Origin of the sequence: Arachidicoccus ginsenosidivorans (assembly GCF_007971385.1) — a bacterium.
Classification (GTDB): Bacteria; Bacteroidota; Bacteroidia; order Chitinophagales; family Chitinophagaceae; genus Arachidicoccus; species Arachidicoccus ginsenosidivorans.
Genome location: NZ_CP042434.1, coordinates 4,959,745 through 5,017,415, shown reverse-complemented (window position 1 = coordinate 5,017,415; position 57,671 = coordinate 4,959,745). Strand labels below are relative to the sequence as shown.

Sequence of the window (57,671 nt, the reverse complement as noted above, 5' to 3'; positions counted from 1 at the left end):
TGGGCAAACATTTAGGGCCTATCTTGTTTCAATTACCTCCTAAGTGGCATTTGGATATGGAAAGATTGCAGCATTTTCTCCAACTATTACCTAATGATTTACAGGTGACCATCGAGTTTAGGGACAGCTCCTGGTATAGGCCTGAACTTTATACGCTTTTGAATAAAAATGATATTGCCTTTTGCATTTATGAATTGGGAGGGCACCAAAGCCCGATAATTTCAACAGCTTCGTTTGTCTATGTGCGGTTGCATGGTCCCAGTCAAAAATACCGCGGCTCCTATAGCACTGCCAAACTCCAAAGTTGGGCTGATGATATGGTAAAATGGATGCAACAGGGAAAAGATGCATATCTCTTCTTTGATAATGATGAATCTGGCTATGCGCCCCAAAATGCTTTACAATTACTACGACTAATTGGAGCCTAGCGGATGATTTCCAATAAAATGCCCATGGTGATTATTATTGCAATCAAATTGACCAATTGTCCGTACTAGTGACCCAGTGATAGTGGCTGAATTAATGCATTGCTAGGTCTTAATCCCTGTTACTCAGTAGCCGCCATTTACCAATACGATCTTATGGAATTTCAGGATAACGTGGCCTATGCGGGCAGGGCAACAATAGTAATATAAAAACCAATAAACGCCTTAAAATATTAAATATTGTTGAAATAAGAATTTGATAAAATGAGATGAATATGAGTGTGATAATTCCCCAAAACGTAGTAATATTTTCTCATATATAATTTAACAAATTAATATATGTAATTCCTACTATATTATTATCCTGTGGAATAATTATTGTTTCATTAATCATAACTTTCCAAGTTAGGGAAGCCCTCCTTTAGAGGAAATGCAATTCCCTAATTTTTAAAGATATGATTTGGCCTTTCTTGTTCTTTTTGGAAGGGCTTATTTTATTGCTACCTGGTTATTCATTATTTAATTTAATCATCTTAAACCAAGTAACCTATGTTGCGGAAAATCCTGATTTTAGACAAAGACTTGGCTATGTGCCAGAAGTTCAGCAATTTTTTAAGAAACAGTGGATTTGTAACGGCCAGCACGAGTTGCAATAAGGAAGCATTGCAGTTAATTAAAGCCTCTGATTTTGACTTGATTCTATGCGATAGTGAACTTAAGAATACCTATCCTGTAGCGTTTTTATTAAAAATCAAATCTATAAGACCGGGAATTCCGATCATTAGCATGAGTGATTCAGAGAATATTCAGACGGCAGTTGAGCTCATGAAGAGCGGGGCCTTTTACTTCATGCTAAAACCCATTAATCCCGAAAGACTGCTTGATATTGTAGCGTCTGCACTTAAAGAGGCAACAGGTATCCAAACGGCAACACCAGATCAGAATGAAAAGATCTTAAGCAAGCCAGATAAGGAAAAAAGGGAAAGCAATGAGCAAACAATGTCTGAAGGTGTAATGAAACAGGGTTATCCTTATATAACCGGGGTCAGTGCTATAAGTAAAAAATTATATAAATCCATTGATCTGGTTTCCCCCACGGATTATACGGTTATTATTCATGGCGAAACGGGTACTGGAAAAGAGTCAGTTGCCCGTATGATTCATGAAAAAAGCCATCGCAATAGCGGTCCTTTTTTGGCAGTAGATTGTGGCAGCCTTTCTAAAGAACTGGCAGCCAGCGAATTATTTGGGCATGAAAAAGGTGCCTTCACAGGTGCTTTACAAACAAGAGAAGGCGCCTTTATGCTGGCCCAGGGTGGCACACTTTTTTTGGATGAAATTGGTAATCTTTCTTATGATGTGCAATTATTGTTGCTTAGGGCTATTCAGGAAAGGGTGGTGCGCAAAGTGGGCAGCTCCGCAGAAAAACCAGTAAATGTTCGCCTTATTGTTGCTTCAAATGAGGATCTGTATGAAAGTGTCGCCAAAAGAAAATTTAGAGAAGACCTGTATCACCGCTTAAATGAATTTTCCCTTACTGTTCCACCGTTAAGAGAACGCAAAGAAGATCTCTGCTTATTTATTGAAGCTTTTGTGGCTCATGCATCTAAACGGTTGAATAAGGATTTGAAAATGCCAACACCTGCGGCCCTGGAAATCCTGGAGACTTATCATTGGCCTGGCAATATTAGAGAATTATTAAATACGATTAAAAAGGCCTGCCTGTTTACCCCTAACGGTAAAGCAATTTCCGAGCAATATTTACCTATGGAAGTCAAATTAACCCAGGAGTTTTTAGTTCGTATGGATACAGATGATGATTTATCTATTGGCCAGAATACAAGTTTTTCTCCCTTAGGCATTCCTACAAAGGCATCAGGAGCCGCCCAGTCAGAAAAGAGCTTGAAGGATATTGCTGCCATCGCAGAATTAAATAAAATCATGCTTACGCTTCGAAGCGTAAAATTCAATAAAAGCAAAGCAGCTGAAATCCTAAATATTGACAGGAAAACACTTTACAATAAATTAAAACGAATAAATATTTAATGTTTATGTCGCTGTCTATATACTCACTAACCTACATTGTCGCCTGTTAGCACCAACAGGCGACAATGTATTTAATACCTTATTTTATTTCCCTGCTATTTAAGGCCGATAGATCACCGATTGTTGCTTGCAATAATCCCGGCGGAATATACTTTATCATTTTTTGAATATTTAAGATAAAAAGTCCATCAATAACCAAATGGATTTTGCTTGCACTTTATTATTACAAGCCCTGAATACAATAGCGTATAATTTAATCCATTTTTAAAAGGTTTTATTTAAATCAAGGCAGGATACTTGTTATACTTTTTGTCCATTCAAACATTTAAATTAAAAATCATGACTACTTTACCCAAAGCACAGCGTTCCAAAGAAATAAGTTCCATAAATGACAGTTCCCCATTTATGCATTTTTTAGGAAGGGAGCTCCAGCAAATATATATGTTGGAGCTGAAGACCAATCAGTTAATAAAGAAACTTCTAATTAAGGTAGTTTACCAACCTTTAAAAAATGCGATGGTAAACTACCAAAAGGTCTCAAAAGAGCATATGAATTCCCTTAGAAAACTTGGTGTAAAATCCTCCAATGTATCCAAAGAAAACAAAAGGGCTTCAGAACTATTAATGTTGCCTTTATCCGAACAAATGGGCAAAATTAGCGACAAAGAACAACTAAAGGATATTGCCATGCTTACAGGTATTCAACGTATCATTTTCTACCAGATGGCTGTTTATCGGAGTTTGTATACCGCCGCCAAAAAACTATACAATTACAAATGGGCTGAATCTTTTGATGCAATTATTAATGATAAAAAGATAAATGATTCTATCTTTTCAGAAATCGCCTTATCCGGTGTATATCAAGTGGCCATGGAAGAGTAGGCACTATATCCTATGGAGGTAAAACGAGGCAGTGTTGACCGGGGGAAACTGCATTGATTTGCTACTCATTGTTATTCAATCCAGATTGTTTTGGAATAAGTTTTGTGCTATTTTTTTCTTAAAACAATCCACATGCGAAAAACCAGCAAAACGCCTCGTCTAGCGCCTGATAAAAATGGTGCCCGAATAGAAAAGCAACAAAAAATGGAAGCACGTGTTAAAAAGGGTGCACTGCCTGCTATTAGTCCAGGTATTGGCAATAGATTAATAAAAGGGGATGCGAATTCCATTAAAAAATTTCAGGACGCATCGCCTGGTCACGCTCTATTTGCAGTTGATCCTGAATTAGAACGCCAAATGGCGGCGCAAGCCGTTGAGCAAAACCGCCATCCCCAAAAAACGGGTACAAGAAATAAAGAAGGCAAACACATCCATAAATAATTTTTTCCAAAAAAAGCCTTCAGATAATATCAATAATGTCTTTTTGCACCATAAATAACAATGTTGGGCCGTTACTCATCCGTTCCTCATCATTGATCAGAAGTTGAAAATATTTGTTCTATCCAATGCGTAAAATCAGAAAAAGGCCCATGCATTTTATTGGTCCGATCATCCATGGTTCCATTATCCAATAATTCACCTGTTTGCAATTCTCCGGGAAGAAAAGATAGAATATTGGCTCTTTGGTTGGATAGATAATCCTTGGCTGCTTTTGGATCACCAGCCGTTTGTGCGCCAACAATATCTATTAGTTGCTGCAATACAAAGTTAAAATCCGCTTTGGGATTCCCATTTGAATACCCACTATAAGTCCTGATTTTTTCTTCAAGTTCTCCAAAATGTTGATGAAATATCTGATCTGCAAAATCTGTATCTGCCTGTGATGCAAGCAAGGCCTCAATATGTTTGTCCTTTCTACTGAATTCAAGTAAACCCGCTAGTGCTGCGGCCATCACTGCGCGGTGGTATAAGGCTTTGGGAGCAGTTATGTTTTCATCACCAGCCGCTTGTGTATTGGGATCCATGGTTTTCATGGGACGTTCTCTTAATTGCTGCTCTAATTGTTTTACAATATTTTCTGCCATTTTTTTTGCTGTTTTTAATGATCAATTATTTTTCCATATAACTACAAGATAACAATTAGATTACTTAAAATATTATGCCACAATACAAATAACCTTTAGCAGTTATTGTAGCAACCATGAGGTTTATAGATTTGTCGTAACAGAAGTGTGGTAATGCTTGCACGAATTGTTGGGGAATGGTCGCATAAATTTACAGCACCCTAGCCATAACTGGCAACTTAATATGATTAAGTCATTGATAGTGAAATGATTTTTTGTAAGTAGCATTTTCGGAATGGCTTTAGCATGTACTATAAAGAAGTGAACAATTAGGGCCTACTCTTTTACCTGTACTCGATCTGAGGCAAAATGCAGCAGATTAAATACAGTATTTATGAGTGAATAATAATTTGCTAAATTATCAGAGTAGGCCTTTAATTAAAACTGACATTAACCCTTAAACCTAAAAAAATGAAAAACACAAAAGACAGCGCCGTTTCATCAAAAGAAGCAAAAAAGCCAGAACAAGGCGTTTCTGCGTCCATGGCTAAATCTCCCTTTCACAAATTATTTGTAGATGGACTTAAAGATATTTATTGGGCAGAAAAACACCTGGTTAAAGAACTCCCAAAAATGAGCAAAGGAGCCACCTCTGAAGAACTCAAATCTGTAATAAATGCGCATCTGGAAGAAACCAAAGGACATGTGGATCGCCTGGAATCCGTTTTTGAGCTTTTAGGACTAAAACCTCAGGCAAAAAAATGCGAAGCAATGGCAGGCTTAACAAAGGAGGCAGCAGAAATCATGGAAGAAACTAAAAGCGATACCATGGTTCGCGACTGTGGGATTATTCTGGCATCTCAAAAAGTAGAACACTATGAAATTGCCACTTATGGATGTTTGACTGAGTGGGCTAAACAAATGGGCCATAGGGATGCTGCAAAACTACTCTATGCAACTTTAGAAGAAGAAAAGGCCGCAGATCAGAAATTAACAGATGTTGCAGAAAATGACATCAATCAGGAAGGCATAGAGGAATAAATCAAAAAGGAAGCAATGAAGTAATCTTCTTTGGATAAGTCTTTCAATATAATGAATGGAAGTCCAGCTTATTTGGTTTTAGGGTTCTTATCTGGACTTCCCCTATTTTTAAATATTTAAATTTTAACGTGATGAAACATAATTTGATTAAGGAATGTTGGTCAGTATCACAGCGCTATTTAAACAGTATAGTAGCTGGAGTGATTGCCCTATTTTTTGCAGCAGTGTTATTTGCCGGATGTAAAGGCAATTCTAATGGAGATAGAAATGGTGTAGATAGTGCCATGGACATTAATAACCAGAAAATCGATGACAGCGTAACAGCCGTCGGAAATAATGAAGCCGAATTCATGGTAAAGGCGGCCAATGGCGGAATGACCGAAGTACAGGCAGCAAAAATCGCCCAACAAAAAGCCACGAATGACGACGTTAAAAAATTTGCTGATAAAATGGTCACTGACCACAGTAAATTAAACGATCAATTAAAAGATCTGGCCGGTAAATTAAATATTACCATTCCAGCAGCCATTGATGCAGATAGCCAGTCAATGATTGACAAGCTTAATAACGCCAAATCCAAGGATTTTAACAAGACTTATATGGATATGATGGTGGATGCACATAACAAAGACGTTGATTTGTTCCAAAAGGCTGCTGCAGATGTAGCAAATCCGGAGGTAAACTCATTTATAACAAGTGCTTTACCAACACTGCAATCACATCAACAAATGGCCAAACAAATCCAGGCATCTCTTAAATAATAAATAATCAGGTTGGATTGGCAGCGAGGGTTGGGACCATGCAGCTGTCATCCTAACTTGAATTCAAGCAATTTTAAAAAATCATTTTATGACAACTAGTGATAAAGTAGTGGATCTTTTGAATTCACTTATCCAGATCAATGAAGACAGGAAGGAAGGTTATCAAAAAGCATGGGAACATAGCGACGACCTAAATTTAAAGACGCTTTTTGATCAGTACTCCAAACAGAGTGGGCGTTATATAGTCGAATTAGGTACCGCCGTAGAAAGTTATGGCGGAGTACCCGCCGAAAGAACCAGTATTAGCGGAGACGCTTATAGAGCCTGGATGGATATCAAGGATGCATTAACCACCAACCAACGAAAGACCGTACTGGCCAGTTGCGAAAGAGGGGAGGATGCAGCAGTAAGCACCTACAAGGATGCGCTGGAAGATAGTCAGGAGCTGGATAACAATTTAGTCGGGGTTATTACCATGCAATACCGTGATATTGAAAAAGCACACGATCAAATTAAAACACTTAGAGATAGTGCCTAATCAGAGTATTTGACTTGTAAACTTTAATATGGTCTATTATGAACAGCAGAACAAAATTAGTTTATCAAATAAATAAAATAATACAATTGCAGCTGGACCGGGCGCTTGGCTACCAAAAAGCCCGGTCTCTGACAAAGGATCCTTCCTTAAAATCTTTATTTGAGCATTATACGCAACAAAGTTACTATTTTGCTGATAAATTACAGGCAGCCATGGCTTTGCAAGCAATAGAAACACATGTAAAGCCTTCATGGACAGGTGCTGTTTATAGAGCCTGGATGATCTTTAGAGTTCGCCTTAGCACTAGAAAAGATAGAGCTGCACTTTCTACAGCGCTTTCGGCGGAAAAGATGATGCATCTAAGTTATGAATTGCTCTGCGCTAATAAGTATTTGACTTATTATTACCCTTTATTGAAGTTCACCTTTTTAAAGCAGTTTTTTAGTATCAAAAAGACAAAGGAAGAACTTGAAACCATATTGATTCGTTACGACTCCGGGCGTCAACAATCCGCTGAAATTGAGGTTTCCTTCCCACAATCAGCCCCTATACCATAGAGCATATCTTTTTGGGTATCTAAATATTTTTTCCATCGACATGTTCAGTAGTGCGAGCGGGTTCCTTTTTAGGTAAAGGAGCCCGTTTGTGTTTTAGAATCTAGGGACGACTCATTTATATGGTGGACATGGATAATTTCTCTATCAATAGCATACAAGTTTTTTCCAAACATTGATCCCTGATTTGCTCAGCTGTGCCCTCAAATAAGTTCTTAACCGATAATTTATCTGTATTTTCTATAATACATGTATATATGGTGCCTACCGGTTTTGCCGGGCTTTCACTTCCCCTGGCTTAAGTAGTCCGGTAATACCAATATAATAGTCAGCAGGTATTAACACGCGCAATCCCTGCGTAATCGCTTCGGTAACCGGTGTAGATTCCGCTGAATTCGCATCAATCATTTTTGGATCAACACCTAAAAGGTTCGTTTTTATTGAAGCGTCATAACAAACGATGCCTCCACTTAAGACCTCATAATGTACACAACAAGCAAATGCTGACATCAGATAGCCTGCGGTGGCGCTTTCAGCGAAAGCGATGCGTTTGTTGCGCTGGGCCAAAAGATCCGCTAGGGATTCAACAATATTTTTTATATTACTACTGGAAGTGCTCATTTGTTATGATTATAGTCAAAAGCCAATTAGATTAGCGGACACGCAGTCTATTTTTTCTTTGTTTTACTAGCCTGTTTTGCTTTTTTAGGCGTTTTCTTAGGGACAGTTTTACTGGTGGTTTTGCTTACAGATTTACCAGACGGCTTTTCAGGTAGCAGCGCTTTTTTACGGCTATCATGTAAAGCCAGACTTTGCTGCAATTGCGCTACAAGATCTGTGGAAGGCTTTTCAAGTACTTTTGGTGCAGCGGGTAACTTTTTGCCAGAGGCCTTGGCTTTAATTAATTTTAAAAGCTGCTCGGTGTAGGTATCTTTGAACTGATTAATATTAAAAGTGCCTTCCAGGGTTTTAATAAGCCCGGTGGCCATATCAAGTTCCTTTTTATTGGTCGCTATTTTTTTTGTTTCAAATTCGGATGGATCCCTGATTTCATGGATAAACCGTAGGGTATGCAACATAAGAATATTTTTTGCAGAGCGCAATACGACTGGCTTTTCTTTATTTCTAAGCACAAAGGAACCAACACCTGCCATGCCTGTTTTTTTGAGTGCTTCTTCCAGGAGCTCAAAGGCCCTTTCTCCACCCTTGGCAGGAGCCACATAATAGGCCCGGTCAAACAAAATAACATCAATCTGCTCTGTTTTTGTAAATAATTCCAGATTGATCAGTTTTGTCTTTTCCGGACTTGCCTTTTCAAAATCCTGATCTGTCAGAACAACGTATTTCCCTTCGATTTCAAAACCCTTGACAATATTTTCCCATTGCACTTCCTTACCAGTGTTCTCGTTTATCCGTTTGAACCTGATATGTCCAAGATCTTTTTTATCCAACATATCCAGATCAAGCCCTTTTTCGTCAATGGCGGAGAATAGTTTGACGGGTATATTAACTAAGCCGAAAGCAATGGATCCCGTCCAGATGGAACGCATAACTATAAATTTTATGTGTAAAAAGAATGTAAGATTGCTTTATTCCTTTTTTTATAATACATAAATCGTTCCATGATATCTGACATTTACTAGTCCCTTCTATCCATTAGTAATTAAACTTAATTTACATCCTTAGAAGAGCTAATCCCAGGCTAAGTCTTTGCAAATTGGTACGAATTTAGATAGCTGTCTGTGACACACCTTTTTTATTTTATTAAATTACCGATATGTTCGACGCGAATTTATGGGGCCAGGCTGAGTCAATCTCCGTTAGTCAAATGGCACTTGGGGTGGCGTCATTTTCTGGGCCGGTTATTTATTATTAAGGATAGGCGGCTGGCAGATTTTCGGGAAAAAATCTGCACTTGATTATGTGATTCTCATTGTCGTAGGATCGGTCCTTTCAAAGATCATCATTGGAGATGCCCCATTTTTTCCAGCCACCGCGGCTTGTCTGGTAATGGTACTGCTTAACAGGTTCATTTCCTGGCTTTGTGCTAAATATAAGTGGTTCAGTTATTTATTAGAAGGTAAACCAGTGTTGTTATACGGGCAGGGACAGTTCTATTGGCAAAACCTGAAAAAATCATGCATTAGTTATCAGGAGTTTATGCAAAGCCTGCGTTTGGAAATGAACACAGAGCATCTTCAATTGATCCAGTCCGCTATGCTGGAGAGTAGCGGCAGGATTAGTTTTGTTCATAAACAAAACTCATAATTTTTTTGCGCTAACTCAGTTATCAGTTCGTTGTGTTTTAAATATTAAAAATCCACATATAATCAATTATCATGAAAATTAACAGTAACAACAATGCTAAAAATAATAAACCCGCAAAGCCCAACCTTGCGCCCCCCCTTATGAAGGATAAGAATAAAGACGTCGCAGCAGCATCCTTAGCGGCACCTGACACAAAAAGACCAAAACCAAGCCGACTAGGTCGTGTCTTTGACCACTTTTCAGGAAAAGTAACAGTAGTTACTGGTTCTCCTTGGGCTTTTATAATTGCCTTTCTGGTGATTATCACCTGGGCCATAAGTGGCCCTATCTTTAATTATTCCGACACCTGGCAATTGGTGATTAATACAGGAACGACCATTGTTACATTTCTAATGGTTTTTGTAATACAACAATCACAAAATAAGGATACTATGGCCCTGCAAATGAAACTCAATGAACTCATTGCCTCCAATAAGCGGGCGAGTAACCGGTTAATTGACGTAGAAGATCTGACGGAGGAGGAGCTGGTGCTTATTAAAGATTACTATATCAAGTTATCCTCTATTTCCAAAAAGGAAAAAGAGCTACAGCGCTCGCATTCTATCGAGGAAATGGAAACCTCTCAGATTGAAGAAGAAATAGAAGCCAATGAGCCCAAGGAGGACAAGATCAAAAAAAGTGAGGTAAAAAAATAAGATACCAATGTATTGAAGCGCATGAAGGTTGTAGAATTGATTACCCATTTGAGGTGGCCATTGCAACCCAGCACATTTATCCGGCATGGAGTTAGGTAATCATCATCGGCATGGATTATGTGCTTTATAGGGTGTTAATTTGTAACGCTTTGCTTGTTTTAAAAAACGTAATTTTAAAAAAGTAGATTATGCCGGAAAAGAACCTCAAAAAATATGTAGAAAAACGCCATTTTGACCAAACCCCAGAGCCCAAAGGAGGTAAGGGAACGGCAGCTAAATTGCATTTTGTAATCCAAAAACATGACGCTTCCAGATTGCATTATGATTTTAGATTGGAAATGGAAGGGGTGCTCAAAAGTTGGGCGGTTCCCAAAGGACCTTCACTGGATCCGGCCGTTAAACGCCTGGCTATGCAAGTAGAAGATCACCCATATGACTATAAAGATTTTGAAGGCATTATCCCTAAAGGAAACTATGGTGCTGGAACGGTTATCGTCTGGGACGAAGGAACTTATGAACCCATTGACGGTTCACAAGCAAAGAACAAAAAGGCAATGGAAAAGTCTTTACTGGCGGGACTAAAATCAGGAGACCTCAAATTCAGGTTATTTGGTGAAAAGTTGCAGGGTGAATTTGCCTTGGTAAAGACACATGGAGGCAATATGGCAGAAAATGCCTGGTTACTTATAAAACATAAGGATGAAGCGGTTAGCAAAAAGGACCTGAGTAAACTCGATAAGTCAGTTATCAGCGGAAAGACCATTCAACAAATGGAAAAGGCGCCCTCTGAGACCTATGGTAAAAAGACAAGTAAAAAGGCGACGCCCACAAAACGTGCAACTGAGGAATCTAAAAAAACGCCAAAGAAACAGGCCATAAAAAAAGAGGCGAAAAAATCAACGTCAAAATCAACACCAAAATCATCACCCAAGACCAACCATAACTCAGCCAAGTCCCAAAAAGGAGACAGGGAAACAAAGCGTCATAAGCCTAAAAGGGCAAAACCAGCAGAAAAGACACCTAAAGATGAAGAATCGGTTGCGAAAAATTTAGATTGGCGGCAAATCCTGAAAAAATTGCCCGAGACGGCGATGCCTACAAAAATCCAGCCTATGCTGGCTACTTTAGTAGACGCACCTTTTGACGATCCGGAATGGAATTTTGAAATCAAATGGGATGGATATCGCGCCATAGCTTATGTGGAACTCAAGGGTAAAGCCCAGCCAAAAACGTCTGTACACATAAAAAGTCGTAATCAAAAAGACTTTGAGCAAAAGTACTATCCAATAAGAACTTCACTGGAAAAGCTGACCGAGACAATGGTCCTGGATGGAGAGCTCGTTGTCGTGGATGAGGCAGGTATGCCGCAATTTGGTGCTTTGCAGAATTGGCGTAGTGAGTCGGATGGCACTTTGCTTTATTATGTATTTGATCTGCTATGGTATAAAGGAAAGGATTTACGTGATTTACCCTTGTCCATTCGTAAGGCCGTCTTAGAAATTGTGCTGCAAAACCAGGTGGATACAAATATCCGACTTGGTTACCTTGTTAAGCAAAACGGAATAGGCTTTTTGGGTAGTGTGGCTGAATTAGGTCTTGAAGGCATTGTTGCCAAAAAAGCAGACAGCATTTATGAATCTGGACGCCGCTCCAAATCCTGGCTCAAAATTAAAGTAGAACTAAGACAGGAAGTCATCCTCATTGGGTATACCTTGAATCATGGTTCTTCAAAAAAGTTCAGCTCTTTACTGCTTGGCGTCTATAAAAACGGGAAAGTTCAGTATGCTGGCAAAGTCGGCACTGGCTTTAGTGACAAAGATCAGCTTACCTTACTCAAGCATTTTAAACCCTATATACGCAAAACCAGCCCATTGGAAAAAGCGGTAGATGTAGACAAACCATCCAGATTTCGGCCCAACCCACCTGGCAGTGATGTTACCTGGCTCAATCCCAGGCTAGTGGGAGAGGTTAGCTACCGCGAAAGAACAGCAGATGGGTTATTTCGTCACCCTTCTTTTAAAGGACTGCGGCCGGACAAAGATCCGAAGGAGGTCGTTTTGGAGGAAAAAACCAGTACCCAACAATTACTAAATGAAACAGACAATACTATGGAGATCTCAAAAAAGGTAGCAAAAAAGGCAGCTAAGAAGGCGGTTGTCAAACAACCAAAGGCTGAAGCTGATATCAAGTCAAAGTCCAAGAGGGTGACTTCAAATAAGAAAATATCAAATATAACTAAGACCAAAGACGACCTGAAAACCGCTATGGCGCCTATCGAGGGAAAAACTGGTCATAAAACCCTACTGAATCCAACTGAAAAAACGCAGGTCAAGACAGTGGCGGGCAAAAAGTTACAATTTACCAACCTGGATAAATTATACTGGAAAAAAGAGCAGATAGATAAACGGACGCTTATCAATTACTATTACCAGATGGCTCCCTTTATTTTACCCTATTTAAAAGGACGCCCCCAATCCCTAAACCGTTTCCCGGATGGGGTCACCGGACAAAATTTTTATCAAAAGGATGTTACCGGAAAGGTGCCGGACTGGGCAAGTCTTTATTTATATCATAGTGAAGGTGATAAATCGGATAAACACTTTTTGGTAGCAGATGGAATGGCAGCTTTGTTATACATGGCATCACTGGGCTGTATAGAAATGAATCCCTGGAGCAGCACCATTAAAAAACCAGAAAATCCCACCTGGTGCATTATTGATTTAGATCCTGATAAAAACAAAAAAGGACAAAAGGCCTTTGAAGAAGTCATCACAGCAGCCCAGGTAACCCATGAAGTACTTGAAAGTATGGGGGTCGAAGGCTATCCTAAAACAAGTGGTGCCAGTGGCATACATATTTATATACCACTGGGTGATAAGTATAGTTATGAACAATCCAAACTATTTGCAAAACTTATTGTCACCGCCGTACACGAGCAGTTGCCTAAATTTACCACATTAGAAAGAACGGTGGCAGATAGACAAGGGAAAATGTATTTGGATTTTCTACAAAACCGTCCGCAGGCAACCATCGCGGCCCCATATTCTGTCCGTCCCAAACCTGGCGCAACAGTATCCATGCCCCTGGATTGGTCCGAAGTCAAAACAGGTCTTAAACGAGAAGATTTCAATATTCATAATGCCGTGCAAAGGGTGGAGAAAATTGGGGATTTATTTAAACCTGTATTGGGCAAGGGTATCGATCTTAAAAAAATATTGGCCAAAGTAAAATAATTTTAATCCACACGAACCTCGGCGGCCGGATAGACTGGTTTGAAATGTTGGTAATTGAAAGTAAAGTGGTTGGATAGAATCATCGAATATAGTAGTAGAACAGGTTAGTAGGATAGGGCCGCAGGCAAGTTAAAGTAGCATAGTTAAAGTGGGACAGAGAGGTCGGTCAGAAATGTTGACTGTCGGGAAATCCGTTTATGCCAATCTTTTTTTTCTAACCATCCTTAATCTTTATGATCATACAAAATCTGACAATTTTCACAGTAAAAGGTTCTTCGCTCAAATTTACCCAGATAGGCCCTTTTTAGCGGGATTTGACATCTTGGACAGGTGGATTTGTTATGGACACACCAGTGTTTTTTCAATGTGTATTTTTGTTTCCATTTTAGAAACAAAAAAGCATATTGCCTTACATCCTTGATAATGGCATTTAGCTGTTTGGCAGGTAAATCACCTACACTGTTCAAGGGGTGAAGACGTTTTCTGAACAGCACCTCATTTTTTATAATATTGCCGGATCCGGCAAATAATTCCTGGGTCAAAAGAGCGTCGCAAATCAAAAGTGTTGGTTGCTCAAGCAGTAAAGCCTTGGTTCTGTTGGGGTTCCAGTCGTCGCTCATAATATCAGCCTGCCACAAGTAGAGATCATCTAGATGCTCTTCCAGCAAACGTACGGAACATGCATAAAAGTAAATTGTTCCGGTTTTAAAAGTCAGGCTTAGTCTGGGGATCCTGTTTTCCTTTGGTTCATTAATGGTATAAGATCCAAAAAGCAGAAAGTGAATACGCAGTGTAAAACCACTAAATCGCAAAAGCAATTGTTTGCCCCAGGTTCGGATTTCCAGTAGCATTTTGGACTGCATGCGTTGAATCGGCATTTTACTATTACCTTCAACTTGCAGCACCTTTCTGTTTTTGAAAGGTTGTAGCGCTTCTTTTAAAATAACAAGTGTAGGTCCTTCAGGCATAATCTGTTTTTTATTATGAGGCGGATCATAACCATTTTGTCACCAAAAAAGTTCATCCCTGTTTACTTTATAGCTCCAGTCTTCCGGCAAATCTTCAAAGGTGATTTGTGGACCGAATGACCCGGTTGTTACTGTAAGTTGACAGCTATTATTGCTTATTAGAAGTTGATCTATATGAAGCACTTGAACCTTTTCAGGCAACACAGGATCATGAAAGACAATTTGTTTTTTAGGGGCATCAATTTCTATCCCCAAAAGGGAGGCTAATAGCAAAAATACACTGCCTACCGCCCAGGCCTGTGGCGCACAGGCTACTGGATAGGCTGTCGGGCCTTCTCCGTTTCTCTTTTTAAGACCACAAAACAGTTCTGGTAGCCTATTTAAATCTATAAAAGTTGTCGCTTCAAACAGGCCGTTAAATATCTGTACGACAGCTGATTTGAATCCATACCTGGCAAACCCCATGGCTATAAGTGCATTGTCATGTGGCCAAATGGAGCCGTTGTGATAGGACATGGGATTAAATTTTACGCTGTCACTGGCCAGTGTTCTTATTCCCCAAAGGCTAAACATTTTTGCAGACATTAGGGTCTGCATTGTTTGAGCGGATTTTTCCTTATCCGCGATACCAGTAAATAAAGCATGCCCTGCATTGGAAGCGCATACACGGCAAGGTTCTTTTTCTCCATCCAAGGCCAAAACAAAACACTTAAGGCGGCCGTCCCAAAAAATATCATTGAATTTACGCCGGATTTCAACGGCACTATTGCTTAATTTTTCTGCCAACTGTGGGTGCTCAAGTGCCGCTGCCATATCTGCAGCAAGAAGTTTTGCTTCATATGCATATCCCTGCACTTCACATAGTGCAATTGGGCTTTTAGCCAAGGTGCCATCCTTATGCATAATTGCATCTACAGAATCCTTCCAGCCCTGATTGGTCAGCGCATCGGGGTTCTTGAATTGATATTCAACAAAATGATCCTGATCAATGTCCCCAGATATGTCCATCCAGGCTAAGCCATCCAATACTGCTGGCCAAATGGCTTTAATAGCTGCCAGATCTCCCGTCCTTTTATAATACTTGCCGGCAAGAAGGATAAAAAGTGGTGTTGCATCCACTGTCCCATAATACCGCTTAAAAGGAATTTCGCCCGTATTGGCCATTTCTCCCTCTCTGGCTTCATGGAGAATTTTGCCTGGTTCAGCATCATTTTGACTACTGAACGTGTGGGCTTGCCAGTGCGCCAGAAATAATAACACATTTTTGGCCATTTGTGGCTGAATCCATAATAATTCAATAGCGGTAATTAGACCATCTCGGCCAAAGGGCGTATTATACCAGGGAACACCTGCATATATATATCGGTTTTGGCCCACTTCCGCATATAAAGAGAATAAATCCGTATAGGCTCTGTGGAGCCAGTTATTCAGATTAATATTATCTGAGCTTATCTGGGCCTGCTTGTGATCCCGAATGGAGCGTTCTTCCAGAATTTGCTTTTTGGCCTGGTCAAAACATAGTGAAGCATTAGGAGCACTACCAATCATAAAATGGACGGCTATCTGAAACTGCTGTTGTTCATGGGGCTGCAGATGCAAGGCAAACACCATTTTTTGCACCTGACAATCGGCCAGCAGACTTCCTTCATATTTAATGACGGCGGTTCTTTTTATATGATCCTGCCCCATATATTCTATGCGTATCACGCTACGACTATCCTGACAGATTTTTTCCACCGATCCGGGCTCAAGTTGCCTTTTGGTACCCCGAATCTCAAAAATATCTTTAAAATCCCCATCGAAATATAAGGATAAGGAACAAGAAATGTCACTTTCATTATAGTTGACGCAGGTAATCCTTTCATAATAACCTGCGTCGAGCATGAGTTGATGCCTGAATATATGAAGGGTGTTTTCAGGGATCTTACCTGCGGCGAGTACAGGATTGGTTAAATCCACAGAATGAATATTGTTGTGCTGTTTTATCGTACTGCCTAACAGTAAAGGCTTTTTGCCGTCAATGGTCAAAACCCATTCGTTGATAAAGCGCGTACCTCTGTGATAAATGCCATCTGACCCTGACGCTGCAGGATAAATATCACCCCAGGAGTCCATTAAAGCAAAACTATTGGCATGATTGAGCACCGTACTTTTCTCGCCGCTATGTTTACTATCAGGTTGAATATGGTACCTGTCCCCGGAAAGTTTGTGTTCCTGCTGGGATTTTAGCCGGGTTTCTGTTGTATTACTGGTTAATAAATCCATGACGATTTGTGACTTTAATGCAATTAAATAACTTTTGTGACCAGCTGCTGATGGGTAGGCTCCGTCCATTTATTGCTTCTGGGTGCCAAACGCCTGGTTTTTTCTTGAATTGAGCCGATCACCTTATGATAGGCATTTAGGTAACGCTCAGCCATTTTACGTGCGGTAAATCTGTTTTCGAAGCCCTGTCTGATAACGGACCTGCTTAGCCGATCTACATGTTGAATGGCAGTAATCGCCTCCTGAACAGTATGGACCAGGAAGCCGTCTATACCATCTCGAATGATCTCAGCAACGGATCCTCTAGGATAGGCAATGACTGGTGTGCCGCAACTCATCGCTTCAATCAGCACCATGCCAAATGGCTCTTCCCAGCTTATTGGAAAGAGAAGCGCCTTGGCATTCCCCAGAAAATCGGTTTTCTCCCATTCTGTTATTTCCCCAATAAACTCAATCAATGGATGATTTAATAAGTGTTTGATAAATCCTTCAAAATAATTAACCTCAGAAGGGTCGACCTTGGCCGCAATTTTCAAGGGAAGATTTGCCTCAATGGCAATTTCAATGGCCTGTTCAATTCCTTTTTCCGGAGAAATTCTTCCTAAAAAGGCCAGATACCCACCTTGTCCACTACCTGTATGATGTAAATCCAGGGGGAGTCCATGGTAAACAGTGGATAGCCACCCTGCTGCCGGCAGCGGTTGACGTTGATTATTTGAAATAGATACGATAAGTTCATTGGGAAAATTTCTGTAAATGGCAATATTCTCTGCCATATCTTGTCTGCCATGCAGCGTGGTTAAATGCGGTATATTGCTATTTTCCAGCCAGGGGAAATGCAGAAAATCAGTGTGAAAATGAAGTAAATCAAAGGAATCAGCTCTAGCCATAACCTCTTTTAATTGAATAACTTGATAGGTGATAGGATTGCTGCATTGGGTGTCCATTCTAAGGCATTTACCGACAATAGGAATCAGTGTTGCACTACTACAAGAATCCCCACTGGCAAATAAGGTAACCTCATGGCCCATTGCCACCAGCTCTTCTGTCAGATAATGAACCACTCTTTCAGTGCCCCCGTAAAATTTGGGTGGGACAGATTCAATTAAAGGGGCAATTTGTGCAATTTTCATAAATAAGTATTTATCGTTTATTAATGTATTGGCAAGTAGATCAACAGGTGCTATAAAAGGATAAGCTGCTAATTTTAGTCCATAATTGTAATAAGGGTAGCTTTTTCCCAAAGCAAACAATGCCAGCCTGGCACCCTGTAGCTGATATTGTTTTACTTATGATTTATAAGGATGTTACTTTTATAAATTCGTTATTTTAAAAGTTTGGTAATAAAACATTTACCTCATTTATAAGCAGCCACACATTGTAGCAATCTTAGTACATAATGCGGAGGCTTAACCCCTTAAATGAATAGCAGATAGCAGGTTATTGTTATGTACGTAAGATTATTATATTCAGTCAACAAATGTTTCCACCAGCTAGGCACCGCAGTCCTTTTTTGAACCATTTCAGACCTTCTGGTTAAGATGGATGCCTAAACTTTGCAAATTATGATCTCCTTTACAATTTCATGTTATCTCGTTTGCAAACAAGGGCATTTTTCACGACAGGTAAGCAAAAAGAGGGTATAGTTGGGATGATCTGGGCATTAATTACCTCAAGCAAAAAGCATGGTTACAATTTAAAGCTTAAGAGTGTCAATTATGGTTGCATCTAGTAAATTTATTCTGGCATGTATTGTGAGCCATAGATAATGACCCTAAAACAGCTATATGGCTGTTATAAAAGTTTTTAGTATTGTAAAGCATTAAATATAATAATAACATTAAACGATCAACAATGCATTCACAGACGACCACCAATCACGAAGCAATTAAAGCCTGGGTAGAAGCCCGGGAAGGCAGACCTAGTATCTTTCAGGCTTCAAAAAATGATGATAGCGCTATTTTGCGTATTGATATTCCAGGTTATAGCAATGAAAACGCACTAATGCCGATTTCCTGGGATAAGTTTTTTAAAATATTTGACAGCGAAGCGCTACAATTTTTCTATCAGGACACCACCGAGGAGGGAAAGATGAGTAATTTTAATAAAATCGTTGCAGGAAAGGATAATAATTTATATTGAATTGAATTCAATATTATTTACCAGCACCGTGGGTATCAGTCAACACGCCCTCACCAAGAAGGTGTAGGTATATTGACTGATACCAATTTAAATAGCACTTTTATGATCATGGCAGGCAATTTAAAATTGCCTGCTTATGGCTTTCATGGAGATTATTCCCAAACAAAATCTGCTTGCCCGGCTAGCAGCGATAGGAAGCTTTCTAGTCCAAATGCTTCCTTGGTCTGTAAATCAAAATCATGAAGTACATCTTTAAGTAAGGCAATAGAAGCTGCATTATTCATATTGAGAATCTCCGCTTGGCTCGTCATAATTTTATGCCGTTTTTTAATCACGCGAAGTTCTTTTTTTAGCATTGGAAGTGTTGGACTTTCACAATCATCAAAGCAAAGAATTGCGTCGTATTTAGGATGGGATTCAATTTCCATTTCTTCTATTTTCAACTCTTTAATCTGCTCTTTGAGTATTTCATTATAGATGTCGAGTTTGTCGTCGGTCATCTGTTGGATATTATCTTCCTCCTTATGAATCCACCCTAATTCCAGTCTCAGAAGGGTATGAAGATCCTTTTGCTGATAAGCCTGTGTGAGCTGCTGCATCAGCGCTTCTTTTTCCACTTTCTTATCCTCATCCCTTTCCAGATCAGGGTGGAAAATCTTAGCCAACTGCTTATAAATAGAACTAATATTTTTTTGTTTAATGGCTTCTTTCTCTTTGGCTATACGTTCTTTTTTCTGTTGTGCAGTCGTTTTATTTTTCGGCGGTTCGTTCTCAAAATAGTCGAATTCGTCTCCAAAATCGAATGATTGCTGCCTGGCCTGTTGATGCCTGCCTCCATTTTCATCTTCTTCATTCACAGAAGATTGCTCAAATGGGTTCCACGCAGCGTCATTGGACTGTTGTTCCTCCTGGTCGTTAAATTCCTGGATCAGTTGATGTATCTTTTCATGCAGCTTATCAAATTCAGTAATACTTTCAATCTCTACAGGATCAAAATCAATCCCCATTTCGAATAATTGCTCAATTGCCTCTACTTTGAATTCATTCAAATCCTCTTGCATAGACTCCGCATAGCTTTTTTTATAAAGCTTTTTCCATATAACGTGCAGTTCTGAGTCTTTATTTATGATTTCCACATCAATTTTCTCAAAATTCAATTTAACCAACCTGCCCAGCAATTGGTGCTCGGCTGGACTTAATTCCCTTCTTTTTCGTTTGTAGAAAAGGAATAGTGTTTTTACATAAGAGACGCCAAGTTGGTTTTCCTTCGTCTGAAATGGATAAATCTGCTTCGCATAAAAATCAAGCATCTGATCCATTTCAAGCGCCTTAGCATTAACCCGCTTTTGCTGGTTTTCCAGCTGTTCAATCAGCCGATTAAATTTTTTCTGCCCTGGACTAAGTAGCTTGTTCTTTGCGCCCTTAAATAGCAAAGATCGTTCTGCAACTGATGACTGATTCTGATTAGAATCATTGGCTTGATCCTTTTTTGAATTACCTATGCCTGCTTTTTGAGGGCCGTCTTTTGTGTTGTTACTTTTTGATTCGGAGGATTGGGACGCCGTATTGTGTTTACGAGTGTTCTTTACTGTGGCCATTAACTGATTAATATAAAAATTTTATTAAGTTGAAAGATTCCGCAAGCATATGGGTGTTGGAATATTTTGCCTGTTTATCATTTTTTCTGATCGCCCTGTGGCGCGTCCTTATCGTCTATATCCCATCGTCGTCATTGGCGTCATTATCTAAATCATCATCATCAAAATTATTGTCTAAATCATCGTCAAAATCAGGTCCCTCTGAATCCGATAAAATGGAATCCATAAGGGTCGCGTCCAATTTGTTCCAGAAAGAATCTTCTGAAAATATTGAAAAGTCCTCAATTGTATCATCCAAATCATCCTGGTGTGCTCCCTCGTGGAAACTCACATTGTGTTTGCTGCCACTTTTTTGCTTTATTAGCTGAAACAGCGCATCTGGAGAACTGTCCATTACCTTCAAATCTTCTCTTAACTCTTGATTATCATCATTTAAAATTAGGATCTCATCCTCTAATTCCTCTTCTGAAATTGTTTGATAATCAAAATTTGGGTTAGGGAAAGTCAAATATTTACCTTCCAGTTCAAAACGAATGGTTTGTCTTAATATCATTTTCTTGTGATGCTTCAGTAAACCACAAAAAGCAGTCACGATGGCGCGTGGCATAGTATCCTTGGGATGATCCAATATTTTTTGGAGCCATTCTGATTCAAGCTTTTCGAGCGGTTGGTTGTTGCTGCTATCGTAATGATAAATAGCCTCCTGAACCCGCTCGGTCATTTTTGACCAATATTGGATATCTTCTTTTTTATCTCCTACATTCATTTTCAGTAAAGAGACTGCATTTCCCATTTTTTCCTTGGATCCTGCATCCTTATAGGCCAATTGCAACAATTCAGCCTCCATCGCAAATAAATTACCCAAACGTGCCAGTCCCATACCGTGCGCAATATCTTCCAGCTGTTTATTGATAAAAATACTTAATTTAAAGGCATGTTTAAAATAGCCTTGTCTGATGCGGTAATTGCAACCATTTATACTCCAATTTAATATCATGTCCTCTTGGTCGTCATTAATGGGAATGGCTAAGACTTCCATGTCCATATTCATTAGCTTGTCTGCGACCTGTCGCTTGATGGATTCAAATAAGTCGTTTTCCGTAGCAGGAAGTTGGTCTGCGTCAAGTAATATACCATGCCCTCGGCTAAGATACTCTCGGATTCTTAAAAATATCTGGGTCAGCCTTTCAGTAATCCAAAAATCAAATTCCAGTCCTTCAGATTTTTTAAAAAGCGCCTTAAAAGAAGCACTATTTTCGCAAGAATCCATACTCTCGTAGAGCGAAGAATAAATAAAAGTTTTAATCTGCTTACGCGTATCGGTGAACAATTTTTCCGTAGCCTCACTTTCAAAATCCTGCAAAAAGGTTATAGCTTTTAAATAATAAGTGGAATGCAGCTCTATATTGTCTAGCTTTTCCTTATTTAATCTTTTTTGAAAGGCAGTCGACAATTCTTGTAGCCGCCACAGAGCACCCCGGCACGCTGTAATGGCATCATCTATTTTATTTAGGCTATTTAGTACGCTTTTATAAAAAACACCAAGCTTTTGATAATTTCTACATAGCAATATCAATTGACGCAGAAGATGCCCTCGACATAAGAAGGAATTTGTTGACTGGCATTTTGATTATTTGGCATGTTTTATACTTATGTTTGAGAGAGCTGATTTCTGCCACGAAAATAACCATTTACCTGTAAACCAAGCCATGTGCAGCGGGAAAAGTCCCCCCAAAAGAAAATTGGCAACGGCTCCTGAGCGGCGAAATCATTTAGCATTCAATATTGAAAAGCTGCAGCATAAATACAAAAAACTAATATTCAACACCTTATATAACTCAATTTATAATTTTTATTAGTTAAGTGAAAATAAAAACTATTTCTAAATGCATCTTTATGCATCGGAAATACCATCTTTTTTCCAGCTACTTTTGCCTATCAATATTTTGATTGGCGGGAAATTGATAGTCTGAATTAAAATGCTACTGATTGATATTGTTAGCGCGGTTTTATTTTCACATGGAAGCAAAAGAAGATAGGTGGTTTCCATAGGAAATCAAGGGCTGATTTTACAGCGGGTACAAATTTAAGCCTGCATTTTTGGCATATCAACGAGTAATTATACCTTCAATTTGATATTGCCAGCCATACAACAGCTTTAGTAATTCAGTTATGCCTTCTTTATGAAAGATCACATTCATGTCGAATTTCTGCGTAAAAATGAACATCAGAAGTCTATTTCTACTGAGGATTATAGTAATAAGTTGTTTATCTGTACTTTATAAGAAAGCGCTAATTGCAGAAGGAAATAATAAGTACCGGGCTATGTAAGGGTTTTTAGTTGATCTTTGTTGGTTGCAATTGCTATTACTATTTGCCCGGTACCTACTTCTTAACCTACTTCAATCCAAAAATTGCTATAAATGAGGGTTGTCATTTATTTTCAACTTGCTGAGGCAAAGCTATGCTGCTCAGCACACTCCATTTGTAGTTATGCAAGGAAACTATTGTAGTAATATTATGACAAATGCCGTCCAGATATTCAGGTTTTCCAGGTTTCCAGGCGTACCGTTATTGTAGATTGGTATCTGAGCATCAAAAAAATCACTAATGTGACGCGGATATTCATATATAGTAAGCAAGAAACAAGGTGCGCCACCCAGCAAATACGTAGTCATGCAGAGCTGACTTTACATAATTTTGAATCCCACTACCAAATCCACTTATCCTACAGCCCGGACTACCCGTCCTCACTTTACCTGCTGAATCCTTTGAATTTATTAGTTTTATAAATAATACAATAGCGCCTATTATTCGGACAATATTTTTTTGATACAATCAATTGCCGAGCTGTTATTTTTCTTTAGCGCCGCATAACGCTGCCTGAGTTCAATCGTTTCCTTTTGTAATTCTTGCAAAATCAAATCAAGGTCATACATTCTAAAAAACATAGCGTTTAGAGACAATCTTTTGAAATACTTGGGATGGTCGGGCAATTCATCTATGTGTAGATGAATAGTGCCCAGCAGTTCAAACAAAACCTGGTTCAATTCGTGGACTTTTTCCTTTGAGAGTTCCTTTATACGGGGCTTGTGAAAGCGTAGAAATTGAATAAAGTAGTTGAGCAAATTGGTTGTTTTTTTCCTTTTTATTGCTTTCCGGATTTTTTCTTTCAATTTAATTGACTCAGCACCAATTGATACTGGTAACTTTCTAAATCGAAGTGATGATAAAATAGTAGTGATGGGGGCGGCAATTTCCATTAAATCGCTGATACTACGTTCCATGCCTTGCCAAAGTTTTATTTCATCTTGTATAATATCTGAATCGATCACGATATTAAGCGGCAAGGATGGCATATATTTATATTTAAGGCTTGCATTGCCAAGAATCGGCTCAAAGTGTTGACGGACAGCCTGCAGCGCCTTTTCTTGCAGCTCTTTATAACCTTTGACAGTTGACGAATCTATTAATGAATAATCAATATTCTGCATCCTTAAATAATCCTGGTACCGCCTAATAGATATCTCTAAGCTATTCTCCAGGTCTTGCTGGATGGTTTCATTATAAAGCCTTTGATGAAAGTGATTAAACAATGGACTCTCATAGTGAGCGGTAGTTGTAAGATCCTGTAATTGCACTTTAATATGAATCATAAGCGATTCCTTTTCCTTAGCTGTAATTTTTTTATTGATCCAAGGTTTATAGTAAAAGCTAAAAAGGCTTTTTAAAATAAAGAATCTCAGCTTATTATTTAAAGTAATTTTGGGGACAAGTTTCTTATAATACAATTCATCAAGGGCAGCTTGCTTGGCTGTAGCCTGGGTTAGAAGATTTGCCGCGTCCTCTATCTGATCCAGTAAACCGAAAAAGTTTTCAAAGGCCATTAATATGGCCTCTTCCTCGGACATATCTTCGGGAAAATACTTCGCATCGTCTTCCGCATCATCTTGAATGGATTTTATAAACTCCAATTCTTTATCACGCACTGCCGCCTCACCTTGTTTTTTATCCATACTTGATTGAACCTTATTTTTACCTTTTGCGCTAGCCTTTTTTATTGCATTTTTCATCACTGATGCATAATTATATGAAGATAAACATTTTAGCACGTAGAATATTATTAATATTCAAATACCTCATCTATATGCTTAAGCGCAGCATTGCGGCCCTTTTTCATTTGCTGTGTAAAAGCACCAAATTTTTCCAATAGCGGTTTTGCATCTGCCATGGTTAGTGTTATGACCTCAGTTGATTTAACCTTATAATCCTTATATTGAAACACAAATCGTCGAAACTTGGGTCCATCCTTTGCTCCTGGAATCGCAATTTGAGCAGTTTATAAAAAGTAGAAAGCAACTTCTTTAGCCGCCTGGCATCATTTAGTGGTATTTCAGCTACATCTTCGTCTTCAAAATCCTCATCATTATCAAAATCTTCGTTAATGTCAAATTCATCGTCATCTTCATCAAATTCTTTTTCAATTTCATCTGTAGAATCAGTCCTCTGACACTTATACATTCTTGACTGTACTAGTTCCATATATTTAACTGAAAAATTAAACAGGGCATCAAATGGAACTACACTGGGGAGTGGGTCCTCCAAAAGAGCTACTAATTGATAATAATCTGATTTATTCAATTGCGATGTAAGTCGTGGATAGCTCATAAAAATTTCATGAAGAATGCTATGCAATTTTAAGGTGACCTTCAACCCTTTATAATTAAGCTGTGTAAAAATGGCTCTGATTACCAAATCATTTCTTAAATCCTCCAGATTCAAACCAGCTGCTATGTCTGAGAGCTGTTTGTACTGGAAGATCATTGTAGTGACCGCCTGTTTATATTGCCGTTTATCTAAACGGCCATTTAAACGCTCATGCATCAGATTCTGATAGGCTTCCAATGGACTTGGACGATTGTTCTGCTCAAAGATTTTAAGGTTCACAAATTTACCAAAATGTCCAATCAAAAGGTCGTGGATAAGGTCGCCTAATTCGTCTTCAGTTTCCGGGATATCCTTGGGTGACTCGAAGTCGAGCCCTTGGTCCTGTAAATATTCCCGCATTAGTAATGCGGCTCTAGCCATCCTTTCTTGAAACCAGAACGCGAAATCAGTACCAGTGACCTGTTTGAAAAGCTTTAAATATAAATCATTTTTCAGAAGCAACTCTCTGGGATGTAAAGCAGCCACTCCCATTAAGAATTTGTGTATATTAGCAAACATATCGGCCTTTTGTTCGCCTGTCACCTGTTTTTCTTCCTCCTTAGTAAAGGGCAACAACAATGAAAAATATTCAGCCTGGACAACAATTCCCTTTTGTTCCAACTCAAGCAGTTTTGGAAGATTCTTTGCCATATGTGTAGAAAGTTGCGCTAAATCTTCATGTTGCTGCTCGGTGACATCTTCAATCTTATCTAATAGTTTATCACATTTATCCAAATATTGAAATTGTCGCTTCTTGTCATAAAAGTTATCAAAAAGGAAATCCTTTAAGTGCTCAGGAAAGGTTATCGGCTGAATAAGATCGGGCATGAGTGAATATTTTTAAAGTTTGGACAAAACTACCAAATTGATTTGAAACAAAGCGAATTTGCTGCAAAATGAACATTTTGGATCAATTATAAGAAACGTCACTATCAAAAACTTGAATTGACTTGGTTTGGTCCAAGTAATGGATTTGGGTAGGCAGATATCTTCCCATTTGTCGAACCAGCCTGTTGATTGCTCACTTTTAAATTTTGAATCAAAAAATTAACGCTTTTAAGATCGAATAATCGCATCATAATTTTCAGGGTTATAAAAATAATAAAAAACAATTGCAAAAGCTGAGCTCCTTTGTCTTTTTTTTCAAAATAGTTGCTGAATATAATCGTCTGCCAAGGCTGGCTAATAGAAGCAATGGCTACTATTATCTTTCTCTGACCTTCTATTTGGAAGCCTTTTATGGTCAAAAAAGTAAATATTACAATTTTGAAAATTATTTTTTAAAATTATTTTCCAAAGCCGTATCCATGATATGCTGTGCATTATAGCCCAAAACCTATGTTGAAGATTAAACAAGAAGTAACGCCAACTCTTGCCGAATTGATTAAATTTGAATATATCAAGCCAATTAAGCAGAATATTTTTGATTTAGTGTTTTGTCTAATATATTTAAGGGTGACGGATTAGGCAATCGAAACAAAATTTAATTTTACCAATAGCAATTATGGGAAACCAATTATTTGAAACAGAATTTTTAAAAGGAGGTGATGGCGAGTGGGGACTGGGCAATGCGTTAGGGCCATCCTTATATTTGCCACATACGCAATTATTCAACTTATCCGGGGGATGGGGACATATGGATTTCTTAAATATACCTACCGAGGAGTTTAATTTATTTAGTAATAAATATAAAACCCAACGTGGTATTCAAACCATGACCAGAATCGGCCGGCCGTTATTTGAAATCAGTTATATGATCAAGGGTAGCGGCATTATTGATTTAAACAATCAGGGAGCATTGACCTTACATGCGCGGCAATTCAATATTACCTACACACCATATACAGAGTGCAAGACGACCTTACAACCTAAGCTTGATGCAGAGACGCTCGACATATACTTATCTTATGACCAGTTATATCATTATCACGACATTTTCCCTGAAGTTGTAGAACCATTTCTGGAGGCTGCCCAAACCAAGCGGCATTATAATTTTAAATCCGTGCCTCTGTATCTGACGGGAAAGATTTATGACCAAGCGCTTCGCGTAAGTCAGTTAATTCATCAGCCAACTATCGCTAAACAGATATTACCAGCCGTATTTAATGTAAATGTACAGTCATTAATAACGGACACTTTTCGATACTTGGATCGCTCAAAATCTAAAGGGATATCCAATTTGCAGGAACAGCGGATGAAAATGCTTAGCGGAGATATTTTTAAAATTATAGGGACAGGGGATATAAATATTGAGCAATTGGCATCTTACGTAGATTTATCCATACCTGAATTTAAAGGCTTGCTGGGGGAGTGGTATAATAAAGTACCCAGGAATTTTATTTTTGAATTAAAAATGACTGCTGCCCGTAGGCTCATTCAAGAAAATATTTCCTTTCAGGAAGTGGCAAGCAGGATTGGTTATAGTACGCCGGAGATTTTTTCCCAGCGGTTTAAATATATCTATGGGATTGCTCCCAGAGAATACAAATATAACTGGAAAAAAAGAGCACATTGCGATCAGCGGTTCGGATTAATCGTATAGGGGCATTGGTCCCCCAAAACGCTAAATTAGCGCTATGGGGATTTTAATAAAAACAATTTCAGACAAATTTAAAAATTATGGGCCGGAAATTATTTAAAACAAAATTCTTGCATGGTTCAAATGCTTATTGGATGAAAAGGAGTCATCCAGACCATCCTTGTCATAAACCGCATATTGGGGAAGTTTATTGCTTATACGACAAAGGAGAGGGGTGGGGATATGCTGTTTTTAATGTGCTGCGGATTACCGGTGGTTTTTTTGTCCGTAGCCTCTACCATATCAATAAAACAGTGTGGGCACATACTACTATAAAACGACACTTATTGGAATTTGGGTATGTCTATAGAAATGGCGGTATAATAAATTACGACGACAATGGAGAAGTAATGCTTAGAGATTGCCAGATGAATTTTAGGTTTGATCCTTGTATGGATTGTGAGGTTAAATTATTCAGGCATACAATCGAAACAATTGATTTTCATACTAACAGGGCATTTTTAGAAAGATATAAAAAGGACTTTCCCCAATTGATAGTCCCCTGTATGGAAGCTATGGATCAAGAGATATCCTACGTGCCCTTAGACTATATGCCCTATGCTCCCGAAGCATTAAGGCCGGTACTCAAAGAGATTAGAGCTGTATTTACGAGAAAACCTCATTTTGGCCGGCAAATATCCATAAAAATGAAAAACATGGCTATTTTATTGGTTCGAAAAACCTTAACAGCTATTACGGATCAGGTCTATCCACGTTTGTTTGACGAACAAAAAGCGGAACTGGCAAAATTTGAAAAGGACCCATTGGATTGTTTTGAGTCGCGCCCAAATTTGGAAATAGCGAAAAAGCGATTGGGTTTGACAGGAGCTGATTTAAAAAATATTTTTGGCAGCGACATAATCTGTCGTTTAGCGAATTTGTAAAACAAGTCTGGGTTGAGGAAGTTGCCCGGAGATTAAAAGCTGATTATGGTGAAAGTATAGAATCGATTGCCTTAGATTTGGGCTGGAGTAGCGCAGGTAATCTATCCAATGATTTTAAGCGAATGACAGGTCTTTCACCTTCTGAATATAGGCTAAAGTATAAACAGTTAGAATAAATAAATTTATTCTAACTGTTTAACTTTATTATTGTAATCCAAAAAAATGGACTGTGCGCCTTATTTCTTTACCCTACTTTTGACAAATTTATATTTATTATAATTGGCTTTGCCGGTAGGTTTGAAAACAATCCCATTTTTACGCATTAGTGCATTAGTGATACTAGAAGAGAAAAGCCGGACACCATATTCACGTTCAATATGGTCCTGTACTTCAGCCACTTCTCGAAATTGTCCAAGAAAACCGTCCTCTATACTCATTTTAATCAGATAGGAGGGACCGTGAAAGGTTTTTGTCTTCTTTTTAATGACCGAAAATTCAACCCTTGTAACACCTTCTCTTTTTACTTTATCTGAAATTCGCCTGTATATATGGGCTTTAGAAATTTTGGTCAAATCGAGTTTTAGTAATTCACTGACCTCTACACCGAATAGATTGCAAATGCTTGCCAGTTTTTTCGGCATATAATCACCACCATTTTCAATTCTAGAAATGGTGGCCGGACTAATACCTGTTAGTTTACTTAGATTAACCATCGAGAATCCCAGGCTCAATCTGAAGTCCCTGATTTTTTGTCCTTTAGCGATTAAATCTTGTTTTTTGGTAGCCATAAGACAAATAAAATGAATATATAGATTTCAAATATTTCATAGCCAAATTCTTTTAATTTGAGCCTGGTTTTTATAAGGTTATTTGATTTATTAAAATCGGTCACAAAGAATGTGCATTTTTCAAAAACTAATTATATCTAACTGATATTTAAAATATTATAAATGTTTATATTGCATATTTATTGACCAAATTATGCAGCTTTATTTGACAATTTAATATTTTTTATTATATTATAACAAATTGTTATAAAAATATTTTCTTATAAATTTCCTTAAAGCAATTTGGTTATTTGCAAGTTTTGGGTTTAAAAATTCTGACAGCTTTATATAATTTATAATTTTTTTTAGCAGGCTGGACGCACTTGATATCTTTATTACTTTTTAATGCATTTGAAATAACGGAGGAGGGGATACTTTTCTGGTAGTTGTCAAGGATCAGTTGTTTTATCTCACTTACCCTTTTAAACTTATTTAGGTGACCTTCGTTAACCAACAATTCTATTATACGGGTGTGCTTTAGAAAACTTGCCTGGCTTTCCACAACCATGATCCCGGCATTTTGATCCGCGTTCCCATCTATTATATAAGGATTCAGTCTTTTCTTCCTGGCGATTTCTGAGATCACCTCAGGAGATAAATCCAATAAGTCTTCAGGATAAATTTCAAAAAACATACATACTCTATCGAAACTATAGGCCTGAATATTAGCCCTACCATTCTCAATTCTGCATATGGTTGACCCGCTAATTCCGGTCAGATGTGTGAGCGCTGATCGGGATATGTATGACTTTTCGCGTAAGGTTTTTAATACCTGGCCCATTTTTCTCTTACGTAAAGCATTACTAATCATATAAATAAATTTATAAGATGTAAAATAGGATTCTCAATTAAATTATTCAATCCGGCCTATTTAAGGCCGTGGCTAATAAATCTTTAGGCCCAAAATAAATGGTTATTCATACTTCATCATTCTTGTAATCGTTGCGCCTATTCATTAAAGCTCATATTGCAAGAGAAAAAGGCAAATCTACAATAGCAGTTCACTGAATGAAGCAGGACCTGTTTTTTGGTACCTGAATTAACAGTCAATATAGTGGATCCAAAAAGTCTCCATCAAATTTAAACGCTATAACAGAAAATAAGGCATCATCCTTAAGCCTTTAATCTTTAGGTTTCTTTTTTACGTAAGTTTTGAGATTTTTCCTTATAAATTTAGCTTCAATGTAATTCTTTGCCTTGAAGCTACTGGTAATCTTTGTCGATTTAAATGTGACCCCGTAGCTCTCCAAAAATTTTTCATTTACTTCTTTTATCGTTTTAGGCTCGTCCAAAAAACCTTCATCAAATATTTTATCAATGTAAAATGTAGGCCCTTTAAATTTCACAAAGGCTTCTTTAAGATCCGCTGCCGATAACTCACTTTTTCTGTTGGCCCTTCGAAATTTTTCTACTTGCCTTTGCAATATATCCTCCGTCCATTCATCAATATTCAGATTAGCAAGTTCATCAATGGTTATCCCAAATACATCGCAAATCAGTTTTAACTTCTCAAATTCAAAATTATGATTAACAGTTTCAATTCTAAAAATCGTACTATGACTAACCTTTGCTAATATTGATAAAATGTCCCTTTTTAAGCATGCTTTTTCCCTAAGATTCAATAAATTTTTACCAATTCTTTGTCTATATTCTACATCTTTCACCATTTAACAAATAGAAGAAAAATTAAGATTTATAATTTTTCTTTGGTGAAATAAAATACATCTATTATCTTTGTTATGTCATTTGAGAATTGCATTGTATTGCCGATTAAATCAATCCAGTTTTTAGATATATTTTAATTCATTAAAATAATTATATAACTGATTAATAAAAGTTTAATTAAAACAATATGATATTAACTTATATTATAATATTAAAAAAATAATTAATTAAAATAAATTAATAGTTACACATATTATATATATAGAATATGATTAACTAAAAAATCAACCAAATTACTTAAAATAAGTATTAAACAACCGCCATTTAAGATTGCTGAGATAAATATATAGATAAACACCGCCGTTACGATCATTACAAATGATGGGGGAAAGTAGTTGTAATAAAAAAAATAAAATGCATTTTATGAAAAAAATCATATGCATTATGGGCACCGCTATGCTCATGATGAACGCCTATGGTCAAAAACCGATAGCCCAAAGTTATTTTATAGGCTCAAATATCCCAGATATGCCGCTATCAAGAATCCTTAACTACAAAGATTCAACAGCTAGCTTGTCATCCTTTGGAGAAAAACTTATTATTTTGGATTTTTGGACTAAGGATTGCGGACCATGCATCGCTTCGTTTCCCAAAATGGATTCCATCCAACAGCATTTAAAAGATAAAGTTCAATTTATCCTAATAACACTAGACTCAAAAACTGAAGTAGAAAAGTTTTTACAGAGATACAATAAAAAAAATAAAAAACCCCTTTCCCTACCAATTATATATAATGAAATAGCCATACAGCAATTATTTGCTCATATGGGAGTTCCGCATATGGCTATTATAAATTTTAATGGGGAATTATTAATGCAATCAACTGGGAAATGGTTATTAAATGAGGCATTCTTAAATACAATAGCTACAGAAGAGATTAATAAAAATCTGTATTATAAAAAGCATGGGGTTAAAGTCAAATTAATTAAAGATAAAAAACCAAACGAATTTCTTCTCAAAAGACTACATGAAAATAAATATATAGATCTAACCCCAATTTACCAGCGGTAAATAGAAATACTTTTAAAGCCATAACGACCAAACTATTAAATAAACAATAAAGAAATTTTAATAATATAAAAATGTATAAAAAGATTACTTGCCTATTCTTACTAATTTATGGTTTTTGCAATTCATCATCTGCTCAGACTAATAATATAAAAGGGAGGATCAACGACTCTACCGGCAATTCAATCGTAGGAGCGACTATTTCTACAATAAATAAAAAATCTACTACAAGCAGTACTAAAGATGGATTCATTTTAAGGTTAAAAAATATTCCAGATACCTTAATCATTAGTCATATTGGGTATGAACCGCAAAGTGTAATTGTAAATGACACCTCCTTTCTTATTATAAAGATGCTAAAAAGAAATGTGAACAATTTATTGGACGTTACCATTAATACTGGTTATCAAAAATTACCACGTGAACGTGCTACAGGTTCATTTACAGTCATTAATAATGATGTCTTGAACCATCAGGTGGGCAATAATATTCTTGACCGGCTGAAAGGCGTAACAAATGGTTTATTATTTGACGAGGAGAAGGCGAGATTGAATGGAAAAAAAATCAACTTTAATATTCGCGGATTAAGTTCAATAAATGGAAACAAAGACCCACTGATTGTATTGGATAATTTTCCGTACGAAGGGGATATAAATAATATAAATCCTAACGATGTTGAATCCATAACAATTCTAAAGGATGCTGCTGCGGCATCTATTTGGGGCACAAAAGCTGGTAATGGTGTTGTAGTAATTACGACAAAAAGTGGTTCGTTCAACAACCCGTTAAGTGTAAATGTAAACTCAACAATTTCCTATACACCAAAACCAGACCTTTTCACCATCGACAGGATGACAGTACCAGACTATATTGATTTCGAAAGGACTTTATATGATAAGGGATATTTTAATGCTATCATTAAGAACTATGCATATACCGCATTAACTCCCGTTGTCGATATTCTAAATAAACAGAAAAATGGAGAACTCACTAATGAAGAAGCCGAAATGCAAATACAAGCTTTAAAGGCTTATGACAACCGTAAGGATTTGGAGAAATATCTCTATAATAATGCAGTCAATCAACAATACTCATTAAATTTAAATGGTGGCAATAAAAGGAGGCTTATTTTCTGTCTTTAGGTGTCGATAATAATTTAGGAAATTTGGGCTCCAAATTCAATAGGATTACTGGCAATGTCAAAAATGATTTTAAACCATTCAAATTTTTGTCTTTTTCTACCAATATTACCTATACGCAGGTCAAAACTTCTCCTGGCATTGCAATTGGGCCAATAACAAAAATTGCCTTCAGGGACGCTCCATATGCAAGATTGGCTAATGAAAACGGAGATGCTTTAGCTGTTGACGCTAATTATAGAGGATCTTATACCGACACTGCTGGTAATGGAAAGCTACTTAACTGGAAATATTTCCCCCTAAATGATTATACGCATACACATTATAATAATTTAGAAAAAAGTATAAGGGCTAATTTAGGTGCTGAATTAACCATCATGAAAGGTTTGGTAATGAATTTAAAATATCAGTATGAATGGCAAAACTCAACCGATGCCACCTTTTACGATCCATCCAGTTTTTATGTCCGTGACTTAGTCAATAGATTCTCATCTATTGACCCTGAAACTGGATTGGTAGTTTATAATCTGCCAAATGGCGGAATCCTGCATAATGTTAATAGTTTTGTAGAATCAAAAAATTATAGAGGGCAGTTTAACCTAGACAAAGACATTAAACAGTTTAAAATTGATGCAATTATAGGCGCAGAAATTAGAAAAATAAAAACAAGAAGTGATGAGTTTACAGCCTACGGTTATAACGAGAATAATTTAACTTCATCTGGTGTTAATGAAAATATCGGATATAGATCCTTTCTCGGAAATACAATGGAATATATAGATAATTCCAAATCTTTTACCGGGCTACAAAATAATTATGTTTCTTATTTTGGAAACGCTGCTGTTTCCTATCTTAATAAATATATAGTTTCAGGAAGCGCCAGAAGGGACGCTTCAAATTTATTTGGCGTTAATATCAATGATAAGTGGAATCCATTCTGGTCAGCTGGTTTAGCATGGGATATTAACCGTGAGAAATTTTTTAATTTAGATTTTGTTGACTATTTAAAATTAAGAACCACCTTGGGCGTTAGTGGCAACGTTGACCAATCAAAATCTGCTGTTACAGTCATCAGTTCAATTGGTGTCATTATGCCAAATTATTTACCGTCTTCAATGATTGCCCAATATGCAAATCCAGAACTTGGTTGGGAAAAGGTCCGAACTTTAAATTTGGGGCTAGATTATGCTATACTCAACAACACTTTTGCAGGCAGTTTTGAATATTATGTCAAACATGGATACAACTTATTTGGCCCGTCTATAATTGATCCTACGACAGGCGTAAACGGCTCCATTAGTAGGAATATCGCTGATATGATAGGAAAAGGAGTAGATCTTTCCATAAAGGCAAACCTTTTAAAGCGTAAGCTTAGCTGGACCGCTAATATTAATGTTAATTATTATGCCGATAAGGTATCAAAATACTATTTAATAAGGGCAGGTGCTAGTACCTACATAGGACGCGATAATACTATTGCACCAATGGAGGGTGCTCCATTATATTCAGTGGGTGGATATAAATGGGCAGGATTGGACCATGAAACTGGTAATCCAATTGGTTATTTAAATGGTGTACCTAGTATGGCATATGATTCAATTATATCGCAATCTGATTTAAGTGGTGTAGTTTACAAGGGGGCTGCAACACCAAAATGGTATGGATCTCTTGGAAATATCTTCACCTGGAAGAATTTTAGTTTAAACTTTAACCTGTTATATCAATTTGGCCACTACTTTAGAAAAAATATTACGAATTATAATCAATTGGTGAACGGTAGCTTAATGGGGAGTGAGTATGCTGATAGGTGGCAAGCACCAGGCGATGAAAAACATACAAATATCCCCTCTTTTGTTTATCCAGTAGATAACAGGAGGTCTACATTCTATACGATGTCCGAATTATTTGTTGACCGGGCAGATATTATTAGATTTCAATTTTTAAATCTATCATATATGCTTAAATCTATGAACAAAAACAAAATTTTTAAAGACATTGTATTTAACATTAATATAAACAATATTGGTATTTTATGGACAGCTAATAAATGGGATATAGATCCGCAAAATCAGCGGTCTTATAAAACCCCTAGAACACTCTCCTTTAAAATGAATATACATTTTTAATTCTTAATATATACTTTTATGTTTAATAAGACTCTATTATCAATATTTCTACTACTTCTTTTTTTATTTCATCCTGTAATAAGATTTTAGATGAGAAACCAAACCTATCCCTTGCGGAACCAAATACCTTAAAGGATATACAAGAAATGTTAGATTATGCATTTCTTATGAATAGAAGTAGTTCTAGTGGAGGTGAGGGGGCAACCGATAATTTATATTTCCCTGATGAAATTCTGGAACAAAAAAAAGATGATCAAATTTTGGCCTATACTTGGAGGCCTTTTTATTCCACAAACGGTGATTGGGATTTTATTTATAAAACAATCTATGTAGCCAATCTGGCCCTGGAAGAAGTTTCGAAAATTAAGGTTAAAAGTGATAATCATGATGGATGGAACAATATTTATGGCTCTGCATTATTTTATCGAGCCGTTTCTTATTTAGGCGGTATATTTACTTATTGTAAAGGATTCGACTCTTCAACGGCGAGTTCAGAATTGGGGATGCCTTTAAGATTAGTTTCCGATTTTAATTTTCATGTCGATAGGTCAAGTTTAAAGGAAAGTTATGATCAAGTTATTAAGGATCTATTACAGGCTATCCCTTATTTACCAATTACACCAATATCTAATTTTAGACCCTCGAGGGTCGCGGCATACGGTTTATTGGCGCGCACTTACTTGTCAATGAGAGATTATAATAAATGCCTAATATATTCTGATTCATGTTTAACCTTAAAAAATGACCTTTTAGATTATAACACTCTTGATGTTAGTCAGTTAATGCAATTTACTTATGATAATCCTGAAATTATTTTTAATTTGGGAATCGGTACATTTGGTCCCATTACATCAGCAGTAACGGATACTAGAGTTGACACAACCTTATACAGTTCTTATGAGAAAAATGATTTGAGAAAAGTTGCATTTTTTTATCCTTTTGACCCGGGGTATATTTTTAAAGGATCATATAGTGGCGATTTTCAGATAATTTTACGGGAATTGCAGTTGACGAAATATATCTTATGCGCGCAGAATGCTTATCAAGAGCTGGAAAAGTAAAGGAAGCGATGAATGATTTAAATACTTTATTACTTAAGAGATGGGTGTCCGGGACCTATAAAGTTTATAATGCTTCTACAACAGAAGAAGCACTAAAAATTATATTAGCTGAGCGTAGAAAAGAATTATTGTACCGAGGCTTACGCTGGATGGATCTTAAAAGATTTAATTTAGAAGGTCGTAATATTACACTGACACGAAAAGTTGATGGTAAAATTTATGAATTAAAACCAAATGACCCTTTTTATGCGCTGCCAATCCCATCCTATGTGGTGGAAAACTTTGGTTATAAACAAAATGATTATTAGAAAAAAGGAGGCCTAAGGCCTCCTTCATTTTAGGTGAATATTAATTTTGATCCACTCTGTTTTTCACTTGGTCAATTCCTAAACCAGTGATTGGCTGAAGGATATCGGGATGAGCGGGATCTGGTACAATGGTATACACCTGCGTAGGATGCACATGACCATTCTGATCTGTTGTCACATCACTGGCCATCAGTTTACAACCACTAACTGCTCCTGTACAAGATTGAAGATTATACTGTGTAGCTGTTATCTCTTCCCAGGCTGCAGGTTGGTTTTCCTGGCCATCAGAACCTGTGAACTGAAAATAGTGTTCGGTCAAATTACTATTTCCCAGGTTTAATACAGAATCAACTTCTGCTTTCTTGTTTGCTCCGACCGTAACAATCCCTATAAGGATAGCACTTACGGTCATCATTTTTGCTATAAGCATAATAATTGTTTTTTAGAATTAATAAATATGGCGTCCCACTTTCAATTTAACTTCCTGGGACTGATTATTATGATTGCTTACTCTTTTATACGGGTTTTGGGCTTACTCCCCGGCATGAATGTATACGGGTCATGCTTTACCAATTGGCTATTTAAATGTGTACTTTGATTTTTTATTCTATTTTTTCGCCAGCCTATCCAGGCGATTGCGGTAAAAAACATATTGAATATTAAATGGCCTTTCCATTTTAATTCAGAAATTAAGCCGCCGCAAGAACAAGGAATTTCCCCAAATGCGCCCGTTAATGCAAGGCCAACATAGAGTGTAAATACAATCATCAACAGTAATGAAAGTAAAAATCCTAAGGTTCTTCCTTTATCCAATGCCAGTAGTACAACCGTTACTAATTCTACTGCTGGTATTGCTATAGCGATAAAGGGAATTGACCAATGAGGTAGTGGTTGCCTGTTTAAAGAAAATAGAAAATTATCATAACTTGTAAGCTTGCTTCCTGCCGCATATATCCATAAAATTATGAGTAGGGAGCTGCAAAATAATATGATGTTTTCTCTTTTCATTTTTAGAATTTAATTTTACGACGTCACTTTGCCGGTACCACTTGGGATCATACATCCCGCAGTTTATGCTTTACTTAAATATCAGGAGAACATTGAGGCGGTAACCTAGCTTGAAATCTGACTGAATTTATTTTTACCGAAGTAGGTTATTTCTTTTTTCCTTCTGATTATGCTACCAGCTTTATTTCTTTGACAATTCAAAGGTAGTACCGAGTAGAGCCTATTTTGTTATGAAGAATGGACTTTAGGTAGTATTTTTTTTAATTTGATAATGCATTGATTATATACTTATTATGTGGATAAAGATTTACTTTATTGCATGGGTGGTCGATTTTTGAATATTATAAAAATATAAATATGTTATTAATGGTAAATTTTTACTAGCTAAATCATTTTAGAATTGGCTTGTTAGGTGATATTGCCGATGTTTTAGTCGTCTCCATTCAAATATTATAGGCAATTCTCATTTATAATTTTGTAATCTATCCTATTGCCCTTAATTTTATAGAGGAATTGCAGGTGATTAATCTTTTGACTTTATGGATTTGGTGACATTATTTATTGGTAGCTCTTATTAAGTGGCCAGGTATTTATTTTTTGGGCATATCGGTTCCGTACTTGGATTATAGGTATTAACAATTTTTTCTTTTTCTATTAATCTTTAAATTTAAATCTAAACGAATGAAAAGGAGTTATACGATCGTTACCCTTATTATGCTCACATTCTTTGTGATCTCCTTTCTAACCAACATTATAGGTGCTTTAAATCCTGATTTTATTCAGGATTTTCATTTGAGTCTAACCTTGGCAGCTTTAATTCCCTTTGCTTTTTTTATTGCCTATGGGTTAGTTTCCATTCCAACTGGTATTTTACTGGAAAAGTATAGGGAAAAGAAAATAATGATTTTTGGGTTTGTCACTGCTTTTGTAGGATCCATGATTTTGGCTATTTGGCCTAATTACTTAACGGCAATCATTTCTCTTTTTATAATAGGTAGCGGTATGGCTATGCTACAAGTAGTTATTAATCCACTGCTCAGAACGGCTGGAGGTGAGAAAAACTATGCATTTACTTCCGTTTTAGCGCAGCTTATTTTTGGTGCTGCCTCATTTTTAAGCCCAAGAGCATTTACCTATGTTGTCGGGCAACTTTCCGGTGAAAGTGGTCAAAAATATGCGGGGATTATACCTACCGGGATGTCCTGGATTGCTTTATATTGGATTTTTGCCTTAATTGCGCTAATAATGATTCTCATTATTGCCCTTATGAAGTTCCCCAAGGTAGAATTGAATGCGGATGAAAAGGCCGGATCTCTAAAAGTACACCTGGCACTGCTAAAAAAACCTGTGGTGATTTTGTACTTTCTAGGTATTTTCTTTTATGTAGGTACAGAACAAGGATTGAATAACAATATCTCTTTATTGTTACAGACGCTTCATGGCATAGATCCAGCTACGGCGGCGGATACCCTAGGCAATTTTTGGGGCTATATGACCGTGGGTAATATTCTGGGGTTGTTTTTATTAAAAATAATGGATAGCAGAATTTTACTTAAAGTATTTACCGTTTTGGCGATGATCAGCCTAGGCGTGGGCTTATTTGGTTCAGGATCTACCGTATTATATGCATTTCCAATGGTTGGATTTTTTATATCAGTCATGTACCCAATCATATTTTCTCTGGCTTTAAATTCTATGAGTGAACATCATGGCTCTTTTGCAGGGATCCTGGTCACTGCCATTATTGGTGGTGCGGTGATGCCCCTCATTATGGGTGCTATTAGTGATCAATTTGGTCTCACAGCGGGGATGAGTGTGTTGTTTTTGACCATGGCTTATATATTAAGCATTGGATTTTGGGCAAAACCACTGATTAATAACGCAACAATCAACTCCAATAAAAAGCAAAAGGATGGAAGATAGCGCACAATATGGCAAACAAAAAAGGATAAATAATACCTCCTCTGCTTTAAAAGGCGGTGGTATCATCGGAATAGATTTTGGGGCGACAAACTTAAGGGCTGCTTTGGTTTCAGAACACGGTTTAGTTCATATGGAAAGCAGACCTACTCCAAACCAAGGATCTTCTGATGATGTGTGGCGGGAAATAGCAGAATTAATTAATGCAGTTATTAACAACAATAATGGTCAATTACCTACGGCAATTTGTGCTGGGGTACCAAGTGTAGTGGACACAGCCACAGGGACGGTGTATGATGTACAGCATATACCTGCTTGTAAATCATTAGCATTGGGCAATTTGATTGAAAATAAATTTGGTGTATTGGCGCTTATTAATAATGATGCCAACGCATTTGCGTTGGGTGAGTATTATTTTGGTGACCATACCTACAATGATGACAACAATACTGGGCAAATCCCTAGATCTGAACAATCTCCCAGGCCAACCACTAGGCCTGTAGATCAGGAAATGTCAGATGACAAACCGCGAATGAAAAGCTATATGGATATTTTGGACGGTCAAACCGGAAATAAACATTCTGCTGCGTCATCAATGCGTTCAAAAAACCTACATGGCACACAACATGAAAAGTCCCTGGTTGGTTTGACCATTGGTACCGGGTTAGGGGCTGGATTAATCTTAAACGGCAAATTATACAGTGGTCCAAATTGTGGGGCAGGAGAGGTCGGATGTTTACCCTATTTAGACGCTAATTTGGAACGCTATGTTAGCGGGGCTTTTTTTAATAATGGGGATCTAAATGGAAAAGTTTATTTCGAGTTAGCCCAAAAGGGAGACAGAATGGCCTTAGCGCATTATGAGCAATTTGGCCATCACCTTGGGCAAGCCATTAAAATTATTATGTATACCTATGATCCCGATAGTATTATCCTAGGTGGGTCTGTAAGCCAGGCATTTAATTTCTTTTATAAGGCAATGTTTAAAGCTATGCAAGACTTTGATTATCCCGGCATTCTAAATAAAATCAGGGTTTCACCATCTCGTCTAAAGCACAGTGCTATTTTAGGAGCTGCTTCCTTATATTTTGATTACGTCAAAAGATAGTAAATCCCATAATTACTAACGCTTTTACATCTATTGGGCTAAAGAACCGTTTTAGAATTACATTAAATTCGCAGCCCCTTTGGCTGTATTTAACCCAGAAAAAATTGGTCACTAAAATAGGATGGAATTGGTCACTAAGTGGGACTAAATTGGTCACTAAAAAGGGCAAAACTGGTTACTGGATCAGGAGTTGATTTTTAACCCAGAAAAAATTGGTCACCAAAATAGGATGGAATTGGTCACTAAGTGGGACTAAATTGGTCACTAAAAAGGGCAAAATTGGTTATTGGATCAGGAGTTGATTTTTAACCCAGAAAAAATTGGTCACCAAAATAGGATGGAATTGGTCACTATGTGGGACTAAATTGGTCACTAAAAAGGGCAAAATTGGTTACTGGACCAGGAGTTGATTTTTAACCCAGAAAAAATTGGTCACCAAAATAGGATGGAATTGGTCACTAAGTGGGACTAAATTGGTCACTAAAAAGGGCAAAATTGGTTACTGGATCAGGAGTAGATTTTTAACCCAGAAAAAATTGGTCACCAAAATAGGATGGAATTGGTCACTAAGTGGGACTAAATTGGTCACTAAAAAGGGCAAAATTGGTTACTGGATCAGGAGTTGATTTTTAACCCAGAAAAAATTGGTCACCAAAATAGGATGGAATTGGTCACTAAGTGGGACTAAATTGGTCACTAAAAAGGGCAAAATTGGTTACTGGATCAGGAGTAGATTTTTAACCCAGAAAAAATTGGTCACCAAAATAGGATGGAATTGGTCACTAAGTGGGACTAAATTGGTCACTAAAAAGGGCAAAATTGGTTACTGGATCAGGAGTAGATTTTAACCCAGAAAAAATTGGTCACCAAAGTAGGATGGAATTGGTCACTAAGTGGGACTAAATTGGTCACTAAAAAGGGCAAAATTGGTTACTGGATCAGGAGTAGATTTTTAACCCAGAAAAAATTGGTCACCAAAAAAGGATGGAATTGGTCACTAAAATGGGTAAAACTGGTCCCAGGCAGCAATTAATGATTACCAGATCAGGAATTGGTTAATAACCGGGATAAAATTGGTCACTAAATAAGGGTAGAATTGGTCACCAAAAAGGGGGCAAATTGGTTATTATTTTTCGCGAATTACCCTTATGTGTGGTGCGAAATATAATATTAGCCTGCCTACACGGTCAAAATTTATTATTTTTGATAGAATCCTCATGGGCCTTATAACATTAGGGTCATTAGAATAATGATATTTATATAGAATATCTATACAATTTTTATTTTATATCTCTGTTTTCTTTAAACAACATGTCCATAACTATGATAAAACATTTGAAAGGGTTAACTGTCGTCTGTTTTTGTTTTTTGGGGCTATATGGCGCCTGCCAGCCAGAATCCGTTGAAAAGGAAATTTTGAGCAGCGTTAATCAATTAGTGTTGAAAGATGGTTGGAATATGCAATCTTCCACCAAAGTAACTGCTAATGGCGCAATGCTATCCAAAACTGATTTTCAACCCACAGACTGGTTTACCATTTCAGTGCCTTCTACCATCATAGGCGGGTTAATTGCCAATGATTACTATGATTTCGATCCCTTTATGGGGCAAAATTTTAAAAAACTCGCTGACCCATCCATGGATAAGCCTTGGTGGTTTCGCAAGACATTTGAATTAGGAAATCATTTTGCAGGTAAAAATATTATCCTAAAACTTCAAGGAGTGAACTATAAGGCGAATGTCTGGCTGAATGGTCATTTAATTGCTGATTCAGCAAAGATTAAAGGCCCTATGCGGATAATAGACCTGGATATTACAAATTATAGCCATACTGGCAAAAACGTACTTGCGCTGGAAATTCTACGCCCATTTAACCCCAATAGAAAGGATGGAGATCTGGCCATTGATTACGCTGACTGGATACACTATCCACCTGATTATAATGGAGGAATTGTCAATGAAGTAATGATTCATGGGTATAATAAAGTAGGCGTACAATACCCTCAGGTGGTGACACATTTTGATTTACCCTCTTTGGAAGTAGCCCACCTGACCGTTCATGCGCTGGTCACCAATTATACAGATAAGCCTCAGACAGTAGAGGTAAAAGCCCTGATCAATAATCATATACCCGTTAAACAAATGGTGACTTTAGCCGCCAGGCAACAAAAGGACGTAAGTTTTTCGCCTAAAGCTTTTCATAACCTTAATATAAAACATCCTAAAATATGGTGGCCATGGCAATATGGTGAACCTTTACTAAACCATATTAATATCTCTGTATATCAAAATAACAAAAGGTGTAGTGCTATTACGGATGAATTTGGGATCAGAGAGATTACATCTGAACTAATTGATAATCATTCTCGTGTGTTTTTTGTCAATGGAAAAAGGATCATGCTAAGGGGCGCAGCCTGGTCTCCTGATATCTTTCAGCGGCGTAGCGCTGAAAGGCAGCAGCAGGAAATTAAGCTTTATAAAGATATGCACTTGAATATTATCCGTTCTGAAGGGAAATTTGAGGATGAAAAGTTTTATGATCTCTGTGATAAATATGGCATGCTGGTGATGACTGGCTGGATGTGCTGCGGTGCCTGGCAATATCCAGAGAACTGGACAAGGGCTGAAAGGGCAGTTGCCATGGCTTCAGATAGCTCCATAATGTATTGGCTGAGAAACAAGGCTTGCATCATGGTCTGGCTCAATGGTAGCGATATGCCTCCCAGGGATCCTTCTGTTGAAAGAGATTACCTTAGTATTGAAAAGGCATTGCACTGGCCAAATCCAATACTAGCAACCGCCAATGAATCCAAATCCAAGGTATCCGGCTATAGTGGGGTAAAGATGGCTGGTCCTTATGAGTGGGTGCCACCGATTTATTGGGAAACAGACACGAAAAAACAATATGGAGGCACCTGGAGCTTTGCGACAGAGATTTCACCAGGACCTTCAATTCCCCCCTATGAAAGTTTGATTCGATTTATACCCAAAGATGACCTTTGGTATGACTCTGAGAGCTGGAACTATCATTGCGGAACGATGAAGTTTGGGACAACAAAAGTCTTTAATGCTGCTCTTTTTGCACGCTATGGAAAAGTCCATGATATGAAAGAATATGCAAGGAAAGCACAGGCCCAGAACTATGAAGCCCACAGGGCCATGATGGAAGCCTATGGTCTTCATAAGTATAACACCGCTACAGGTGTTATTCAATGGATGGGGGCTAATCCCTGGCCCGGCCTGATCTGGCATACTTTTGATTATTATCTAAATCCCGGCGGCACTTATTTTGGCATAAAAAAGGCCATGGAACCATTGCATGTCCAGTATTCTTATGCGACGAACTCAGTTTCACTGGTCAACTCTAAACTAAAACCAGCAAAAGGATTAGTAGTATTGGCCGAGATATACAATCTGCAAGGCAGGTCTGTATATCAAAAATCCATTCAGACAGCAGTAGGAGCAGACAGCACGCAATCGGCTTTCCCCCTCCCTAATACTATTGATGGGCTTTCAGATACCTACTTTCTGAAACTTGAATTAAAAAACGCTGCAGGAAAGCCTGTCAGCATAAACTGGTACTGGCTATCTAAAAAGAAAGATGCACTGAACTGGGCCAAATCCAATTGGTGGATGACACCGCAAACCGCCTATGCAGATTACACCAGCTTACAAAATATGCCTTCCACCTCTTTAGCAGTGAAAAAATCCAAAGAAATCATCAGAAATTCAAAAAAGGAAGGTGGCGATTCAGTAAGGCATCTGATAAAACTGACCAACACCGGTAAAGCAGTCGCTTTTCAGGTGCGGGTGCGCGCAGCTGAAAAAAATACAGACGGCACTTTTGGTGCTGATATCCTACCAGCCATTTATAATGACAATTTCATTGAACTGGCACCTGGAGAATCCAGGACGATTGTTTGTACCTACAGCCTGAAAGATGCCAGAAAAAGTATCCATCGAGCAACCGCAAATGCAACTGATCAGATTGGGATGGAAGTTTCAGGATGGAATATTACGCCCTGAGCTAAGTCACTGAGCAACTTACTTATTTTTCAAAAATTAGGGCGTATAAAAGCACCTAATTACAATTGCCCCCATAAATCATTAATTTGAAACGAGGTCAAGGCATCTTTTAATTCTAAAAAGATGCCTTGACACTCATAACATAAGCTTCTTTCAGCCTAAATATTAACACTTGATTAAAAAAAAAGTTCAAAATTATTTGCGCAAGCAAATGCTTGCGTATATATTTGTGTACAAAGAGTTGATCATTATGGAGGCACGCAGAGATGTTTTTCAGGCAATTGCAGACCCAACAAGGCGCGCCATAATTGGTATGATCGCCGAGGCACCTGTAAATGTCAATACAATTGCAGAACAATTTGATATGAGTAGACAGGCAATTTCCTTACATCTAAAAATTCTAACAGAATGTGATTTACTGACCGTTCAACAATTGGGAAGGGAGCGGCTCTACGAGGCAAAACTCGAAAAACTTTCTGAAGTTTATGATTGGGTCCAACAATATCAGCAATTGTGGTCAAGCAGACTTAATAAACTGAAAATATTTCTCGAGCAGGAACAGCTACCAACAAAAACGGTTAACCACCCAAAATAATAAAATTACTTTCATCAAAAAATAAACAATGGAAAAAAGTATAAAAACTCAGGAAGTGTTCATTGAAGAAGTCTTCAATGCAAGCATCCAAAGCGTTTTTGATGCCTGGACGGATCCCGAGCAATTGATGAAGTGGTATGCTCCTGATGGCTGCACCATTTCTTTCAAAACTCTGGATATAAAAAAAGGTGGTAAGTATCACTGCTGTATCTCAAATCCTACCTATGGAGACTGTTGGGCGATTGGAGAATATTTGGAAATTCTGCCCTATGCAAAGGTTGTATTTTCCATGGACAATGCGGACGAAAATGGCAATCCTATAAATCCGGCAGATATAGGGATGGATAAGAATTGGCCTGGCAAAACCGTGGTTACAGTAACCTTCCAGGAAGAAAACTGCAAAACTAGATTAACCTTACGACAAACAGTGTCTCAGGCGCTGGCTCAAAAAACGGGTGCCTATCCAAGCTGGCTGCAGATGTTAAGCAACATGCGTTCTTTACTTGAATCAAAATAATTGACAATGAAAAAAATTGTCCAATTTTTAATTATTCCAATTTTTTTGCCCTGTCATGCAATAATCCGGCACAAACAAAAATAGACAGAAATCCTATAAAAACAAGGACAATGGACAAGCAATTCTTCCAGCGTGGTTATAGTGAAGTAAACGGCATAAAAATGTATTATGAAATCTATGGGCAAGGCGAACCGATTGTACTACTACACGGTGGCGGATCTACTATAGGCTCCAGCTTTGGTAGAATTATACCACTACTTGCAGCCCACTTTAAAGTTATAGCGCCTGAACTTCAAAATCATGGCCATTCTGGATTTAGAGATATACCAGAAACTTTCCAACAAGATGCAAAGGATGTTCTAGCGTTGTTAAAAATCTGGGCATTAATAAAGCAAGTTTCTTTGGCTTTAGCAATGGCGGCACAACTGCACTATTGTTAGCCATTCATCATCCTGAAATAGTACATAAAATGGTCGTGGCTTCCGCTGTTTATAAGAGAAGTGGCCTCATTCCTGGCTTCTTTGATATGATGAAAAAAACAACTATTTCGCAAATGCCTCCAGAACTTAAAGCTGCAATTCTAAAAGTAAATCCAGATACAACCAAGCTGCAATTGATGTTTGAAAAAGATCGTGCAAGAATGGTTGATTTTAAAGATATTAAGGAAGAGGATATAAAATCCATTTCAGCACCAACGCTCATTGTCAATGCAGATAAAGATGTTGTAAGACCTGAACACGCAATTGAGCTGTACCGATTAATCCCTAATGCACACCTGGCCATATTTCCTGGTATTCACGGGAATACATCGGAGAAATCACCACAATTCAATCTAAATCTGAGACATATAAATATGATATGCCAATAATTATGGATTTTCTGAAATAGCCATTGAATCAAAGATAAAAGTAGGGACGGCCAACAAAAGCTTTGCACTTGACTTAATGCTGACAGGCTGCTCCAGTAAAACTAAAGTTACCAATAAGGTCCATAGATTTATTGCATTCGCTAAAAAGCTTCATTTAGGCCCAAGAAAAAGCCTTTTTTGCCATATTTTCCAAAAGCATAATCCAGGCACAAATTGGTTCTGGTAGCCTTGTTAAACAAAACCCTCAAACCAGCACCACCACCCGGCTGCCATAAATGGAATAAGGCCTGGTTGGTGGTCTCATCATTGACACTTTCCAGATTAAAAAAAGTTACTCCGCTTAAGAGTTGGTTGCGCGTAATGGGAAAACGATATTCCGTTTCATAATAAAAGAACTGGGTTCCTTTAAAATAGCTGATTGTGTAACCTCTGCCACTCCTGAAGTTAATATCTCTGCCCGTTCCAGGCAGTTCCAGATAAGGAAGTCTGCCCCCCAGCACAAAGGAGCTCCAGGTCCAGAAGGCCAATACGTGCTCCGGATGTTTTTAGATAAGCTGACATATTTACGCAAATCCAGGTTCAATTGAGTTGCATTTTTGGAACTACCCATCCAAGACTGATTGAGCCTTATACCAGCATTGGCATATATACCTTTATATGCCCTGTTCTGATTGTCTCTGGTCGTATATTGCAGGTCAAAAAGGAAACCATTGGCATTGTATCTGTCTTGTTTAAAACCGTATTTCGTATTATATTGTCCATAAGGTGTATTTTCTATATCTCCACCTTTCATAGTCGTACCTCTCCGGATATCAAATTCTAATCCGGCACCACCATAGAAATGGGGTAGGAACTCCTTGTAAATCTTTTCTTTGAATTGATAATATTGGGAGTTGAAAACATAGCCTTTGCGCGTGCCGTCTGGGCCAGGGCTGCTACCGAGTCCAAAATCCGGCGTAACGGATTTGGAAGCTACCATGGAGCCCTGGATATTGTATTTATTGCCATTGGTAAAGATATTATGCGTCAAATAGAAGTAAATAATCCCTTTAGTGGTGATAGAGGCAGAAGTAGCCGCTACAGATAAATAGGTTTTAGGATCACGACCGATGACCTTACCTGCTACAGCCTTGATCCCAATTTGAAAGCCAATGGTTGGATTGGCCGAAATATTGGGAACAACCGTGATGGCTGAAGGCGCTTTGGTGGAATCTCTGTGCTTATGAAACAGCTGCCGGTAAAGATCCCAAATATCTATCTGCTCACTATCAGAAAGAGGGTGTATAGGCCCCTGGTATAGGCTGTCGGAAGCATTAAATATTTGGTCATCTGGATCAGGTAAACTATCCTTTGAAAATGCCTGTTTTTGCCCCAGCTAATAAATGGCGCCGTGGTCAAAACAGGAACATCATTAATGCAATAATAATATTTTGAGAGCCAAACGGGCAGTCATGATTATTTGGGATTGGTCTGTTGCTAGTAGTATAATAGGTACATGCCTGGCAATGTCCAAAATGCCTGTCCATTTTTGATCCTTGGATCAAATTGTAATTTGAGGATTTTTGCCTCATATGGGGTCTTTGTTGCATCATGGGACGTCAATAAGGGTAAAGATGTTTATTTATAAGAGGTCTTCGTCTAATTTTAGTTTAACCTGTACTATATGTAACGTTTCCTTATACGAAACGTTGCCTGGTGGACTACAGGCAGGCTTACCCACCTAACTAAACCAAAATCAGACCATTTTAAATTTTTTTCCGTTTTTTGAATAAGCCTTTATTACACAAAGGCAAAAACGAACTCGGCAGACCATCCAAATTGCCATCCAATTGTTAATTAATTTCAAATCAAACTACATAGCAATCTAAAAATCAATTATTGTCGCAAGACTCCAAAATAGTTTTATTATTTTAGTGGCGATAACATGAATATTCTAATTGCAGGTGCAAATCTGTTATAACTGAGTAATCCGTGTTACCGTATAGAAAAGACCTATTGTCGACCTTAAAAAAATAAATAATAAAATGAAAAAACTACTTCTCATCGGGGCGTTTTTCGCCTTTACTGGTTCAGTTGTTTTGGCCCAAAAGCCAAATACCCTTACAAAAAAGGAAAAGAAAGCCGGCTGGAAACTACTTTTTAATGGCAAAAACACCGAAGGATGGCATACCTATCTTAAAGATACTGTTGGTTCCAAGTGGCAGGTTAAAGACGGCAATTTGATTTTTGATCCTACACAGCCGGCCTCAGGTGGCGGTGATATTGTAACCAATGACGAATATGAAAATTTTGAGCTGAATCTGGAATGGAAAATTTCCAAAGGGGGTAATAGTGGTATTATATTCGATGTTCAGGAAGATCCAAAATATGGAGCTACTTATCTGACAGGCCCAGAAATGCAGGTCCTGGATAATATTGATGCGGATGACAATAAGAAACAGAATCATTTGGCAGGATGCCTTTATGATATGTCTGGAGACGCTACAGTTTCCAAGCCAGTTCCAGTCGGTGGTTGGAACAAGGTCCGTATTATTCAAAACAAAGGGCACCTGACATTTTATCTAAACGGCATCAAAACTTTTGAAGGCCAGATGGGAAGTGCTGAATGGAATAAAATGGTCGCAAACAGCAAATTTGCAAATAAGGAATTTGCTGATTTTGGCAAAATCGCTAAAGGGCACATAGCCTTGCAACAACATCCCGGTTCTAGCGCCTGGAGAAATATAAAGATTCGTCAACTATAATAAGTAGCACGTCTGCCAACAATGAAAAAACAAATAATCTGAAATCTAGATTAGCATTAACAAGCATCCATAAAAAAGTAAAACCGCTCATCAGATTTTTACAACTGATGAGCGGTTTTCCTTTTTTAGTCTTCAATTCAGTGAGGAAAAAGCCATTTAAATAACAAAACAAATATGATCATATTGAAAAAATAGGCCTAAAACTTACATTATTGCCTGGACCAATGCCTGAAATCCTCCCATTGGCACCTGATGGGCGATGATGAGTGCCGTTTTGCCGGATAGCTTAATACAGTAAAACCATCATGATCCGTAGACGCCACCTGAAATTTGCCGTCCCTTGAACGAAGGCGAATAATATCCCCTGGCTTTAAAAATGGATTTTCAGCTCCATTATTAAAGCCTTGTTGTTGTCCTGTATCCTCCCGTTCCTGATTTTTTTCTTTCCAAAAAGCATTTTCATGTCGTTTAAAGGTTCAACTAATTCCACCAGCATGTCTATTGAGTTCGCTTTTTAGTTTCGGCAAACTTAATAATAGAACAAGGCCTGGAGGTTCCATTGGGTTGTTTGTTTGTTGCTGCAATTTAAGTTATTTTTTTCAACCCCTAATTGTTCAGCTACAATATTTACATCAAAATTATAATAAAATGATTTTCCATTACTTACATTGTGAATTATTTTATTTATAACTCTTTTTTTTCAACAAACACAAAATAGTATTTGGTTTTAATGAGTTGATTTGGCGCCGTTTGTCAAAATAAGCATAATTTAATCTTGTTTTACCCAATGATGGCCTCCAATAAGCAGTTGCGCTGCTATTTTTAAACAGTTGGAGGAAAAGACTTAACTTTGTGTCCTCGTTTTGAGGAGTTTACAGAAAATTTCGGTCTTTAAAAATGGAAGAGGGTTTACAACACAATATTGAAAAGATCAGGCGTCGCATAGACACAGCCTGTAAAAACAGTAGCCGGAAGCCGACAGACGTAAAATTACTTTTAGCCACAAAAACAGTATCTGCCGATAGAATTAAAGCAGCCATTACGGCCGGTTGCCGTCTTATTGCAGAAAATAAGATTCAGGAGGTAAAAGAAAAATTTAACGACCTACAGGAGGTAGCGCATGAAAGTCATTTTATCGGTCACTTGCAAACCAATAAAGTAAAAGAACTCCTAAAATACAATATCACCTGCCTGCACTCCCTTGACCGTTTGGAACTTGGCGAAAAACTGCAACATCGACTGGTCTTGGAAAATAAATACCTGGACGTGCTAATTCAAGTGAATACTTCAGGAGAGGTCAGTAAATTTGGTGTACCGCCCGATCAGGCAATTATGCTGGTTCAAAAGATAGCCTGTCTGGATCGTTTAAGGATCAAAGGGCTGATGACTATTGGACTATTTAGCGCGGATGCTGCTAAGGTCAGACCCTGTTTTCAATTACTTAGCCAATTAAAGGATCAAATCGCTGGTTTAAATATTACTGGTGTGCAAATGCAGGAACTCTCTATGGGAATGAGCTCAGATTTGGAAGTGGCCATAGAAGAGGGCGCAACGATTGTTAGAGTCGGAACGGCCGTATTTGGAAAAAGGCAATATCCCGATAGTTTTTATTGGAACGAAAGCAAAGGTAGATAAGCAGCCAATAATTAAATCGGTAGCATGATTACCTGCAATACCGAAGTATAATAAGTGATAAACCCAGTAGGATTTCCAATACCATCATAGATTGCAGATAACTACTACTTGATTGTATTTTGAGCCTCGAATAGAGCCTGCCAAGACCAGAGCATAGGACAATAACGCCTAAAAAATAAACCAGATAGTCTGATTGGTCTACCCTAAAGGCAGCCCAGACGCATAAAAAGCCCATACCAATATAAATACCCGACAAAAACCGTAGCAGGTTATCCAGTATGGGTTGCGGCGGCGTATTTGTCGGTAAAAATTTAGCTGCACCTTTCAATAACACATTAAACCCACCCAAAAAGCAGATGATACTTATTAGTGTGAGTATTGATTTAATGGCGATATCCATCATTGCAAAATTTAGCGTTGAATAATTGGGTTGATCTTACTGCTTTGTAAACAAAACTCCAAAGAGTAAAATTGGATTACGTTTGATCTTCTCTCAGCAATTGCCCTTATTTTTTTATATTTTGGATGTTCTGCTGTCTGAATATAAGCAATGCCAAAAGGGGGACATGACATTAAAGAAATAATTAGAACCAAGATGTCCCTGCTGTAATGCATTCTTTGCATTACGAATATACCATATTTAACGCGACAAACTGCGATTTTTAATTTTGAAAACTGCATTTCCCAAAATTATACTTAGTTTTGTAAATTCATCTGATGATATGATGATTCATTAAATAAAATGCTATTCAATCGAGATATGAACACTGTCATTCAAAAAAGGTCATTAGCCGATGAAGTGGCAGCTGGCCTGCAACAGCAAATTAGTGCTGGCGTATATAAAGTAGGAGATAAGTTGCCCACTGAACCGAACCTAATGAAAGCCTTCGGAGTAGGTCGTTCCTCTATAAGAGAAGCCATTAAAATTTTAGTGAACAGCGGGCTTTTGAGCGTGCAACAGGGAGTGGGCACTTTTGTGGAAAATCAAATAGCGGATCGCGAACCTTTGGGCACAAGGCTCAAAAGGGCAGATTATGGCGAGTTGGATGAGGTCAGAAAGCTTTTAGAAATCAAAATTGCGCAAAAGGCCGCACAAAATTGTGTGGATTCAGATATACAAAAGATGAAAGGATTTTTGGATGCACGCAAAAAGGCTGCCACTACAGGTGATTTACCTGGAAGTATTGCAGCAGATATTCAGTTTCATGTAGCCTTGGCGGAGGCATCAGGAAATGAAATTCTCTTGGATTTATATAAGGCGGTGGCTGCACATATGGAGTCCTGGTTTATGAAAGTAAACCTGGACACCAGCTCTTTTATCCAAACACAACACATGCATGAAGAGCTGTTAAAACACATTCGCAAGGGGCAATCAGAAGCCGCCTGGAATATGGCCATTGCCATTATTGATCATGGGTAAGGCGTTTTTTTAGGAAGATTAAATCTTCATTGGCCTGTTTTAATTTTTTATTGATCTGTGTAACTACAAACAAATTTTACATTTTTCCCCAATGCAAAATAGAAAACAAGAGATTCCTAAAATTGAACCTGCCATAAACGGTAGTGTTTCATATGAGCAAAATACTGCAAAAGCAGTGGTAGAGAAGACGGTATTTGCAATACTGTTCACCATTAGTTTTACCCATCTGCTCAATGACATGATGCAGTCAGTCATCCCTGCGATCTATCCCATTTTAAAGGATAATTACCATTTATCTTTTACCCAAATTGGGTTGATAACCCTTACTTTTCAAATGACGGCTTCTTTATTGCAGCCTTTCGTGGGGCATTATACGGATAAGAAGCCCCGGCCATTCTCCTTATCAATAGGAATGGGCTTTACTTTGCTGGGACTGGTCGCTTTATCCTTTGCCTCTAGTTTTTATTTGATTTTACTCTCGGTAGCCTTAATCGGTCTGGGCTCTTCGGTATTTCATCCAGAATCTTCCAGGGTGGCACACCTTGCATCCGGAGGTAAAAAAGGGCTTGCTCAATCCATTTTTCAGGTGGGTGGCAATACAGGTAGCGCAATTGGACCGCTGCTGGCAGCGGTGATTGTCGTGCCATTCGGGCAGTTTTATATCATTTGGTTTGCGTTAGCCGCCATTATTGGCATGGCATTTTTGATCCGGGTAGGTAAATGGTATCAGAATAATTTAAGGGCAGCCAAAAAGAAGCCCAAAACGGCCATTTTGGATGCAATGCCCCATCTTTCTAAAAAAAGGGTAGGGTGGTCGATTGTCATTTTACTAGTATTGATCTTTTCCAAGTATTTCTATATGGCCAGCATGACCAGTTATTTTACGTTTTATCTTATTGAGAAATTTAATGTTTCAGTGCAGGCCTCTCAGTTATATTTATTTGCTTTTCTGGGGGCGGTAGCCGTTGGTACCGTTATGGGAGGTTCTTTAGGCGACCGGTTTGGCAGAAAATATATCATCTGGATTTCCATATTAGGCGTAGCACCTTTTACTATGTTACTGCCCTATGTAAACCTAAGTTGGACGATCATTCTGGCCATTTTAATTGGGCTGATTCTTTCCTCTGCCTTTTCGGCTATCCTGGTTTATGCCACAGATCTGGTACCTGGTAAAGTTGGGATGATCGCCGGACTGTTCTTCGGTTTTGCTTTTGGGATGGGAGGGATCGGATCAGCTTTTCTTGGCTGGTTGGCTGATAGAACCAGCATTGAATATATTTTCCATCTTTGTGCTTTTTTGCCACTCCTAGGTATGATTACCGGTTTTTTACCCAATCTGGAACATCATCCCAGGCGAGCAAAATAAGCCGATTGACATTGAAAAATTATTACTTTGCTGATGATTGGATCGTTTATATAGACTTTAAACTAAAATTGCCGCATTTCAGCGGCGCTTTTAGTTTAAAGTCTATTTGCACCTGTTTAGTCGATATAACACTTTATAATTCAATACATTGAGCCCATATGTCTTTATAAATTAAACCGATTATTATTCCATCCAAGACTTTCTTTTAAAATTAAATTTGGTGAATTGATAATTTGTTGTTTACATTTGTAGTGTACTATTAAACTAATACACTCAAATACTGATATCATGATTAAAATTGAGTCTTTGGGATTTGCGTATAAAAACAGAGCTGTCTTTGAAGCACTGAGCATAGAATTTGAACCAGGTCATATTTATGGGCTGCTCGGTAAAAACGGAACCGGAAAATCTACCTTACTTAGAACCATGATGGGTCTTTTATTTCCAGATAAGGGTGTTGTAGATGTATTTGGGTATAACCCATCCAAAAGACGGCCTGCCTTTTTGCAGGATGTATTTATGGTGGCTGAAGAATTTTATTTTCCAGGCGTATCTGTAGAAAAGTATGTTACATGCAATGCGCCCTTTTATCCAGCCTTTAATCAGGAGCAATTTTGGCAATATCTAAAAGAATTTGAAATCCCCAGAGGGAATAACCTTGACCAGATGAGCTATGGCCAAAAGAAAAAGGTATTAATTGCCTTTGCATTGGCTTGTAATACGCGTTTACTGCTGATGGATGAACCCACCAATGGATTGGATATTATGAGTAAAAGCCAGTTTAGAAAAGTAATGGCTGGGGTCGCAACCGAAGACAAATGTATTATTATCAGTACCCATCAGGTAAGAGATCTGGAAACGCTCATTGATTTTATTACCATTTTGGATAATGGCAATATCCAATTCCATCATAATATTGAAGAAATTCAACGCGTACTTCAGTTTGGTTTTAGTTTTGAAAAGGCGTTACCTGAAGATACCATCTATAAAGAAGGGGCATTGACTGGCCAGGCATTTATCAAAAGGGTAGAAGCTGGAGAGGATAATACAGGCAAAATTGACCTAGAAATGCTTTATAAAGCAGTCAATTTAAAAGGGCCAGCGATCAATGCTGCCTTTGCTGGGGTTAACTAATACCATAACTATGATGTCAAAATTCAAATTTTAAAATCTTATTAATCCAATAATATGAATCAGATATTTAGTTTTAAGCGGTGGTGGCTATTAATGCGGCGGCACTGGATAGAAAACAGTAAATTCTTTTTATTTGGCTCCTTATCACTTTTAGGCGTAATTGCGATCTCTTTTATGTTTTTGCTGGTTAATGGAACCCATTATCAAGCCTATTCAGAGTGCATACTTTACCTAATCGGTCTTTTCCTCGTTGGTGCCATTTTTGCCAGCGGTGCTTTTGATGCGTTGCAAAAAAAGGAGCGGGGTATTGCTTATCTAAGTCTTCCCGCCAGTCATTTTGAGAAGCTATTAACCCATATTTTCTACAATCTGATATTTTTTACCATCATCTACAGTCTTTGTTTTTACGCTATGTCAGAAATCTTTGAGCTGATCGTTAAAAGCAGGGTTCAGGCGGAGCCTTATAAATACAGCTTTGAACCATTGGACTGGGAGCATCCACGCGAATTTATGGTAGCCAAAAACTACCTTATTACAATCTTCTTTGGGGTCCAAGCCCTGTTTTTAGCAGGCTCCATTTATTTTAAGCGTTTTTCGTTTATCCTTACAACGATTGTTCTGGTTCTTTTTATTTTGTTTTTGGGGTATTACATAAATAGTATTCAGCATGGCCTATTAAGAGGATACTATGGCACAGGAGCTTCATTACACTCTTTAGGCTTAAGCTTACCTGCGAAAATTTATCGGTTGCCACCTGCATTGGTTTTTATACTCAAATGGCTGCTGCTATTAGGGTGGGCGCCTTTGTTTTGGCTGGTGGCCTGGTTTAGATTAAGAGAAAAAGAAATTTAAAAGCTAAGAAAATGATGCATTTTGAAAATAGCAGCCAGGCCATTTATTTGCAGATCGTGGAATATGTCTGTGAACAAATTATTCTTGGAGAGTGGCCAGTTGGCGAGAAAATACCCAGTGTCCGGGAATTGGGGGTAGCCCTAGAGGTGAATCCCAATACCGTGATGCGCAGTTATGAGGTCCTAAAAAATGAACAAATAATTTTTGATAAACGCGGAATCGGCAATTTTGTAGATAGCAAGGGGCAGGATAAGGCACTCAGCTACCTGCAGCAGGAATTCACCTCTAAAGCATTGCCACAAGTCTTTAAGACGATGTTTTTACTTAAGATGGGGGTGGAAGACCTTAAAAAGCCACTCGAGCAATTTATCAAAAATTATGTTTCAACTACAGATGCAGATGCTTCCTAATCTGAAATCTGCATCATTTATCAAAAAAATAATAAATCAGCCATGAAGATCAAAAACAGCAATAAAATTTTAATCCTGATTTTGGTGTTAACGGTAGCCATTCCACTATTGGTCGCCCAGATCTACCTGCATAAAATAAAAACAGGCGATTTTGAATATGAAAAGCCAACTGTTAGAATTGAACATCCTGAACTTGATATCAAGGGCAGTCTAAGCGGTGTAAAGGCCATAAAACTGATTGGAGGTGATTATACAGATTTGCTAAGTGCAACGATAATACATGGTGACTTAGCGAACTATGAAATTACCCGAAATCGAGCAGCGGATAGTGTGGAAATCACTCAAATCGCAGATACACTGGTGTTCAAATATATTAATGCAAATAATGCAAGAATAAGATATGTAGAAGATCATTTCACTAAAATTCGTTTGAACTTACCTGATAATCTCCCGATTTATGCAAATAATTGTCATTTAAGATACCCATCCTTGGATAAGCCTCTGCAAATATCTAAATTAAGCCCGGCTGAGTTTTTTCTCGACCATGGAGCTATTCTAGCATTAGGAACGCAAACCTTGGTCTTTCACAGTGTGCCAGACACTGTCATTGCAGGGAATAAAGGAAAGGACGTGTATTTAAGAGATACCACCCAAGCTACTGAAGATAGTTTAAATAACATTTATGGGAAAATAGGCGCTGTAAAAATTCATGTAAACCATAGCACCGTTGATCTTGAGCAGCCCTTAATTTTTGATAGCCTGCAATTGACAATGATTAATAATGCTACCTTTAAATTAACCCATCCCATTAAAATTAAATCGTTAAGGGCCAATATTGATCCAAAAACGAATATTGAAGGCGATTTCAAATCAGTTTCATCAATAAATGAATTGTTGAAATAATCACGATCTGATTTTTATTTAGTAAGGATATAAGGTGCGTAGGTGCGAGGTGTTTGTATTGAAACTACAAATTAATTCTGGTGCTTCCAATACGTGATGAATTTGATAACGCCTGCATAAATAACAAATCTCTAATTTATGGCCCGAGTGAGGTCGATAGATCAAATTTAGCCTTTGCATTATTTGACATTGTTAAGACTACCCACAATACCTTGAATATATCTTACGATCTTCTAAATGCAGATTTTTATTATTTGATGACGAAACAAAATATTAGCCCCCTTTCAAAAAAGGGGCAAAAGACAATTCTGAACCTTAACAT

Annotated in this window: 53 protein-coding genes (1 of these 53 running past the window's edge); 35 read left to right on the top strand and 18 right to left on the bottom strand. The window is 37.8% G+C overall.

The features are described from left to right. The 4 genes from FSB73_RS20155 to FSB73_RS20140 all read left to right on the top strand — a co-directional run. Window positions 1-428, top strand: the 3' portion of a protein-coding gene (locus FSB73_RS20155) for a DUF72 domain-containing protein (protein ID WP_146786410.1). 316 nt of this gene lie to the left of the window's left edge; 428 of the gene's 744 nt are visible here — the last part of the coding sequence; its start codon lies beyond the left edge, outside the window; the stop codon is at window positions 426-428. Window positions 429-974: 546 nt separating this feature from the next. After that, complete coding sequence (locus tag FSB73_RS20150; protein WP_146786407.1) at window positions 975-2,471, top strand: sigma-54-dependent transcriptional regulator; 1,497 nt, start codon at window positions 975-977, stop codon at window positions 2,469-2,471. A gap of 339 nt (window positions 2,472-2,810) precedes the next feature. Then, window positions 2,811-3,353, top strand: a complete 543-nt coding sequence (locus FSB73_RS20145) for a DUF892 family protein (RefSeq protein ID WP_146786404.1) — start codon at window positions 2,811-2,813, stop codon at window positions 3,351-3,353. A 132-nt stretch (window positions 3,354-3,485) separates the two neighbouring features. Then, a complete protein-coding gene (locus tag FSB73_RS20140; RefSeq protein WP_146786401.1) occupies window positions 3,486-3,794 on the top strand; it encodes a hypothetical protein in 309 nt (102 codons plus the stop codon). Window positions 3,795-3,883: 89 nt separating this feature from the next. Here the strand turns inward: FSB73_RS20140 and FSB73_RS20135 are convergent, their stop codons facing one another. Then, on the bottom strand, window positions 3,884-4,438 hold the full coding sequence (locus FSB73_RS20135) for a hypothetical protein (protein ID WP_146786398.1): 555 nt from the start codon (window positions 4,436-4,438) through the stop codon (window positions 3,884-3,886). A 450-nt stretch (window positions 4,439-4,888) separates the two neighbouring features. Here FSB73_RS20135 and FSB73_RS20130 point away from each other — a divergent pair, with 450 nt between their 5' ends. From FSB73_RS20130 to FSB73_RS20115, 4 genes are all read left to right on the top strand, one after another. Beyond that, the gene (locus FSB73_RS20130; protein WP_146786395.1) at window positions 4,889-5,458 is read left to right on the top strand and encodes a YciE/YciF ferroxidase family protein; all 570 of its coding nucleotides are present in this window, start codon (window positions 4,889-4,891) and stop codon (window positions 5,456-5,458) included. 131 nt (window positions 5,459-5,589) lie between these two features. Then, window positions 5,590-6,219 carry a DUF4142 domain-containing protein gene (locus FSB73_RS20125; RefSeq protein ID WP_146786392.1) on the top strand — a complete coding sequence of 210 codons (630 nt, stop codon included), beginning with the start codon at window positions 5,590-5,592 and terminating at the stop codon, window positions 6,217-6,219. 88 nt (window positions 6,220-6,307) lie between these two features. Continuing rightward, window positions 6,308-6,757 (top strand): ferritin-like domain-containing protein, encoded by a 450-nt coding sequence (locus tag FSB73_RS20120; protein ID WP_146786389.1) that lies wholly within the window; start codon window positions 6,308-6,310, stop codon window positions 6,755-6,757. Window positions 6,758-6,795: 38 nt separating this feature from the next. Continuing rightward, window positions 6,796-7,314 carry a DUF2383 domain-containing protein gene (locus FSB73_RS20115; RefSeq protein WP_146786386.1) on the top strand — a complete coding sequence of 173 codons (519 nt, stop codon included), beginning with the start codon at window positions 6,796-6,798 and terminating at the stop codon, window positions 7,312-7,314. 261 nt (window positions 7,315-7,575) lie between these two features. On the opposite strand, the gene FSB73_RS20105 is transcribed toward FSB73_RS20115, so the two are convergent. Further along, window positions 7,576-7,932: a CinA family protein gene (locus tag FSB73_RS20105; protein WP_146786385.1), complete on the bottom strand. Its 357-nt coding sequence runs from the start codon at window positions 7,930-7,932 to the stop codon at window positions 7,576-7,578. A gap of 47 nt (window positions 7,933-7,979) precedes the next feature. Continuing rightward, window positions 7,980-8,861 (bottom strand): non-homologous end joining protein Ku, encoded by an 882-nt coding sequence (gene ku, locus FSB73_RS20100; protein ID WP_146786382.1) that lies wholly within the window; start codon window positions 8,859-8,861, stop codon window positions 7,980-7,982. 373 nt (window positions 8,862-9,234) lie between these two features. Here ku and FSB73_RS20095 point away from each other — a divergent pair, with 373 nt between their 5' ends. The 3 genes from FSB73_RS20095 to ligD all read left to right on the top strand — a co-directional run bounded on the left by FSB73_RS20095 (window position 9,235) and on the right by ligD (window position 13,507). Beyond that, the gene (locus tag FSB73_RS20095; protein WP_146786379.1) at window positions 9,235-9,579 is read left to right on the top strand and encodes a DUF421 domain-containing protein; all 345 of its coding nucleotides are present in this window, start codon (window positions 9,235-9,237) and stop codon (window positions 9,577-9,579) included. A gap of 71 nt (window positions 9,580-9,650) precedes the next feature. After that, a complete protein-coding gene (locus tag FSB73_RS20090) occupies window positions 9,651-10,274 on the top strand; it encodes a low affinity iron permease family protein (RefSeq protein WP_225974207.1) in 624 nt (207 codons plus the stop codon). A 188-nt stretch (window positions 10,275-10,462) separates the two neighbouring features. Next, the gene (gene ligD, locus FSB73_RS20085; RefSeq protein WP_146786376.1) at window positions 10,463-13,507 is read left to right on the top strand and encodes a DNA ligase D; all 3,045 of its coding nucleotides are present in this window, start codon (window positions 10,463-10,465) and stop codon (window positions 13,505-13,507) included. Window positions 13,508-13,731: 224 nt separating this feature from the next. On the opposite strand, the gene FSB73_RS20080 is transcribed toward ligD, so the two are convergent. The 3 genes from FSB73_RS20080 to FSB73_RS20070 are packed head-to-tail and all read right to left on the bottom strand — an operon-like array spanning window position 13,732 to window position 17,873. Further along, window positions 13,732-14,475, bottom strand: a complete 744-nt coding sequence (locus FSB73_RS20080) for a DNA-formamidopyrimidine glycosylase family protein (protein ID WP_146786373.1) — start codon at window positions 14,473-14,475, stop codon at window positions 13,732-13,734. A 39-nt stretch (window positions 14,476-14,514) separates the two neighbouring features. Then, entirely contained in the window at window positions 14,515-16,740 is a 2,226-nt protein-coding gene (locus FSB73_RS20075; RefSeq protein ID WP_158639630.1) for an amylo-alpha-1,6-glucosidase, read from the bottom strand. 23 nt (window positions 16,741-16,763) lie between these two features. Next, window positions 16,764-17,873 (bottom strand): glycosyltransferase family 4 protein, encoded by a 1,110-nt coding sequence (locus tag FSB73_RS20070; protein WP_146786368.1) that lies wholly within the window; start codon window positions 17,871-17,873, stop codon window positions 16,764-16,766. Between the two features lie 721 nt (window positions 17,874-18,594). Here FSB73_RS20070 and FSB73_RS20065 point away from each other — a divergent pair. Further along, window positions 18,595-18,882, top strand: a complete 288-nt coding sequence (locus FSB73_RS20065) for a hypothetical protein (RefSeq protein WP_146786365.1) — start codon at window positions 18,595-18,597, stop codon at window positions 18,880-18,882. Window positions 18,883-19,034: 152 nt separating this feature from the next. On the opposite strand, the gene FSB73_RS20060 is transcribed toward FSB73_RS20065, so the two are convergent. From FSB73_RS20060 to FSB73_RS20040, 5 genes are all read right to left on the bottom strand, one after another. Continuing rightward, window positions 19,035-20,480, bottom strand: a complete 1,446-nt coding sequence (locus tag FSB73_RS20060) for a J domain-containing protein (protein WP_146786362.1) — start codon at window positions 20,478-20,480, stop codon at window positions 19,035-19,037. Window positions 20,481-20,595: 115 nt separating this feature from the next. Next, on the bottom strand, window positions 20,596-21,843 hold the full coding sequence (locus FSB73_RS20055) for a hypothetical protein (protein WP_146786359.1): 1,248 nt from the start codon (window positions 21,841-21,843) through the stop codon (window positions 20,596-20,598). Window positions 21,844-23,290: 1,447 nt separating this feature from the next. Continuing rightward, a complete protein-coding gene (locus tag FSB73_RS20050) occupies window positions 23,291-24,553 on the bottom strand; it encodes a hypothetical protein (protein WP_146786356.1) in 1,263 nt (420 codons plus the stop codon). A gap of 166 nt (window positions 24,554-24,719) precedes the next feature. After that, the gene (locus FSB73_RS20045; protein ID WP_146786353.1) at window positions 24,720-26,015 is read right to left on the bottom strand and encodes a hypothetical protein; all 1,296 of its coding nucleotides are present in this window, start codon (window positions 26,013-26,015) and stop codon (window positions 24,720-24,722) included. A gap of 104 nt (window positions 26,016-26,119) precedes the next feature. After that, window positions 26,120-26,434, bottom strand: a complete 315-nt coding sequence (locus tag FSB73_RS20040) for a hypothetical protein (protein ID WP_146786350.1) — start codon at window positions 26,432-26,434, stop codon at window positions 26,120-26,122. 257 nt (window positions 26,435-26,691) lie between these two features. Here FSB73_RS20040 and FSB73_RS20035 point away from each other — a divergent pair, with 257 nt between their 5' ends. The 3 genes from FSB73_RS20035 (at window position 26,692) to FSB73_RS27790 (ending at window position 28,825) form a co-directional block, all read left to right on the top strand. Beyond that, complete coding sequence (locus tag FSB73_RS20035) at window positions 26,692-27,729, top strand: helix-turn-helix transcriptional regulator (protein WP_146786348.1); 1,038 nt, start codon at window positions 26,692-26,694, stop codon at window positions 27,727-27,729. Between the two features lie 131 nt (window positions 27,730-27,860). Beyond that, on the top strand, window positions 27,861-28,649 hold the full coding sequence (locus FSB73_RS20030; protein ID WP_146786345.1) for a hypothetical protein: 789 nt from the start codon (window positions 27,861-27,863) through the stop codon (window positions 28,647-28,649). Beyond that, entirely contained in the window at window positions 28,628-28,825 is a 198-nt protein-coding gene (locus FSB73_RS27790; protein ID WP_146788633.1) for a helix-turn-helix domain-containing protein, read from the top strand. The genes FSB73_RS20030 and FSB73_RS27790 overlap by 22 nt, the downstream gene beginning before the upstream one ends. A 60-nt stretch (window positions 28,826-28,885) precedes the next feature. Here the strand turns inward: FSB73_RS27790 and FSB73_RS20020 are convergent, their stop codons facing one another. From FSB73_RS20020 to FSB73_RS20010, 3 genes are all read right to left on the bottom strand, one after another. Continuing rightward, window positions 28,886-29,437 (bottom strand): helix-turn-helix domain-containing protein, encoded by a 552-nt coding sequence (locus FSB73_RS20020; RefSeq protein WP_146786342.1) that lies wholly within the window; start codon window positions 29,435-29,437, stop codon window positions 28,886-28,888. Window positions 29,438-29,723: 286 nt separating this feature from the next. After that, on the bottom strand, window positions 29,724-30,287 hold the full coding sequence (locus FSB73_RS20015) for a helix-turn-helix domain-containing protein (RefSeq protein WP_146786339.1): 564 nt from the start codon (window positions 30,285-30,287) through the stop codon (window positions 29,724-29,726). Between the two features lie 310 nt (window positions 30,288-30,597). Continuing rightward, on the bottom strand, window positions 30,598-31,143 hold the full coding sequence (locus FSB73_RS20010) for a helix-turn-helix domain-containing protein (RefSeq protein ID WP_146786336.1): 546 nt from the start codon (window positions 31,141-31,143) through the stop codon (window positions 30,598-30,600). Between the two features lie 421 nt (window positions 31,144-31,564). Between FSB73_RS20010 and FSB73_RS20005 the strand changes: the two genes are divergently transcribed. From FSB73_RS20005 to FSB73_RS19985, 5 genes are all read left to right on the top strand, one after another. Further along, complete coding sequence (locus FSB73_RS20005; protein ID WP_158639629.1) at window positions 31,565-32,212, top strand: TlpA family protein disulfide reductase; 648 nt, start codon at window positions 31,565-31,567, stop codon at window positions 32,210-32,212. A gap of 71 nt (window positions 32,213-32,283) precedes the next feature. Continuing rightward, window positions 32,284-33,351 (top strand): TonB-dependent receptor plug domain-containing protein, encoded by a 1,068-nt coding sequence (locus tag FSB73_RS20000; protein ID WP_146786330.1) that lies wholly within the window; start codon window positions 32,284-32,286, stop codon window positions 33,349-33,351. A 23-nt stretch (window positions 33,352-33,374) separates the two neighbouring features. Continuing rightward, window positions 33,375-35,474: a SusC/RagA family TonB-linked outer membrane protein gene (locus FSB73_RS19995; protein WP_146786328.1), complete on the top strand. Its 2,100-nt coding sequence runs from the start codon at window positions 33,375-33,377 to the stop codon at window positions 35,472-35,474. 35 nt (window positions 35,475-35,509) lie between these two features. Further along, a complete protein-coding gene (locus tag FSB73_RS19990) occupies window positions 35,510-36,535 on the top strand; it encodes a RagB/SusD family nutrient uptake outer membrane protein (RefSeq protein ID WP_146786325.1) in 1,026 nt (341 codons plus the stop codon). After that, window positions 36,499-36,843 (top strand): RagB/SusD family nutrient uptake outer membrane protein, encoded by a 345-nt coding sequence (locus FSB73_RS19985; RefSeq protein WP_146786322.1) that lies wholly within the window; start codon window positions 36,499-36,501, stop codon window positions 36,841-36,843. The genes FSB73_RS19990 and FSB73_RS19985 overlap by 37 nt, the downstream gene beginning before the upstream one ends. Window positions 36,844-36,883: 40 nt before the next feature. On the opposite strand, the gene FSB73_RS19980 is transcribed toward FSB73_RS19985, so the two are convergent. Both FSB73_RS19980 and FSB73_RS19975 read right to left on the bottom strand, forming a co-directional pair. Beyond that, entirely contained in the window at window positions 36,884-37,273 is a 390-nt protein-coding gene (locus FSB73_RS19980; protein WP_146786319.1) for a hypothetical protein, read from the bottom strand. A 77-nt stretch (window positions 37,274-37,350) separates the two neighbouring features. After that, window positions 37,351-37,851: a MauE/DoxX family redox-associated membrane protein gene (locus FSB73_RS19975; protein WP_146786316.1), complete on the bottom strand. Its 501-nt coding sequence runs from the start codon at window positions 37,849-37,851 to the stop codon at window positions 37,351-37,353. 681 nt (window positions 37,852-38,532) lie between these two features. On the opposite strand from FSB73_RS19975, the gene FSB73_RS19970 reads away from it, so the two are divergent. The 7 genes from FSB73_RS19970 (at window position 38,533) to FSB73_RS25700 (ending at window position 46,885) form a co-directional block, all read left to right on the top strand. Beyond that, window positions 38,533-39,774: an MFS transporter gene (locus FSB73_RS19970; RefSeq protein WP_146786313.1), complete on the top strand. Its 1,242-nt coding sequence runs from the start codon at window positions 38,533-38,535 to the stop codon at window positions 39,772-39,774. Next, complete coding sequence (locus FSB73_RS19965) at window positions 39,764-40,879, top strand: ROK family protein (RefSeq protein ID WP_146786309.1); 1,116 nt, start codon at window positions 39,764-39,766, stop codon at window positions 40,877-40,879. The genes FSB73_RS19970 and FSB73_RS19965 overlap by 11 nt, the downstream gene beginning before the upstream one ends. 1,323 nt (window positions 40,880-42,202) lie before the next feature. Beyond that, on the top strand, window positions 42,203-44,905 hold the full coding sequence (locus FSB73_RS19960; RefSeq protein ID WP_158639628.1) for a glycosyl hydrolase 2 galactose-binding domain-containing protein: 2,703 nt from the start codon (window positions 42,203-42,205) through the stop codon (window positions 44,903-44,905). Between the two features lie 172 nt (window positions 44,906-45,077). Then, on the top strand, window positions 45,078-45,500 hold the full coding sequence (locus FSB73_RS19955; protein WP_317132812.1) for an ArsR/SmtB family transcription factor: 423 nt from the start codon (window positions 45,078-45,080) through the stop codon (window positions 45,498-45,500). A 28-nt stretch (window positions 45,501-45,528) separates the two neighbouring features. Beyond that, entirely contained in the window at window positions 45,529-46,017 is a 489-nt protein-coding gene (locus FSB73_RS19950) for an SRPBCC family protein (protein WP_146786303.1), read from the top strand. A gap of 110 nt (window positions 46,018-46,127) precedes the next feature. Beyond that, window positions 46,128-46,457, top strand: coding sequence for an alpha/beta fold hydrolase (locus tag FSB73_RS25705; RefSeq protein WP_225974206.1), 330 nt, complete (start codon window positions 46,128-46,130; stop codon window positions 46,455-46,457). Beyond that, window positions 46,451-46,885 (top strand): alpha/beta fold hydrolase, encoded by a 435-nt coding sequence (locus FSB73_RS25700; RefSeq protein WP_225974205.1) that lies wholly within the window; start codon window positions 46,451-46,453, stop codon window positions 46,883-46,885. Before FSB73_RS25705 ends, FSB73_RS25700 begins: the two co-directional genes overlap by 7 nt. 340 nt (window positions 46,886-47,225) lie before the next feature. Here the strand turns inward: FSB73_RS25700 and FSB73_RS19940 are convergent, their stop codons facing one another. Beyond that, window positions 47,226-47,915, bottom strand: coding sequence for a BamA/TamA family outer membrane protein (locus tag FSB73_RS19940; RefSeq protein WP_146786300.1), 690 nt, complete (start codon window positions 47,913-47,915; stop codon window positions 47,226-47,228). Window positions 47,916-48,909: 994 nt separating this feature from the next. On the opposite strand from FSB73_RS19940, the gene FSB73_RS19935 reads away from it, so the two are divergent. Together FSB73_RS19935 and FSB73_RS19930 are read left to right on the top strand one after the other, a co-directional pair. After that, complete coding sequence (locus FSB73_RS19935) at window positions 48,910-49,629, top strand: 3-keto-disaccharide hydrolase (protein WP_146786297.1); 720 nt, start codon at window positions 48,910-48,912, stop codon at window positions 49,627-49,629. An 897-nt stretch (window positions 49,630-50,526) separates the two neighbouring features. Then, window positions 50,527-51,264, top strand: coding sequence for a YggS family pyridoxal phosphate-dependent enzyme (locus FSB73_RS19930; RefSeq protein WP_146786294.1), 738 nt, complete (start codon window positions 50,527-50,529; stop codon window positions 51,262-51,264). Between the two features lie 28 nt (window positions 51,265-51,292). Here the strand turns inward: FSB73_RS19930 and FSB73_RS19925 are convergent, their stop codons facing one another. After that, entirely contained in the window at window positions 51,293-51,667 is a 375-nt protein-coding gene (locus FSB73_RS19925) for a DUF4345 domain-containing protein (RefSeq protein ID WP_146786291.1), read from the bottom strand. Between the two features lie 339 nt (window positions 51,668-52,006). Between FSB73_RS19925 and FSB73_RS19920 the strand changes: the two genes are divergently transcribed. From FSB73_RS19920 to FSB73_RS19895, 6 genes are all read left to right on the top strand, one after another. Continuing rightward, window positions 52,007-52,684: a FadR/GntR family transcriptional regulator gene (locus tag FSB73_RS19920; RefSeq protein ID WP_225974204.1), complete on the top strand. Its 678-nt coding sequence runs from the start codon at window positions 52,007-52,009 to the stop codon at window positions 52,682-52,684. Window positions 52,685-52,775: 91 nt separating this feature from the next. After that, a complete protein-coding gene (locus FSB73_RS19915) occupies window positions 52,776-54,050 on the top strand; it encodes an MFS transporter (protein WP_146786288.1) in 1,275 nt (424 codons plus the stop codon). A gap of 288 nt (window positions 54,051-54,338) precedes the next feature. After that, window positions 54,339-55,184, top strand: coding sequence for an ABC transporter ATP-binding protein (locus tag FSB73_RS19910; protein ID WP_146786285.1), 846 nt, complete (start codon window positions 54,339-54,341; stop codon window positions 55,182-55,184). Window positions 55,185-55,238: 54 nt separating this feature from the next. Next, complete coding sequence (locus FSB73_RS19905) at window positions 55,239-56,036, top strand: hypothetical protein (RefSeq protein WP_146786282.1); 798 nt, start codon at window positions 55,239-55,241, stop codon at window positions 56,034-56,036. Between the two features lie 11 nt (window positions 56,037-56,047). Beyond that, entirely contained in the window at window positions 56,048-56,446 is a 399-nt protein-coding gene (locus FSB73_RS19900; RefSeq protein WP_225974203.1) for a GntR family transcriptional regulator, read from the top strand. A 42-nt stretch (window positions 56,447-56,488) separates the two neighbouring features. Beyond that, complete coding sequence (locus FSB73_RS19895) at window positions 56,489-57,349, top strand: hypothetical protein (RefSeq protein ID WP_146786279.1); 861 nt, start codon at window positions 56,489-56,491, stop codon at window positions 57,347-57,349. Window positions 57,350-57,671 lie beyond the last annotated feature (322 nt).

What these genes read in the sequence shown, in the direction of transcription:
- FSB73_RS20045 (WP_146786353.1), bottom strand. Translation starts at nt 26,015, where the DNA reads ATGCCCGATCTTATTCAGCCGATAACCTTTCCTGAGCACTTAAAGGAT.
- ku (WP_146786382.1), bottom strand. Translation starts at nt 8,861, where the DNA reads ATGCGTTCCATCTGGACGGGATCCATTGCTTTCGGCTTAGTTAATATA.
- FSB73_RS20145 (WP_146786404.1), top strand. Translation starts at nt 2,811, where the DNA reads ATGACTACTTTACCCAAAGCACAGCGTTCCAAAGAAATAAGTTCCATA.
- FSB73_RS19920 (WP_225974204.1), top strand. Translation starts at nt 52,007, where the DNA reads ATGCTATTCAATCGAGATATGAACACTGTCATTCAAAAAAGGTCATTA.
- FSB73_RS20115 (WP_146786386.1), top strand. Translation starts at nt 6,796, where the DNA reads ATGAACAGCAGAACAAAATTAGTTTATCAAATAAATAAAATAATACAA.
- FSB73_RS19925 (WP_146786291.1), bottom strand. Translation starts at nt 51,667, where the DNA reads ATGATGGATATCGCCATTAAATCAATACTCACACTAATAAGTATCATC.
- FSB73_RS19895 (WP_146786279.1), top strand. Translation starts at nt 56,489, where the DNA reads ATGAAGATCAAAAACAGCAATAAAATTTTAATCCTGATTTTGGTGTTA.
- FSB73_RS20080 (WP_146786373.1), bottom strand. Translation starts at nt 14,475, where the DNA reads ATGCCTGAAGGACCTACACTTGTTATTTTAAAAGAAGCGCTACAACCT.
- FSB73_RS20105 (WP_146786385.1), bottom strand. Translation starts at nt 7,932, where the DNA reads ATGAGCACTTCCAGTAGTAATATAAAAAATATTGTTGAATCCCTAGCG.
- FSB73_RS20050 (WP_146786356.1), bottom strand. Translation starts at nt 24,553, where the DNA reads ATGAAAAATGCAATAAAAAAGGCTAGCGCAAAAGGTAAAAATAAGGTT.
- FSB73_RS20000 (WP_146786330.1), top strand. Translation starts at nt 32,284, where the DNA reads ATGTATAAAAAGATTACTTGCCTATTCTTACTAATTTATGGTTTTTGC.
- FSB73_RS19965 (WP_146786309.1), top strand. Translation starts at nt 39,764, where the DNA reads ATGGAAGATAGCGCACAATATGGCAAACAAAAAAGGATAAATAATACC.
- FSB73_RS19935 (WP_146786297.1), top strand. Translation starts at nt 48,910, where the DNA reads ATGAAAAAACTACTTCTCATCGGGGCGTTTTTCGCCTTTACTGGTTCA.
- FSB73_RS20075 (WP_158639630.1), bottom strand. Translation starts at nt 16,740, where the DNA reads ATGGATTTATTAACCAGTAATACAACAGAAACCCGGCTAAAATCCCAG.
- FSB73_RS20130 (WP_146786395.1), top strand. Translation starts at nt 4,889, where the DNA reads ATGAAAAACACAAAAGACAGCGCCGTTTCATCAAAAGAAGCAAAAAAG.
- FSB73_RS20020 (WP_146786342.1), bottom strand. Translation starts at nt 29,437, where the DNA reads ATGGCTACCAAAAAACAAGATTTAATCGCTAAAGGACAAAAAATCAGG.
- FSB73_RS25705 (WP_225974206.1), top strand. Translation starts at nt 46,128, where the DNA reads ATGGACAAGCAATTCTTCCAGCGTGGTTATAGTGAAGTAAACGGCATA.
- FSB73_RS19905 (WP_146786282.1), top strand. Translation starts at nt 55,239, where the DNA reads ATGAATCAGATATTTAGTTTTAAGCGGTGGTGGCTATTAATGCGGCGG.
- FSB73_RS20035 (WP_146786348.1), top strand. Translation starts at nt 26,692, where the DNA reads ATGGGAAACCAATTATTTGAAACAGAATTTTTAAAAGGAGGTGATGGC.
- FSB73_RS20150 (WP_146786407.1), top strand. Translation starts at nt 975, where the DNA reads ATGTTGCGGAAAATCCTGATTTTAGACAAAGACTTGGCTATGTGCCAG.
- FSB73_RS20060 (WP_146786362.1), bottom strand. Translation starts at nt 20,480, where the DNA reads ATGGCCACAGTAAAGAACACTCGTAAACACAATACGGCGTCCCAATCC.
- FSB73_RS19960 (WP_158639628.1), top strand. Translation starts at nt 42,203, where the DNA reads ATGATAAAACATTTGAAAGGGTTAACTGTCGTCTGTTTTTGTTTTTTG.
- FSB73_RS20140 (WP_146786401.1), top strand. Translation starts at nt 3,486, where the DNA reads ATGCGAAAAACCAGCAAAACGCCTCGTCTAGCGCCTGATAAAAATGGT.
- FSB73_RS19915 (WP_146786288.1), top strand. Translation starts at nt 52,776, where the DNA reads ATGCAAAATAGAAAACAAGAGATTCCTAAAATTGAACCTGCCATAAAC.
- FSB73_RS19930 (WP_146786294.1), top strand. Translation starts at nt 50,527, where the DNA reads ATGGAAGAGGGTTTACAACACAATATTGAAAAGATCAGGCGTCGCATA.
- FSB73_RS20015 (WP_146786339.1), bottom strand. Translation starts at nt 30,287, where the DNA reads ATGATTAGTAATGCTTTACGTAAGAGAAAAATGGGCCAGGTATTAAAA.
- FSB73_RS20065 (WP_146786365.1), top strand. Translation starts at nt 18,595, where the DNA reads ATGCATTCACAGACGACCACCAATCACGAAGCAATTAAAGCCTGGGTA.
- FSB73_RS19950 (WP_146786303.1), top strand. Translation starts at nt 45,529, where the DNA reads ATGGAAAAAAGTATAAAAACTCAGGAAGTGTTCATTGAAGAAGTCTTC.
- FSB73_RS20070 (WP_146786368.1), bottom strand. Translation starts at nt 17,873, where the DNA reads ATGAAAATTGCACAAATTGCCCCTTTAATTGAATCTGTCCCACCCAAA.
- FSB73_RS20135 (WP_146786398.1), bottom strand. Translation starts at nt 4,438, where the DNA reads ATGGCAGAAAATATTGTAAAACAATTAGAGCAGCAATTAAGAGAACGT.
- FSB73_RS19910 (WP_146786285.1), top strand. Translation starts at nt 54,339, where the DNA reads ATGATTAAAATTGAGTCTTTGGGATTTGCGTATAAAAACAGAGCTGTC.
- FSB73_RS20030 (WP_146786345.1), top strand. Translation starts at nt 27,861, where the DNA reads ATGAAAAGGAGTCATCCAGACCATCCTTGTCATAAACCGCATATTGGG.
- FSB73_RS20120 (WP_146786389.1), top strand. Translation starts at nt 6,308, where the DNA reads ATGACAACTAGTGATAAAGTAGTGGATCTTTTGAATTCACTTATCCAG.
- FSB73_RS20125 (WP_146786392.1), top strand. Translation starts at nt 5,590, where the DNA reads ATGAAACATAATTTGATTAAGGAATGTTGGTCAGTATCACAGCGCTAT.
- FSB73_RS20005 (WP_158639629.1), top strand. Translation starts at nt 31,565, where the DNA reads ATGAAAAAAATCATATGCATTATGGGCACCGCTATGCTCATGATGAAC.
- FSB73_RS19900 (WP_225974203.1), top strand. Translation starts at nt 56,048, where the DNA reads ATGATGCATTTTGAAAATAGCAGCCAGGCCATTTATTTGCAGATCGTG.
- FSB73_RS19985 (WP_146786322.1), top strand. Translation starts at nt 36,499, where the DNA reads ATGCGCGCAGAATGCTTATCAAGAGCTGGAAAAGTAAAGGAAGCGATG.
- ligD (WP_146786376.1), top strand. Translation starts at nt 10,463, where the DNA reads ATGCCGGAAAAGAACCTCAAAAAATATGTAGAAAAACGCCATTTTGAC.
- FSB73_RS19975 (WP_146786316.1), bottom strand. Translation starts at nt 37,851, where the DNA reads ATGAAAAGAGAAAACATCATATTATTTTGCAGCTCCCTACTCATAATT.
- FSB73_RS19970 (WP_146786313.1), top strand. Translation starts at nt 38,533, where the DNA reads ATGAAAAGGAGTTATACGATCGTTACCCTTATTATGCTCACATTCTTT.
- FSB73_RS19980 (WP_146786319.1), bottom strand. Translation starts at nt 37,273, where the DNA reads ATGCTTATAGCAAAAATGATGACCGTAAGTGCTATCCTTATAGGGATT.
- FSB73_RS20010 (WP_146786336.1), bottom strand. Translation starts at nt 31,143, where the DNA reads ATGGTGAAAGATGTAGAATATAGACAAAGAATTGGTAAAAATTTATTG.
- FSB73_RS20090 (WP_225974207.1), top strand. Translation starts at nt 9,651, where the DNA reads ATGAAAATTAACAGTAACAACAATGCTAAAAATAATAAACCCGCAAAG.